This window comes from candidate division Zixibacteria bacterium HGW-Zixibacteria-1, from assembly GCA_002838945.1.
GTDB lineage: Bacteria > Zixibacteria > MSB-5A5 > GN15 > PGXB01 > PGXB01.
In genome coordinates this window covers 1-57,671 of record PGXB01000005.1, presented here as the reverse complement: position 1 = coordinate 57,671, position 57,671 = coordinate 1, and the positions used below count along the sequence as shown (strand labels likewise).

Sequence of the window (57,671 nt, the reverse complement as noted above, 5' to 3'; positions counted from 1 at the left end):
GGCATCCTGATGCAGGGCCATTCGGTTTCCGAGGCACTGCGGATGTACACGCTGCTTTCGGTCGGTGACGGACTGGTGACACAGATCCCGGCTCTGATAGTCTCGACTTCAGCCGGTATAATTGTCACCCGCACCGCCTCGACCTCGAATATGGGCACCGATCTTGCCAAACAACTGACCGGCCAGCCGCGTGCGATCATGATTGCCTCGGTGATGCTGATACTGTTCGGTATCGTTCCCGGAATGCCGACCATTCCCTTCATCGTGCTGGGTGCCGGGGTGGGCGCGGTCGGCTATATGACCAGTGAAAGCATGAAGAAGAAAAAACTTGAAGAGCAACGGACCATATTGCAGGCGTCCCAGGTGGAGCAGCCGGAGCGGACCGAGGATCTTCTCAAAGTCGATGCCCTCGAAGTGGAAATAGGCTACGGTTTGATTCCGCTGGTCGATACCAACCAGGGCGGTGATCTCTTGGAGCGGGTGTCGTCGATCAGGCGGCAACTGGCCATAGAAATGGGAATTATTGTCCCGCCGATTCGGATCAGGGACAATGTCCAGCTCAACCCCAATCAATATCGTGTCAAAGTTAAAGGCATTGAAGCGGCCAAATATGAGCTGATGCTGGATCATATCATGGCCATCAATCCCGGTTTCGTCAGGGATGAGCTGGACGGTTTCAGGACCACCGAGCCGGCGTTCGGCATGTCGGCGGTCTGGGTCATTCCCAATTTCAGGGAGACGGCCGAATCACGCGGGTACACCATTGTCGAGCCATCGGCGGTTCTGGCCACGCATCTTACCGAAATCATCAAGATCAGCGCCCCCGATCTGCTCTCGCGCCAGGATGTCAGCCATTTGATGGAAACGCTGAAGGAAGACAATCCCTCGCTGGTGAGTGAGATCATACCCAATGTGGTCCCGCTGTCGGTGGTGCAGAAAGTACTTCAGACGCTCCTGTCCGAACGGATACCGATTCGCGATATGGCGACCATCATGGAAACCATAACCGACATATATCCCGGGACGAAAGAAACCGATGTTCTCGCGGAATATGTGCGGATGAGCATGAAGCGCCAGATCACCGAAATGTACAAAGACAAAGACAATAAAATATATGTATTCACTATTGACCCATCGGTCGAACAGATGCTGACCGATTCGGTGCAACATACCAAGCAGGGATTGATGCTGGTGACACCGCCGGCCGAGACGGAGAAGTTGATAAAGGCCATCGGCAAGCAGATGGGCAATACCGAGGCCCAGGGGCGGACCCCGATTTGTCTCAGCTCGCCGAATATCCGGCTGGCCCTCAAGAGGCTGGCCGAGGCGACCTACCCGTCGCTGGTGATCCTCTCATACAATGAGATCAGCAATAATGTCGAGGTTATCTCGAACGGAATAGTAGGGTTTGGAAATGATAATTAAGTCATTCAGCGCGCCGACCGTTGCCTCGGCGCTCAAGAAGATAAGAGAAGAACTTGGCGGTGAGGCCGTGGTTCTCAAGACCCGGGCCTGCCCGGAAACAGAGACCCCTCTTACCGGGCAGAAGTTCGAGGTTACGGCATGTATCGATGAAGGCGCTTTCTCGCAGTACAAATCATCGAGAAAAAGTAAATCCGTGACCGCTGATGTATCCGGCAAAGCGAACCGGAAAAGAGTCGAGGTTATGCCGGTGACCGAAACCGCGCCAATGAATCTGGCCGGTCTCGAAAAAACATTCAACGGTATTCTCTCGGCTCATCGCTCGCCGGACCTGTTTACGGCTCTTCCGAAAGAAGTCAAACCGATTTTCTTCAATCTGCTCGATTCCGATGTCCCGATCGAGATCGCCCATCGCATCGCGCAGAGAGTTTTCGAAAGTAACGGCGTTTCCGGAAACATCGAACAAACCGCAATGGCGCTGCTGCATGATGAAATCAAGCGGCTTTCCGGGGCGGCGGTATCGGTGGAGCGCGGGATGAAGATCGCTTTTGTCGGGCCGAGCGGAGTCGGCAAGACATCCGTTATGGGCAAGACGGCGGCACAGCTTTGCACCAAGTTCGGTCAGAAAGTCAAGCTGCTGTCGCTGGATCAGATGAAGATTGCGGCGTACGAAGAGATCGGCGCCTATGCCGATCTACTCGATCTTCAGGCCGGTCTTTGCCGCCAGTTGAAAGCGGGAGTCGACGAGGATTCGATCTGCCTGATCGATACCCCCGCAGTCGGCTGTTCGGAACGGCGGCAGGAAAAACTCCGGGATGAGCTTGTCTCGATAGCTCCCGATATTGTCTTCTTCATCTTTTCGGTCTGCAGCCGCTCGAATGATCTGATCGATGCCGTCACCATGTTTGAAAAATTTAAACCCAATTACCTGGTCGCGACTCATCTGGATGAGACCGATCGGTGGGGGGGAATTCCAGCCATGGCCGAATATCTCGATGTTCCGATGGCCTTTACTACCGACAGCCCCGGCGGAATCGGGGAACTGCATGTTCCCGACGCCGCAGCGATTGCCCGTCGTCTTCTGAAACTGGAGGTCCATGCATATGCCGACTAATCGTCTTCATACATACGGTGTGACCGGCGACGGCCGGGTCGAGGGTCCGAAGATTATCTCCCTGATTTCCGGCAAGGGCGGCGTGGGGAAATCGGTTCTGGCTTTCAACATCGGCGCGGTTCTGGCGCACCAGGGCGGAAGGACATTGATTCTGGACTGTGATTATCATTTCGGAAACATTCATATCCTGGGCAATGTCGTTCCGGAAATGACGCTGGCCGATGTGATCGAGAACAGTGCCCTGTTCTCTGAATCCCTGATGCCGATTTATAACAATCTCGATTTGATTGCCTCACCATCGGGAACCGGCCGTTACCACGATTTCAACAGCCTCAGGTTCCGTCGTTTCCTCGAACAGCTCAAGGGACTTGCCGCCGGTTACGATTACATCATACTGGATACGATCTCGGGCCATCTTGAGTTAATCAGGCAGGCGGCCGAATATTCGAACATTAATCTTGTCGTTCTCAACCCGGAACTGACCTCGATTGCCGATGCTTACGGTCTGTTCAAGTTCCTGGTTAAGTCGAAAAATGATTTTTCGGCACACATTTTTCTTAACAATATAGAGAGCGAATCGGATTATGAATATGTATATCAAAAATTCACGGTTTTGGCCGGGAAGTTTCTCGGCCGGGTACCTCTTAATGCCGGCTATCTCTTTAACGACCGGCATGTTATCGAATCGGTGTCAAAACAGCGTCCGCTCGTTGAATTATTTCCCGATTCGCCGGCTGTCAGTCAGCTGAGCAGCCTGTGCAAAATTCTTACAGCAAAAAGCGAATTCAGGGGCAACGATAATACTGTCAGAGGTGAAGATAACATTAATTCATTAAAGGCACTAGCCGATATAAAGGAATAGCATGCAAATGACCAGCACGCAAAAAGTTCGTTCTAAACGAGAATCAAAAAAGGAGACTAAAACGACACGCGTTTCAGTCTTCGCAGTCGAAGATAGTTCTCGTAACGCGAGAAAGCAGATGGATGACAACCTGGAATGGCTGCGCTACTTCAGACATGGAAGTCAGGAAGTACGCGCGCGGCTACTTAAGAGATATCTGCCGTTGGTCCGCAATGTTGCCGGACGCATGGCGATTGGTTTTCCGAGATCAGTGGAACTGACCGATCTCGTCAACACCGGTGTCATCGGTCTGGTTGAGGCTTTCAAAAATTTCGATCCGGCGCGCGGTGTCAAATTCGAGACGTACGCCGTGCCGCGAATACGCGGCGCCATCCTTGATGAATTGAGAGCGCTCGACTGGGTTCCGCGTTCGACCCGGGCCAAATCGCGCGAGATCGAAAGAGCCATAATTAAACTCGAAAACGACAACGGCTGTCCTCCGACCGAGGCTGAACTGGCCAAAATGCTGGGTTACAGCACTCATGAACTGCAAATGGCGATCAGCGATGTCAGTTGTGCCACACTGCTGTCACTGGATGAGGCCATTTACAAGGAAGAGGACAACCATCAGGTGCCGCGCATTGAAACGATTTCCCAGCCGGAAGACAAAAATGCGCTTGGCGATCTTGAAAAAGGCGAACTCCGGGCGTTTCTGGCGATTGCCATCGACCGCCTGACCGACCAGGAGAAGCTTGTGATAGCTCTTTATTATTTCGAAGAACTGACGCTTAAGGAGATCGGCGAAGTGATGTCGATATCCGAGTCGCGGGTATCGCAGATACATACCAAAGCGGTCCTTAAGCTCAGGGGAATGATCAAGGAGCGTTTTGCAATGAGTGGTTAGGAGGGTGCTCGCATGGATCGGTCGATGGAAATTGCAGATGTTTTGTCGAAAACCGAAATAGTCGCAAAACTTAAACAAATGCAGAAAGCCAGCCCCGAGATGGAACAGCGCCAGGCGGCTTCAATCCTCAAGGAAAAGACCACCGCCGATCCGAAGAGAACCAAGGAATCGGAGAAAAGCGACCTCGTGATTATAACCAAAGAGAAGGAAGCGGGCGAGGAAAAGAAGAAATTTAAGAAGGATGAAGATAAAAATAACGGCGATGATCAGGAGACGCGGGAAGATGCCCCGCCGGAACATCTTGATCTTAAGGCCTGATGGAGAATAAACAATGGAAATAGGATTTTCAAACGAGCAATTAATAGATGTCGGTCTTAATGCGGCCGGGTTTCTCATCGCCGGGATGCTGTTAATGCTGATCCGGTCGTTCTTCTCCGGGAAAACGCCCAGGCCAAAACCGGCGGTTGCGGCCGATATCCAAACGGCCGCCGCACGGGCACCGGAACCGGAAACAAAGAAAGCCGAGCCGGTCGGTCCGGAGTTTGTCAGTTTTTCAAACATGGCCGGGTCGTCATCACATAAAAATAATGCCACCGACGGCAAGCATGATTTAAAAATAAGAAACAGACAGGAAATCATCCGAATGGCGAAGAAGGTGCTGTCCGGCGATGGAGGCTCCGGCTCGACCGAGTCTCTTCCTATTACGGACGGAGAGCTGGCGATGATAAAACAGCGTCTAAATTTGCAGGGAGCAGGGAGGAATAAATAATGACAACGGAATCACCTTTTTTTCTGACAAAGGTCGAATGCCCGATTTGCAAGACTATAAACGAGTATGAGACAATAAAGGTCGGTGCGTACAGTGAAACCGATCGGGACACCGATTTCTGTCCGACGAACCGAACCTGGCGCAATCCGCGCTACCAAGCATATAATCCGCTTCTTTTCTTTGTGGCCACCTGCTCCAACTGTTTCTATACGCGCGAATTCAATAACCGCTTCAAAGACTGGAAAAATGACGCCTATTTCAAAACGTATCGTTTAAAAACGGTTAAAGAGCGTCATCTTGAGATGCTGGCCGGGGCCGACTCGGTTATCAAGGCCGTCGGGTCCGAGCTTGATATCGACCGGTTTCCCAATGAAACCGCCGTATTGAAACTGTTGCTGGCCGTCATCGATGAAAAAATTTCGGATACCGATAATAACCTCGACCTGGCCCGGTACTATCTTCGCATCGGCTGGATTTTCCGCGAAATGGAGCACGGCGAAAATCCCAATGTCGCCACCATGAAGGGGTACCTCAGCGATGTCGACGGCAAACTCGAGGGGCTCAAAAAGGGTCTCTTTGAACTGGAAGGACGGCTGAATGACATTTCGGCATCGGTAGCTTCGCAGTTCGATGACAGCAGCATACCGGCGGCGATTCAATCCTCGCTTTATCCCATACGGGATCGCTACAATATCGAGCTGGCATCATTCAAAGAGGTTCTCTCGATTCTCGAAGGAAAAAGTGAAAGCCTGGGCCAGATTGTCGCCGAGCATCGCAAACTGGCTCTGGGAACGACCGAAGACGGTGCGACACCGGGTTTCCACAGTCACAGATCGTTCTATGATTTTCTGAGCCGGATGGCGGCGGGTTATGAAGGAATACCCCTCAATGAACGCGACGCGCTCAAATTATCGGTTCAACATTACAAGAAAGCATTTCAGGACGGACGCAATATTGCCAAGGGCAATCAGCAGATACAGGCGTCATATCTGATTGCCGAACTTTCCCGCCGAATCGGGGAAAACCAGAATGCCAAGGAATATTTCAACACCACCATCCGAACCGGACAGGAATTTATCTACAAACATAAGGGTGATCCGGGAAGGACGGCACTGGCCAGAAAAATACTCGAACTGGCTCTAGAGCAGGGAAGAGCCAACCTGGCGGAAGTAAAAGCAGGGTAAGATCGTCAATGTTAAACAGCACTGCCACCGGCAAAAGAAAGCCGCTCGATCTCTGGGACAAAATCGAGATTGTTATCGAGCGCGACGGGCAAAGGGGCCTTTACATCACTCGCGTCGAGGACATCGGCCCGAATGTGATCGTGGCCTCGAAGCCGGAATATGTCGATGGCAGCCGTTTACTGACCGATAATGCGATGGTGCATGTGCAGTTCCGCAAACCGGATGCCATGTACCGCTACCCGGCCCGGATCAAATCAAGAGACGGCAAGCCTGGTGAATCGGTGGAACTGCATATCCTGGGGCGGATGGAGCGCGTGCAGAGGCGCAACTTCGTTCGAATCGATATGAAAATCGGCCTGAAATTCAGTCTCATAAAAAGCTCCGACAGGAAAAATAATGTACTGGAACTCTGCTGGCGGGATTCTTTTTCCAAAAATGTTTCGGCGGGCGGGATGCTGATGAATGTCGGCGAGGGGGTCGAAAAGGGCGATATCCTGATGGTCAGGATCGGCAATAATAATATCACGGGGCTGCCGCGTCTGTTGACGGTTCTATGCTGCCGCATCGTTTCTATCAATGAAAATCGTTTTGCGGGTGTGGAATTTATCAAGGATGAAAACCTGGCCCTCTATTTCACTCCCGGCGAAATATCATCGCTGCCGAAACAAATAAGACAATTTGACAGCCGCGTTCAGAACAGAGTGGTCCGGTTCATTTTTGAACAGCAGGTCAAAGAACGCCAGAAAGGATTGATCTGATGAGTCCCGAAAGAGCCGTCATAGCCGGCACAGAAATAGATTCCTCGGAATTGGTCGGATGTCAGGTGAAAATGAAGACCGATCAGTTTCCCGGAAAGGTCCTTACCACCCGTATCGTCGGAGTCAGCGGCGGGAAATTGTTGATGGATCGTTCGGGTTCATCCGGCCTGGTCGCCGACCTGATTCATAATCAAAATGTCGAGGTGCACCTGTCATATAAGGGCGAGCCGGTTGTTTTCTGTTCCAAGATCGCGGTGCCTCACAAAGGCAAACTTCAAATACCGCTGGCCGATACCATCTTTCCCATAATCAATCGTGCCTATCAGCGAATCGATATTGAAATGGAAGTCAGGCTGGCCTGTTTTGACTCGGCGAATATCGCCATGGTCAGGCTCAATCGTCTGCGGTGGATGAGGACCAGAACGCTTAATCTCAGTGCCGGCGGCTTGCTGGTGGAACTTCCACTCAATCTGTCGGATGATTACTATATGATAGTCAATCTCGGTTTGCCCGAGGTTACCATCCCCGATCTGATAGTCGGCCGCATCCGGCACTGTCGGCCCGGGCGGGATAACTATTTCAATGCCGGGGCTGAATTCGTGATCCGGGAATATTGCCACGATACCGTGCCGAGAAGTCTGATACGAAATCTCCCCGAAAAACTTTTCGACTTCGATAAAAAATCAAGAGATGATCTGGATAAATTTTTGACAGAAAAATATGGAAATATCTTATTGCAGGAGTAAAGGATGATGAGTAAAGAGAAGACCAGAAATAGTACCGGGACGGGACACAATCGGAATACGATTTCGATTAAGGCTCCTTTCAAAATCGAAAAGGACGAGAAAAGGCGCTTTATCCGACTCGAAATAACCGACCCGCTAAGTTATTCGGTGATGAAGGATCGTACCAACAGCTTTTGGCCGCAGGGAGACGGCCCGGCTTACACCGGCTCCATTCTGAATGTATCGGCCGGCGGCGTTCTCATTCTCAGCGAAGCCCCCCTTGAGGAGGGGACGCTGGTTGTCGTAAAAATGATGCTGCAGGGAATCGAAGTCATCAGCAACGTCATCGGCCTTGTCAAGCGGGCCGAATCGGATGAAAACGAATGGCTGATAGGCATCGAATTTATCACTCGTGAGAAGCTGACCGATTATCTCAGTACGGCGGAGTACGAGCTGATTCCGCAAGACTACACTTCATTCGATGAACACCTTCGCAATATCCTCAATAAATACATATATACCCGGAAGGTTACGAAAGAGGAAAAATAAAATGTCCTACAGGAGTGTTCTTGTCATAGTCATATTGGCGGTGATGTTTTTGTTCCCCGGCCTCGCGTCGGCTCAGAACGACATCATAGTCAGCCTGAAGTCGCCAGCATGCCCCTGGTCGGATAATGAGCTGGAAGAAAAGGTTGATATGTTGCTGACGTCGATGAATCGCGCGACGATCATACGTCGGACCCTCCCGACTTCGACTTCAGCCATGAGTTTCGAAGATATGGTGCTGTGGGGTCAGCAGCAGGGGGGGCGGTATCTGGTGGATGTGACCATCGACCGCATCGATCTCGAACAGCGCAAGGTCACCCTGATACCATGGGTTATTTTCCGCTATCGTGTCTATGCAGTAATGGAGGGAACGCTGCGAATCATCGATCTGAAAAAGGGCCGTTTGATCGACCTGAAACATATCGAATGCGATGTTAAGGCCTCCGACAAATGGCAGATCGTCGATGACGATAAAACGGATGCCGACCTGATGGTTCCGGCCGATGAAAAGCCGCTTTTATTCGACGAATTGGAGGAGAGGGCCGCGGCCTGGCTCTACCAAGAGATAAAAAAATTAACTCGAGGAAATCACCTTGACGGCTAATGGGAATAAAGCAGAAGAGCCGGTCAGTCGTTTCTGGACGAAAATCAACCTTATGGCGGAAATTACCGCCGTGTTCAGAAATTCCATGCCGGACAACCAGACATATAAAAGGGCCCTGGAATCGATTCAAAGGGTGGTTCCTTTTGAATCATCGGTCCTGTACCTGTACAATCCCGACAACGCGCAACTGATTGAGGTCACTGCTTTCGGGGGTGAGATAGATTTGTCCAATGCGGTCAGCCAGACCGGGGAATCCGATTATCTGAAATGGCTGATTTCGCTGCAAAAGCCGACCCTGATTTCCTGCAGTCTGGAGAAGGATCAGCATGCCAAGACGAACGACAATGCTCTTCTGATAATACCTCTCATAGTGGAGAACCGGTTGATCGGTATTGCCCTGTTTTATGACGGCGTCGAAAATTCATTCAGGGATAAAGATGTAAAACTACTCACCATCATCGGGGACCAGATAGCTTCCTTCATCGAACGTTCCCGGGCTCACCGTGAGCTTGAGGAAAAAAATCGGGAATTGGAAGAGGCGCAGCAGCGTCTCAAACATGCCCAGGAAGAAATTGTCGGAGCCGAAAAGCTCAAGTCGGTCAGGGAACTGGCGGCATCGATCAATCATGAAATAAATAATCCGTTGTCGGTTATTACCGGAAATGCCGAATACCTTCTCTACATAAATAAAAATCTCGAAAAGGGCGTTTATGACCGGCTGAAAATTATCTACAACGAGGCTATCAGAATCGCCGATATAAATCGCCGCCTGCTGGAAATACAGGATCTCGTTACGCAGTCATATCTTGATGACGACGACCTGAGCATGCTTAATCTGGAAAAATCATCTATGGGAGAAAGACATGGTTGAAGTGGCAGATGCCCTTTCGGCGCAAATCGGGGAGACATCCCTGAGGAGTTCCTTCGACAATCATCCCCTGGGGATTTTTGTCGTCGATAACGGGGGGCGGATAAAATATCTTAATGATGAGGCGGCCCGGATTATCGGGGTCGATTCTATCAAGGATACGACCGGCCAATCGTTATATGATGTCGATGCAATCATGAATTGTGGTATGGACAGGGCCTTTCAATCGGTCATATCAGGCCGGACATTTCATCTATATGATCATCGCTGCAGCAACTGCCACGGCCACTATGCGGTTCTTAATGTTTTCTGCAGTCCTTATCGAAAGGAAAACGGCGAGATATCGGGGATTCTCGGAATACTGCAGGATGTTACCGACACCTTCAAGCGCAAATCCGAACTGGAAGAAGCCATCTATGAACTGTCGATCATGGGCCAGGTATCCGAAGCCTTATCATCGGCGGTGGCCCATGCTGAGATTCTGCAAATGATATTGACCGCCGTAACCGCCAACCAGGGACTTGGTTTTAACCGGGCCTTTCTCTTTTTGCTGGATCAGAAGGAAGGCAAACTCAAGGCGGAAATGGCCATCGGTCCGGGGAGTCCGCAGGAGGCCGGAGAGATATGGAGCCGGCTGGCCAGCCAGCAGAAAACGCTGATTGAGTTGCTTAACGATTATCGCGAACGTGAAAATAGTTCGATTAATTCACTGGGGGCAATGATTAACGGCTGGGAAATAACTTTGAACGATACCTGCGCCTTCAGCCGGGCGGTCAATGAGGGAATAGGCATCAATGTATTTTTCGGTGCCAATATCGATGCCGGCACCATGAAAATTCTGGAGAAACTCAATACCCAAAATCTGGCGGTGGCTCCGATAATCAGTAACGGGCGAAGGCTGGGTCTGATAGCCGCCGACAACCAGATCACCGGGAAAGTCATTCGCGATGCCGATGTCCAGCTTCTGCAGACCTTTGCCAATCATACCGCCGTGGCCATGGAGCGCTCGCAATTGCATGAAGATCTGGTCGAGCATGCCGCTTGTCTCGAAGAAAAAAATCGGCAGATAGCGGAATCGCAGGATCAAATTATACGCATTGAAAAAATGTCGGTCATCGGCGAGCTGACTTCATCGATCGCCCATGAACTGCGCAACCCCCTGACGGTAATCGGCGGTTTTGCCAACCTGATGCTGTCATCGGACGGGCGCGACGGCAACAGCGAATATCTGAATATTATTCTTTCGGAAGCCCGGCGGGCGGAATCGGTTCTGAATCAGGTTCTCGATTTTTCGCGGGCCAGCCGCACAAAAACGAGGGCAATAGACTTCAATCACCTTACCAGGCAGACTTATGAACTGTTTCTGTCAAGGCTGAAGCATAATGTCAAACCCCCGAAAATCCAGGTTTCGGATGCAACTATGGAAGTCTGGGGTAATCCGGATCAGCTGCAGCATGCCCTGTTCCAGTTCATGAATCTCACTATCGAGGAACTGACCGGTGAATGCAAAGTCTGTTTTTCGACCGCAAAAGATGATGGATTGGTGCGTTTTGTCATCGGTTTTCAGGGGAGCGAGGCGGCCCTCGCCAAAGTCAAAAAAACCCTTCAGCAAATATTCGGTTCCTCCACGGGAACGCAAAGACTGTCAATTATTGTGGCCGGGGAGACGATAAAATATCATGGGGGCGGTTTCGGCCTGGCCGGCGGCGAAAAGACACCGCCGGAAATATATATTGAACTGCCCGAGTATAGGGGAGAAAATAATGCCTGATATCCTTATTGTTGATGATGAAAATCATGTGAGAAAGCTGTATGCAGCGTTCCTGTCTCGTGAAGGTTACAATATCGATACGGCGGCCGGAGGCGAGGAGGCACTGACATTGCTGAGACAGAAAAAAGTCGATCTGGTAGTTCTCGATATAGAATTGGAAGATGTCAGCGGCCTGGAATTACTCAAACAAATCAGGACGGAGCATCCCGAAATCTTTATAGTCCTTAACAGCGCCTATGCCGTGTATAAGTCCGATTTCCATACCTGGCTGGCGGACGGATATATCGTCAAATCGACCGACATAAAGCCATTGAAAGATAAAATCGAATCATTGCTGGTGACGCATGAAAAAAAATAACAACATACCCGATCAGGGTCTCGAGGACTGGGTCTCGCAGATCGATCATCTGGCCGATGAAGTCAAAATGCTGGCTCTCAATCTGGCCATTAATCTGGCCAAGTCAAAGCAGCAGATCAAGGAACTGTCCTTCATGGAACCGGAATTTACCAAATTGGTTAATGGTTCCGTGGAGGTGGTCAAAGAAATAACCGGTATCATGAAGGCGTTTAAGAATGAGGACAGGCTGGTTTTTTCGCCTCAAAAAGACAGCCGGAGCCTGGATCGTATCGAGACCACACTCAACGAGATTCATTCCCTGAGTCGAAAGGTCTTATATACGATTTCGGAAATAAAAAAGAGTAAAAGTCAGTTGAACAATTACAAGAAGATTTAGGCAGTCAACAGACAACATTTTGATATATGACGGGAAATATTATGGATATCGCAAAGATTGAAAATCTGGCGCGTCGCCAGGGAAGAGCCTTCAGGGTTCTGATTGTCGACGATGAACCGCGGGTCAGGGACATTTTTAAGCAGTTCTGCGAAATAACCGGTTCGGTGGAAGTATCGATGGCCGAGAACGGCGCCGAGGCGCTGAAGATGGTCCAGGAATCGGATTATGATCTGGTTACCATGGATCTTATCATGCCGGAAATGTCCGGAGTTGAGGCGGTCTCGAAAATCAAGGAACTGAAACCTTATCTGCCCGTAATCGTCATTACCGGCAATGCCACCGAGAGTCTGGTTCGTCAGGCCGGGGTGCAGGGCGCCAACAAGCTCATGTATAAGCCGGTCTTGATGGAAAACTTCGTCGATGAAGTCATGATGACATTCGAGAAAGCGGTTTCATCCAGATGCTGATGAAGGAAGCGGTCGAAATCCTTGTCATCGACGACGAACCGGAGGCTGTGCGGACCATCGTGGAGATGCTCCATATGGCCGGATTTGCGGCCTCATCGGTCTCCGGCGGCGTTGCGGCCCTGGAATATCTTCGGGAGCATCAGGTCGATCTGCTGATATGTGATGTGATTATGCCGGGGATGGATGGATTTGCCGTATTGAAGGCGGTCAAGAAGGAATACCCTGAAATTCGGGTGGTGCTTATCACCGGCAGCGGCGATGCCGATTCCGTCAGAAAAGCCTTTCTGCTGGGAGCCGATGAATTTATCACCAAGCCGTTTGATGCCCAGGATTTGAGCCTTGTGATCGAGCGGGTCTGCTGGCATCTGGCCGCCGAAGGCTGATATCGCCTGCCGGAATCACAAAAATCTCTGCCGGTTCCTGACCTGGGCCGGTATTTCTTTTACAGAAATAGCTTGAAATTCTTCCAATTTCTGATATATTGGAACTTCTGCGAATTGCAACGGAGAGGTGCCGGAGTGGTCGAACGGGGCTGCCTGCTAAGCAGTTATACCGCAAGGTATCCAGGGTTCGAATCCCTGCCTCTCCGCATACAATAGTATGTTTTGGCCTGTCGGTCTGCCTTAGCGGTCAGTTTCCCGTGATTAATCAAAGTTCTATAGATGTCCCATGGCGCAACAGCGCCTTTTGGCCTGTCGGTCTGCCATAGCGGTCAGTTTCCCAAAGTAATCAGAGTTCTATAGATGTCCCCTTGTGCCCGCCAGAATTCATCTGGTCTTGGCCTTCGGTCTGCCATAGCAGTCATTTTGCCAAGGTAATCGAAGTTCTATAGATGTCCCATGGCGCAACAGCGCCATTTTGGCCTTCGGTCTGCCATAGCGATCATTTTCCCAGAGTAATCGAAATTCCATAGATGTTCCCTGCAACCCGATTTTCTTATGCCCAAAATCCCCATCCATTTAATTTAATAAATTTATTGTCGTATTAGCGACCTTAGTTTATATTCTGGCTGTCGGAAAATATATTTAGTGAATCGTAGATTTTGAATCGGCAGGAGTCCGGAGACTCCTTCCCTGCGATAACTCTCTGGCTGGCATAGCAATCATTTTCCCTTAGTAATCGAAGTTTTATAGATGTCTTATTTGTCCAATATATAGCTAAATGCCGATTGGCATGTTAATCCGGGCGCAGTTGCGTCATACTCGAAGATATCTTCGTTGACAATTTTGAATAAGCATGATACTTTTGGGAAATCAAACATTATCGATTCGCAGCCATGAAAGGTATCAAGAAACACACGCATGAAGATCGCGAAAAGGCGATCCTCGAGATGGTGCCGCTGATCAGGAAAAAATTCGGGGATAATCTGGTGCCGCTGGCCGTCTGCTGTTCATTTGCGCGCAATGAGGATGCCGATTACTCGGACCTGGAATTAACCGCTTTTGTCAAGACGATGCCCGAGGGCGAGCCGCAGGATGGCTTTGCCAAGATATTCGATGGCATGCTGGTCGAGCTTACCTGGATGACCAGGGAAACCTATCTGAAAACGACGCTCGATGTCAACGAGGACTGGTATCTCTCCGGCTCGGACAGAATGTTGCCGCTCATCAATGATGAATTTATCGCCGAACTGAATGCCTACCGGCCGCCGGATTTGAAACAAAAATGTCTGGACCGGGCCGTGGGCTGTTTTGCGGAGTATCAGGAAACGGTATCGAAAGTTCTCAATGCGGTCAACCAGGAAAACTGTGAGGGAATACCGGTGCTGTTTTTCGAAATGATCATGCAAACGCTCAAATTGCTCTCATTTCTGAATCAAAAGCCGTATGTCACGGCATCGCGAATGATTTCCCAGGCAAGGGAGTTTCAAACTAAGCCGAAAAGTATTGAGAGGTTGTTTGATCTAGCCGTTAATGGTCGGTATCAGGATCTCACCGCCCTGCAGAATATCACCATCGCCGTTTTTGAGGAGTTTGAGATAATTTTCGAAAGCCTGGGCCTGGTCCTGTATGATGACAATATTGACCCGAACAAGCCGGTCCATAAAATGCGCCGGATGCAGAAATCTGATGAATAGAGAGTTAATTGTAAAAACGCTTAAACAAGTAATTATAATAACAGGGCAGGATCGAACCCGACCCGCTAAAACCAGAATAGAATTGCGGCCGACTTCTATTTTATCAGCCTTAATTCATTATTTAGTACTTTGCCGAGTATCTTTACGAAATTGACCGGACTAAGCTTCTGAAGGCTGAAAATGTGCCAGTGTGTTTTTCCATAGTCCTGCTCGGCATACTCTTTGTTGTCCGCCATGCGATATTAATCCTGAAGTATTTAAAAGCAGTAAATTTTGTGGCGAGACCACGGTAGCCCGCTTTCACTTATATATAAATATTACGCTTAATTTAATCAACCTTTAGCAAAAGTCAATTCTCTTTTAACTGAAAATTATAGACTTAATCAGGATAATTTTGACTGCAGAATAAATCGGGATTGCAACGATGGTCAGGGCAGGCGGTGGGGGGTAGTCGGGTGCTTCTCGTAATTTTCCGGGAAATAAGTATTCAGTTCAATTTGTGCCTGTGGACATAATAGCATGTGGGGCAACGGATTGTGTGAGCGAGCGATACTATGGTTACAGGCCGAACTTATCTGAAACTTTCAGGAGAATAACTTCGCCCACGGTTCTGAAATCATCTTCAGCATCCCAAAAATCCGATATTTTATGTCGAACCTGTAAGCGTCATTGAATTATACTTAAAGATTTATTTTACCTGCTGCTTGATACTGACCCGGATTATGACTTCCTGACAGCCAAGTAATTTGTTCTGAAAATCATAAATTACTTGCCGGGCTTGCCGCCGTTTTTACAATAATGTGATCGTCGATAAAGAGATGCCACCCTTTAACGACATTATTAAAATATGCCAAACATTCATTGATGTCAAGAATCAAGTATTCGAATTCATTGAATAATTTATATGGACATGAGTTTCGATATTAGCCCGCGTCAGGTTTAAGCAGTCCCCAGGCTCGGATGAAATACATGCCGTGCACGCATATCTCATTATCCTGCTATGCATTAAATTAATATCATAATTGTATGATTTCCCCGCTTCGAATTAATCTCTTGACAGTATTCCGTAAAATTGTATTTTACATATAGTTGATAGATTATAGGATAGTAAGGTCCATCGCGAGATTAAATAATAAATAGATTATTATAAGGTCTACGCTATTTACATGGCGAAATAACTACCAATCATTCGTTATTCAATCATGGGGAGGGTTGTATGAAATTCATAGTAATTCTTCTGTGTTGTCTGACGTTATGTATCGGTGCCTTGTCGGCAAGTTCCATGACAATTACCGTGCAGGTCGATCCGGCCGACCTTTGGTATGATGGCGGGACGCCGAGTGTCAATCCCGGTTGCACCGCTTTCAGGGTTATGATGGATAACAGTGACGGGTTTAACAGAACGGCGATGAGCCTGCCATTGACTTTCTACATGAGCGGTGATATCAACTCATGGAAGGTGATTGAATATTATGGGTTGAACGGCTTTGAGAATGGCGGCTCATGGTGGAATTTCCGCAATGCCTTCTGGACCCGGGCTGATGTCGGTTATGCACCGGCCTGGGATGGAATGGGTGCCGATACCATAAACTGGACCGGCAGCGGTACCACCGGCATGCCTACGGGCTCACCATTATTGCCGCGATTTGTTTATAGAATCAATTTTGAGTATCCCTACCTTAATGCCAGCGGTGTTTTCTGCATTGATTCCTGCAGCATCCCCAACATATCTCCATATGGAATGTATGATTGGTTATTTGAACAACCTTCACTGTCATTCGGCGGGCCGTACTGCTGGCCGGTGAAGAATGCACCGTGCATATGCGGAGATTATAATGGCGACAATAACGAAAACCTGCTCGATGTCGTGGCGATGATTAACTATATATATAATGGCGGCTCGATAACTGCCCCCTGCGGTTCTGATCCGAACGGTGACTGTGGCACAAATATTCTGGATATTATTTATTATATTAATTATCTCTATAAGAGCGGCCCGGCCTTGAAGTGTTAGGTGGCAGGCAAGGTATAAGTTTATTCGTTAGAAAATTAAAATGCCGGAACCAACGAGATTCCGGCATTATTATATACGTCAAAATAAATTTGTCACGATCCTAAAATTGAATTCTTTATCTTCCGGCCTAATTCGATACATGTAGCCAGATCATCTTCACTCGGGACATACTGAACACTGAAACCCTCATCAACCAGTTCGACTTTCATCTCTTCCAATTGTTCGTTCAGCATTTTGGTAATGGTGTTTTTCCAACCATAGGAGCCGAATGACGCCCCGATTTTGTTGAGAGGGCGCAGACCCTTCATATAGGTAATCATGTCGGCCATTTTCGGCAGGATACCGCTGTTAAGGATTGATGAACCGAGCACCACGGCCCTGGCATCGAGCAGGTCCGTCATGATATCGCTTCGGTGACTGGTGCGAAGATCGAATAGTTTGACCGAAACACCTTCTCCTGAAAGTCCGCGCGTTATGGCCCGGGCCATTTGGGCGGTGCTTTCCCACATCGTATCATAAATTACAACTGCCTTAGGTTTTGCTTCCCAATTGGCCCAGGCTTTGTATGCGGCCAGGCTGCCGGCCAGGTTTTTTCTCAAAATCAAGCCATGGTCGGGCGCAATCATATCAAATTCCAGCCCCTTGGTTTCGAGTTTCTCCAGGAATTTCTTAACCGCGGGCGATGTGGGCAGAAAGATATTGGCATAGTACTTGGCCGACTGCCGGGACAGCTCGCCCTGATCGACCTCGTCGTCGTACCGTTCGCTGGTGGCCCAGTGCTGGCCGAAAATGTCATTGGAAATCAACAGCTTGTCTTCTTTGAGCAACGACACCATGCTTTCCGGCCAGTGGATCATGGCCGACCCGAAAAACTGTACCGTTCGATTGCCGAGATTCAGTTCATCACCTTCCTTGATAAGTTCGAACGGCCAGTCATTGCCGTGAAAATGCCGGTTGAGGGCGTCCTGGCAAGCCTTGGTGCAGATAACTTTTTCGGGCCGAAAGGCCTGCATAACTGCGGGCAGTGCCCCGGAGTGATCCATTTCGGCATGATTGCTGACGATATAATCGAGCTTTCGGTCGCCCAGTACCGACTTCAAGTCGGCTATGAATTCATCGGCAAAGGCGGCTTTGACCGTATCGAAAAGTACGGTTTTATCGCTCATGACAAGATAAGAGTTGTACGTCGTTCCTTTTTCGGTCGAGTAGCCGTGGAAGTCACGCAAATTCCAGTCGATCGCTCCAACCCCAAATATGTCTTTCTTTATTTCAAGCGGTTTCATAAATGCTCCCCAATAGAAATCGGCTTCTTTTCAATTATTGCCAAATAGTTTAGTTTTATTAACATCTTTAAACATGTTTACCGGGAATCTGTTCCGGTTTTCCGGACGCTTAATAATTATGCGTGCCGACCACCAGGTCTTTGTCGAAATTTTCTTTTACCATAGTTGCAAGCTGCTCGAAATCAAGGGGGCATTTCCCGGTTTTTTTTGCTTTGACAATACATGTCCCCAGGTGAATGGTGTCAAAATCCCGCTCCAGCAACCCGGCCATTTCCTTTATCAGTGTCAGTTTGGGCATTATCAAGCCGGGGCAGTCGCCGCAGTTGCCCAGGGCGACCAGTTCGATATTGTCCTGATAGCGAGAAAATTCGCCGTCTTTCAGGCTCATTGCCTTCAGGCATTTTTCGCAGGCGACACAGAGCTGATCCTGAATTCTCTTGCAACCGATAATTGCGATTTTTGCCATTTTAGAAGCCTCTCATAAAAAGTCCTCGAAATATTATCACAGCCTTTGTGCAATATTAAAGGATTATCTTCAGGGAATCAAGCCATTTTGACTGAAGATTAGCGGTTTATGACAGAGGCATTTTTAGGACAGCGATTGAAAATATAAATCTTGACAAGAACCGTTCATTCGGTTAATTTGAAATGGCAGCACTGAGACATAACGGCCTGCACCGGATGCCTCGTCATTCCGCTTTATGACGCCCTCCGAATGCAGCCGGGTTAAAAGATTAAAAGAGACCTGGCATGAAACCGTCACGATATAATCTTTTCGTTGATTCTTCAAATGGCTCCAAACTTCTATTCAACAGCGCTACGGCTGCTCTGGCCGAAATAGAATCGGAAAAAATAGATCTCGTTACAAAGCTCCTCAACGGGCATGGCTCTCCTCAATCGGAAGAGGAAAAACAAATCTATGGATATCTGATTGAGGGCGGCTACCTTGTTAAGGATGATCTCGATGAACTGGCGGCTCTAAAAGCTGAATGTGCCCGGATGCGTTATGACCGGACGATATTTTTGCTGACCATCGCACCGACCCTGGCCTGTAATTTCCGCTGTGATTATTGTTTCGAGAGTCACCGCGGCGGCCGCATGAGTGAAGAGACCGAGAAGGCCCTGCTTCGATTTTCCGATGAGCGGGTCAAGGATGCCGACAAGCTGTACATTACCTGGTTCGGCGGAGAGCCGACCCTTTGTCTGGATTCGATCGAACGGCTCCAGGCAGGTTTTGGGGAACTGACCCGAAAGTATGAAACCGAGTTTCAACCCTCAACGATTATCACCAACGGCTACTTGCTTGACGGCCGAAATGCTCTTCGTTTGAAAAACGCCGGAATCCGGGCGGCGCAGGTTACCCTTGATGGTCCGCCGCGGATTCATGATGCCCGGCGAAAACTTCCGGGGGGAAGTGGCACTTTCGACAGGATTGTGGAGAACCTTGCCGAGGCCTCGGACATTTTGAGCATAACGATTCGCATCAATGTTGACAGGAATAATCAGGGACTGGCCAATGAAGTTCTGGAAATTCTCGAAAAGCGCGGCACTCTCGATAAAGTAAGAGTCTATTTCGCCCAGGTTAATTCGGCCGCAGGTGTCTGTGCCGACATGAATGATAAGTGCCTCAGCACCGAGGAGTTTTCACTCAGCCAGGTCGAAATGTACCGGCGGCTGATCGATAACGGCATATATCAAATCGAGTATCCGTCGCTGTCGGCCGGCGGTCATTGCGGGGCCGATACCGAGAATTCATTTGTCGTGGCACCCGACGGCACTCTTTATAAATGCTGGGAAGAAATCGCCGAGGCGAAAGAACACTCGGTCGGGTCTATTTTAATGGGCGTCCCGAAAGATCATCAAAAAGTCAATCTTGACAGGTATCTTTCCTTTAATCCGTTTGACAAAGAAGAATGTCCCGAATGTAATATGCTGCCTATCTGCATGGGCGGATGTCCGCATCATGATATTCGGGATGGCAATAAGGCACGGGGGGCCTGTGTCTCCTGGAAATATAACTTAAGGGAGATGCTGGCTCTCAGACATCTTTGTGAACTGCGTAAGGAGGTGAAAGCATGAAGTTCTTGGAGAAACCTCAAGACAGTGTGAAGAAGCCTTGTCCCTGCTTAAATAGGCTCTTTTTAATCCTGCCCCCCTGGTGAGATTATTATTCGGAGAGGTGCACCGACATGATCGGTGCCCTCTTCGGGTTTGACAACACTAAAACCCTTAATGGGCTGTTATGATTGCGGCACCATGGATTTACTCCCCGCCAAAATGTATGCGCGGCACAGCCGAAAACCGATGGAGGTTTACGATGAAAATGATTGAAAAACCAAAGGACAAAACTAAGGACCCAAAGATTTGTATAAAATTACTATTCCTTATTTTGCCCCCGTGGTAAGACTTTTTTTGGGAGAGACGCGCCGACATAATCGGCGCCCTCTCCGGGCCGAACAATACTAAAACCATTAACGGGCTGTCGAGAAAATGGCACCATGGTTTACTCTTCGCCGAAATGATTGTGTGGCACGGCCGGCAACCGATGGAGGTTTAAGATGAGAATAATCGAGAAACCGCAGGACAAAGCAAAATAACCATGTCCCTGTTTGGACAAGCTCTTTTTAATCAGTCCGGTCCATTGGCCGTAAGAACCATTTTAACACGAATGGAGTTACAGCCATGAAATTTATTGAGAAGTCGAGACATATCGAGCGGATCCCTTGCCCCTGCTACCGCCGATTGTTTGAAATCCTGCCGCCAATCGATCCGCCGGAAATTTAATTGATGGAAAGCAATTTGTATGGTGCGCCGATTTATTCCGGCCCACGTATAGAAATAAGAAGTCATATTTTTGCAGAATTAAAATGAAGATCAGAAAACACCGACCGGACCTTGCCGGATGGGGAATAACCGTCAGATGTAATCTTTCCTGCCCCCATTGTTACAGTTCGGCCAAAAGAAACGCACGCGATGAGCTGTCCACCCTCGAATGCTTCGGTATTATCGATGAGATGGTTGAGATGGGGGTCAAGGTGATTGGCTGGACCGGCGGAGAGCCGTTACTCAGGGACGATCTGGAAGATCTGATTGCCTATGCACGGGAAACGGGAAACATCCGGTCGGGGATTACGACCAACGGCATTCTTCTGGATGAAAAACGGGCGAAGTCCCTTAAAAAAGCCGGAGTTGCTTCCATACAAATCAGTCTGGATGGGTCCACGCCGGCCAGGAATCGCAAAATCCGACTTGCCAAAGAAAGCGATTTTGAGAAAATTATCGAGGGTATAAAAATCTGCAATAAACTTGATATGAAAGTTCACATGGCGATGCTTCTGGGTGAGGAAAACATCAATGACGCCGAAGATTTCATCCGGCTCGCCGGATCACTGGGCGTGAAAATGATCAGATTTTGCTGTTTTGTGCCATCGGGTCACGGCAGCAAGGATTTCGTCCAGGAACGCCTGCTTTTCAATAAGAAACTTCCCGCCCTGAAAGCGCTGGTGCAGAAATATATCGAGTCGGAGGATCCCCTGGTATTATTCGATCCCGGATTCGGGCCCACTCCACCCGATTACTATTACCATCCCTGCATAGCCGGGGTCAGTTTTTTTTATCTATCCCACGACGGGAGTGTTTACCCATGCACTTCGTTGCTTGACGATAAGTTCGTTGTCGGCAACATTAAGGAACGATCCCTTATGGATTTGTGGCATGATCCCCGGATGATTGCCATTTCTTCCTTCCCCCGCCGGGAAATAACCGGGCACTGCCGGCAATGCGAGTATTTCCAGGTATGTCGCGGCGCTTGCCGCGGGATCACCTACGCCCACACGGGTGACCTGAGGGCCTCACTGCCCACCTGTCTGAACTGTGTTTCAGACCAGGCCGCGGAAGTAGAAAATATTTTATCTTCAGCTTCCGCCCCGAATAAAATCTGCAAATCATAACTGCTCTTTCCCTCGAGTTTACCGATTGCCCCCGACCACGCTGTTCAGAAGTTGAACAGACTTATTCACGTGCGGTTTTGACCGCCGGTTCGGTCTTTGGCGGCATCTTCTTTGCGCAAATGAACCTTGAAGATCATTATAAAATCTTCATAAAGCTGGATAATAATGACATTTGGCTTAGATAAGTGTCAGATCGGAAGGGAGTTACTTATGAGAAAAAAGTTAACGATTGTCACTTTTGTGATACTTTTTTGCATATTTGCCGCCGGGTCGGCCATGCCCGCCGTCTATAACGGCTCAATATATTTCGAGAATAAGACGGTCAAACCGGGACAGTCATTTATTATTAAAATAATGCTCCAAAATAACAATGCCGGCCTGACCTCACTCAGGGTGCCGTTGAAATTCGACAACAGTCACCTGACCTGCACCAACGTCGATTTCGCCGGTTCGCTCAAGGATCCATCGATGCAGGGATATTTTAATATCAACGGCGACCAGATCGATATTTCATATATACCGTCGGTTGAAGATCCGTCACCGGAAATCACGGCCGCCTCGGGCGTAATTGCCTCTCTTTATTTTACTGCAGCGGCCGATGCCCCGTCAACGCTGGCCTTTATTGACTCTTTGAATGAAGATGTGCAGTTCCAGCAGTATTCGGTAACCTTTCACAAGTGGCGACGGCTGGAGGGAACCGTGCAGGACGGCGGCACGGCGATCAGGCCGCTGTTTACACCGGGGATAATCTGGATCGATAAATTACTGTCGGCCGATGATGAAGAGGATAATATGCTCCCGGGGACCTTCGCCCTCGAGCAAAACCATCCCAACCCCTTTAATCCGTCCACGGTTATTGCCTTCAACCTGCCTGCCAATCAGCATGTAAAACTGGAGATATTTAATCTTCTCGGGCAGTCCGTCGACGTTCTGGCCGACAGCGACTTTCCGGCCGGGAGCCACGAACTGGCCTGGGATGGCAGTTCATCGCCCAGCGGGGTCTATTTCTATCGCCTCACGGCTGAGGCACATACAATTACCAGAAAAATGATGCTTCTTAAATAAATTCTTACTGCCTCCCTGCCGATTAATAATGAGGAGAGCCCTTTATGGGCTCCCTCATTATTTTTGTTAAATTTATGCGGCAGGAAGCAAAAAACTATACAGCACCGGAGATTAGGGATTATGAAATAATCTCTAAGATAGGTCAGGGCGGCATTGCGGAAATCTTTAAGGCCCGCCAGATTTCCCTCGATCGCCATGTTGCCGTAAAAATCCTGTTTTCGAATCTGATGAGTGATCCCGATATCGTCAATCGCTTTAATCTCGAATCAACGACCATCGCCCGCCTGAATCATCCCAATATCGTCCATGTCATCGATAAGGGGGAGGCCGACGGCCGCTTTTATTTTATCATGGAACATGTCGATGGTACCTCATTTAAGGACATTATAACTTCGGACCGCTATGATATCAGGCAAAAACTGGCCATCATCGTCATGGTTCTTAAGGGTTTGGATTATGCGCATAAAAATGGTGTTATTCACCGCGATATTAAACCGGCCAATATCCTGCTCGACCGGCACGGCAATGCGCTCGTGGCTGATTTCGGAATCGCACATATTGCCGGAAAGCCGACTTCGGAAAATACCAGTTCCGATATCGTGATGGGGACGATTGCATATATGTCGCCCGAGCAAAAAACTTCCGCGGCCAATGTATCGCCTGCCTCGGACATCTATTCGGTCGGCGTCATGATCTATGAAATCCTGGTCGGGTTCAGGCCATTGGGCCGATTCAAGCTGCCGACTGAGGTCGATCCCACTATTTCATCGGTATATGATGACATCATAAAGAAATGCCTGGCCCAGGATCCCAACGATCGGTTCCAGAAAGCAGTTGATCTGAAAGACGCCATTCTCAACGCCCTCTCAAAAGAATCACAGGCAGTCGCTGCAGTCGCGAATGTTGAGATGGGCGTGGAATCATTTATCGGCAAAGGGCAGTTTCTTGACACCCTCAAAGAGACCAAGTACAGTTCAACCATGCTGGTGGAAAACAAAGAATCGCACGAACTGTTTATTATAAAAAGAAGCGGTAAGAGTTCGGCTGGATTGAAAGAGGCCAAACTGCTGTCCAGTTTGAAACATAAAAGTATCGTTAATATTTTCGGCGCCGGAGGCGACAGCCGGAGCCTTGTGATCGTCATGGAATATGCCCGCGGCGGGTCGCTGTCGGATCGCATGGTGAAGCCATATCCGTTCGAACAAGCGATGGAGATCATCATCGCCGTGGCGGACGCTCTCGACTTCGCCCATAAAAACGGCATTGTTCACGGCGACATTCGTCCGTCGAATATATTATTCTCTACCGAAGAAGATATCAAAGTTTCGGACTTCGGCTTTCCACCGCATTATAACCTGATGGAAAAAAACTGGTATGCTCCGCCCGAAAAGCGGGTCAGCAAGCAGGGCGATATATATAGTCTGGGAGTGCTGCTGCATCAGATCGTCTTTGGGAAGAACCCGATTTATGACCGGAGCAGCCACTTGTTCCTTGGCCGGACCGATAATATCATACCTCACGGGATGCGCAAAATAATGGAAAAACTTCTGGCCATCCGGGCTACGCAGCGTTATCGGTCGATTGAAGAATTTCTCTTTGACTGGGATGAATTGCAGAAATTCCTGACCGATTCCCAGAGGCCGCACCGGGCGGCTCAGCCCACGAAAGAAGGCGGACAATCGCGCAAAAAAACCGCGCTGATTTCAGCCGTTATTGCTGCCGTGACACTGGCGGCGCTCCTCATCTATTTCCTGAAATTCTCGAGCTGATCTTCTATCTCGATTTGCTGTTTCAAGGACCTGAATGCGTATAATTGAAAAGGCAAATCGGACGATTATTTCTTCCGAACTGCCGGTGGTTTTTCAGGCGGTTAAGTGCGGGGCTGACATTTCCGATACCTACCTAAAGGATCGTCCCATTCTGCAACAGCTTATGGGGATAGTCCCCGGATTCCCCGAGCAGTTTTGGCCGGCGATGACTGAGATTTATTGAAGAACCGGTATATGAAAAGTAATGTCGAATAAAGAACAGAATAATCATCTCAAAATAGGCGAGTTGCCGACTCTCAAGGTCATCCCGGTCAACAAAGCCATTTTTCACGAAGAGCCCGATGCGGGCCGGTTGCTCAATCTTGTCAATCGTCTGGGGACCGAAGGTATTCTTAAGAATCCACCGATTGTCGCAAAAATGAAAGGCATGCAGAAGTATGTCATTCTTGACGGCGCCAACCGGGTGACAGCCCTGTTGAAGCACAATTTCAAGCATGTGCTTGTCCAGATAGTTGATTTTGATGACCCGCTTCTCAGCTTGCAGTGCTGGCATCATGCCATCGAAAAGCTTGACAAAGAGTATTTTCTCAAGAATATCAGCCGGATGCCCGGAATTGAAATAACCATCAGTGAAAAAGACATCTCCGGCAATGAATTAAATGAAGAAGGGTTAAGGGAAGACGGTTTTATCTGCCGGATGGTTTTCTCCGACGGGTGGTCGGCAGTAGCTCACAATGGCGGTGACATTCTGGAGCAGGTGAAACAACTGCGCAAGATAGCAGATTTGTACATTCAGACCTCATATTACGACAGGGTCAGCTATATAAATCTCGATCATCTCAGAAAGCATTATCCTGAGTTCAGGACATTGATTTCGTTTCCCAATTATGCCAAGACCGACTTTGCCCGGGTGGTCGATTCCGGGATGAAATTGCCGGCCGGTGTGACCCGTGTCTTTCTTCCCAAGAGGGCGCTGGGTTTGAATGTTCCGCTCGAGTTCCTGAAATCGGGGCTGACGCTGGATGAAAAAAACCGGTGGCTTGATGATATGATCCTGAAGAAGGTCCGCGATAAATCAATTCGATTTTACCGCGAACCGACTTTTGCGTTCGATGAATGATAATTGAAATTATAGATATGCAAGGAGGATTAAATGAGCCGGAGCAGAATAATTTTATCGGATAAGGAAATGCCGACGGCCTGGTACAATATCCAGCCCGATCTGCCCGAACAATTACCGCCGCCGCTTCACCCGCAAACCCACCAGCCGATCGGTCCGGGCGATCTGGCGCCGTTATTCCCGATGGAACTGATCAAGCAGGAGGTCAGCCAGGAATCCTGGATCGATATCCCCGAGGAAGTTCTGGATGCCTACCGTATGTGGCGGCCGACCCCATTGCATCGCGCCTATCGGCTCGAAAAGGCGCTCGATACGCCGGCGAAAATATACTTCAAGAATGAATCGGTCAGCCCGGCCGGAAGCCACAAACCCAATACCGCCATCCCGCAGGCCTACTATAACAAGATGGAAGGTGTCAAGAGACTCGCCACCGAGACCGGCGCCGGTCAGTGGGGAAGCGCCCTGTCGCTGGCTTGCAGCATTTTCGGTATGGAGTGTATGGTTTATATGGTCAAGGTCAGCTTCAACCAGAAACCGTATCGGCGGCTCCTGATGGAAAGCTGGGGGGCAAAGGTCCACGCCAGCCCGACCAACCTGACCAACTCCGGCAGGAAAATTCTGGCCGAGCATCCTGATTCCAGCGGAAGTCTGGGCATCGCCATAAGCGAGGCGGTCGAAGACGCCGCGACGCATGACGATACCAAGTATTCTTTGGGATCGGTGCTGAATCATGTCCTTCTGCATCAGACTATAACCGGACTCGAAGCCAAAAAGCAGCTTGAAATGGCCGGTGATTACCCTGATGTATTGATCGGGTGTGTCGGCGGGGGGAGCAATTTCTCCGGCTTTACCTTCCCGTTTTTTCCGGATAAGAAAGCGGGGAAAAATATTCGTTTCGTGGCGGTGGAACCGACCGCCTGCCCGACCCTGACCAGGGGCATTTATGATTATGATTTCGGCGATACCGTCGGTCTGACGCCGCTGATAAAGATGTACACCCTCGGGCATAATTATGTCCCGGCGCCGATTCATGCCGGCGGTCTGCGTTACCATGGTGATGCCCCGCTGCTGTGCCTGTTGCACAAACACAAATTGATAGAGGCGGTTGCCTATCGGCAGAAAGAAGTTTTCGATGCGGCGTTATTGTTCGCCCGCACCGAGGGCATTCTGCCGGCTCCGGAGACAGCGCATGCGATCAAAGCGGCCATCGACGAGGCCATCCGTTGCCGCGAAAGCGGGGAGAAGAAGACCATCGCCTTTCTTCTGAGCGGGCATGGTTTCTTCGATATGGCGGCTTATGAGAATTATCTGGCCGGAGGGATGATCGATTCCGATTTCCCCGAGGAAAAAATAAAGGATATCAAGGCGGGTCTGCCGAAGATATAAAAAGCGAAGGCGGTTCGTATTGGCGAACCGCCTTTTTTTATTGCCAGTTGCCGTAATTATTCTTTCAACCACCTTGCCAGCCATTCGAATTGCTTTTCATAGACATACCGATGATTTTTTAATTTCCTTATGGCATGGCCCTCATCGGGGAAATATAACAGCTGCGAAGGCACCCCCCGGCGCTGCAGGGCGGTGAACATCTGAAATGCTTCGGAGACATCGATACGGTAATCTTTCTGTCCGTGTATGATCAGGGCCGGCGTCCTGAAATTTCCGGCATAGGTCGATGGCGAGGAGCGGATGTACTCTTCACGGTTGGTGTACGGCGTCCCTTTGTATTCCCATTCCGGGAACCATAGTTCTTCGGTCGAGTAATAGCCGCTGATCTGGTCGAAGGAGCCGTCGATAGTAATCAGGCACTTGAAACGGTCGGTGTGGCCATTGATCCAGTTGGTCATAAAGCCGCCATAGGAGCGGCCCAGCGCCGCCATACGGGTGGAGTCGATAATGGGAAATCTTCTCAGGACATAATCGACTCCCAGCATCAGGTCATCATAATCTCCCTTGCCCCAGTTGCCGGATACATATTCCTTGAATGCCAGGCCGTATCCCACAGAACCGTGAGGGTTAATCTGCACCACGACATAATCCTGCGCCGCCGTCAGTTGCGTGTTCCAGCCGTAATAGTTGAAATCATTCAGCCAGCACCATTGGGGGCCGCCGTGTATCAGAAAGGCCAGCGGATACTGCCGGGTCGAATCGAAATCGGGGGGCAGTATTATAAATCCCTGCACCGAATCACCGTTGAAACCGTTGAACCAGAATTGCTCGGCGCGATTCATATCAAGCCGCTTGCGCCATTCTTTGGTGAAGGAAGTAAGCCGTGACCTTTTTTTTGACTTTAGATTATATGAGAACAGCTCATAGGGCTGATCCGAAAGCGTCCCGGCCACGATTAAGGTTTTCCCGTCAGGGGGGATGCGCAAATCTTTATAGACCATATCATCCAGCAGGCATTCGACCTTTGTGGTTTTAATATTTATCCGCCAGACTTTGTTATAGCCGTGATCTATGGCCAGGAAGTATATAAAATCGGACTTCGGGCCCCAGATAAAACTGCCGATCGAGCGGTCGAAGTTTGCGGTCAGATTCATGCGTTCACCCGATTTTCGGTCATATAAAATCAATTCTTCCTGGTCCGATTCATATCCGGCACGCGCCTGCGACAGATAGGCGATGTACTTACCATCGGGCGAATAAACCGGGTTGTTGTCCTGACCCTTGTTGTCGGTGATTGGAGCCGGTTCGCCGCCGACCGAGGGAACAATGAAAAGATCATTATTGGTACTCAGCGCCGGGATCGAATCGCAATTCATCACAAAGCAAACGTCGCGGCCGTCGGGAGAGAAAGCATAGTCGGTATTACCGCCCAGGATATTGGTGGGGGCATCGTAATCGCCGTTGGTTAGTTGATAGGCAGAGTCGCCTGCGATATCATAAATAAACAACTGGTTTTGCGTGCCATCGTCCCAACTGTCATAATGCCGGAACAGCAGTCGATCGTACAGTCTGGCCCTGATCGGATTGTTTTCATCCTCGTTACTTCGTGCTCGATTGCAACTGTCGCTGTTGCAGTCGCGGTAAACGGACGAATAAAAGATGATTTTGTCGGATGATCCCGACCACTCCGCTCCGGACACTTCGCCCCAGAGCGAGGTCACGCGCCGGGTAGTATATTCCCCATACGTCATTAAGTATAATTGGCTTCCCTCATCATCGTCTGCTATAAAGGCCAGACATTTGCCGTCGGGCGACCAGCGGGGATGGCTCGACCCGTCCGGCAGATCAATAAGCTGTTTCAGGTCCGAGCCGTCGCTGTTCATTATCCATATCTGATTGGTTGATGTGCCGGAATCGAGGTCGTTCGTCTTGATAACGAAGGCGATCGACTTTCCATCGGGTGAATACTGTGGATCACTGATTTGTGGATATGAATACAGGTCATCGAAAGTGATTCTTTCGCTATTCGCGGACATAAATGGGATAATTGCCAATAGTAGAAATAGCAATAACGGCCTTCTCATAGAATCCTCCTGAATATTTGTACAAAAAATATTTTATAAGGCTCCGAGATACAATAAAATAAAAAAGGCGGCCTGTCGAGGGCCGCCTTCAAATTTGTGATAAATCAGCGATTCTTATTGTCCTCTGCTCTTGCGATAGTATTCCATGGCTTCGGGAAGATATTTTTTCAGATTTTCGATTCTGGTGGCATCGGATGGATGCGTACTCAGAATTTCCGGCGGAGCGCCCTTGCTGTCGGCCGCCATTCTTTCCCAGAAAGTCGGGGCGGTATTGGGATCATAACCGGCCATAGCCATAAAGATAAGGCCCATATGGTCGGCCTCGGATTCATGAAGCCGGCTGTAGGGGAGAAGGACGCCGACGGCGGTCCCGACACCAAAGGCGGCCATGGCCAGACTTCGGGTTTCGCTCGGTTTTGACTCCAGCGCCTTTTCGAGAGCCATTCCGCCCATTTGAACCATCAGCCCCTGGCTCATGCGTTCATTTCCGTGATTGGCTACGGCATGAGCGATTTCATGACCCATCACCACCGCCAGGCCGTTTTCATCCTTAGTGATGGGAAGAATCCCCGTATAAACAACCACCTTGCCGCCCGGCATACACCAGGCGTTGACAGCGGAATCCTCAACGAGGTTGAATTCCCATTCATAACCCTGAAGTTGATGTGACATATTGTTTTGCGCAAAATACTGCTCGACCGCATGCTGGATTCTCAGCCCGGCGCGCTTGACCATTGCCGTCTGCTCGGCATTTGTGCTCAACTTATTGGTCGAAATAAAATCAGAATACTGCTGAAAGCTGAGCGAATTGATGGTCGCAACCGGAATCAGATTGATGGTTTTGCGACCGGTAATCGGCACCGTGGCGCAGGCAATGAGCATTAAAACTGCGATCAGGGAAATTGAAATAAATTTTGATAATTTTCTGTTCACCTTACCCTCCTATTAGGGGAATATATCTACTCTTATACGATAACAATAACCATAAAATCAGACGATGTAATCATTAAATCAATGATTTAATATCTTTCCCTCAAAAAAAATAGATTTAAGGGGTTTTGCTCCCCTGATATATTTCCAGCTCCCACATTTGGTTCATATATAGCAGATCATCAATATTGGTCTGGAAAAATTCTATTTTTATAAAACCGATATTTGTCCCGAGATAATAAATGTCCTGTCGAGGGCCGCTGGTAGAGAGATATTCGCGTTTATAGACATTGCAAATAAATTCGCCGTAGGGGACCGAGACGACGGTGTCGATCGCGGTTACGGTGACCGTTTCGCTGTTGTCCGATCCGGAAAGAAACTGGTACCCGGCGGCGACCGGATATTTGGCCCACATGGTTTTGAGCGCAGTCATGCTGTCGGTTTCATACAGGGCGTATAACCCGGCCGTTTCATTACGAAAGGTAAAAATGCTTTTGGCAGTGTCGTTGTCAATGATCCTATCCAGAACAAACCAGGTTTGATTGTCATAACTATTTTCGCCGGAGACCCGATAAATGCCCTGCCGCTCGTAGTATGTATTGGTGCCCTCGTCGAGCGTCCATAATTTGCCGGTCCAGATATTGCCTATCTTGAGCGGCATAATAACGGTTTTGGCAGGATTGGTTCCATTATCACCGCTGCAACCGGCGATAATGACAGCTGAAAATAGTAATAAAACAAGGCAAGTTCTTAACATCCATTCCCCATTTAAAGACAGGTTATCGCAATTATTATACTCAATTATGCTGTCTGGGTCCTGTCACCTGGAAGTCGGTAAGCCAGATATCGCCATAACCCCAGCATGAGCCAAACTCATATACGACGCGGTAAACATCGCCGATCACCTTCCGACCCGATTGGTCAGTGCCGTCCCATACCACTTCAACAATCCCGGCATCAGAAGTTCCTTCAAAAGTCTTAATTGAACGATAATCATCGTCAATGATAATAATTTGCCATTTACCTGCCAAAGGGATCGATAGCTGAAGAACGATTTCGCTATTGGTCGGGTTGGGAAAGGCCGGCTGTGCCGCAAAGCTGTCCGGAATAACTTTTTCGGAATTAGTGGCTTGCCCATTAATATTTTCCTTGAAAATGACAAATGTTGGCGAACCGCTAAACATTCTCCAATCGTCAGAATCCACCGGGCCGAGGATGGCTCCGTCAGGCGCAGTGTAGGTTATTCCTTTAAAGCCGTCGTTGACATAGGTCGGGTCAAAGATAACACCCTCTTTATCCGAGCATCCTGCAATAATCAGTATCGAGAATATGCCAAATAACAGCAGCATTTTCATGGCTGCCTCCTGTCTGGTTTAGAAATAAAAGTTGACGCCCAGAACCGCGGCCGTTTCGATGGCGGTCGAACCGGCGGGGAGATTCCGTGAATACTGTTTATCCGCAATTATGAAATGAAACCGGTATTCGCCCGTTACCGAGAAATTATCGGAAAAGAAATATTCGGCTCCAAAGGTCGGGGCGATCAGATAATCAGTATATGTTTCACCATCAAATGTTGACATGTCCATGATAAACCGGGCGCCGATATACGGCCGGATCGATGAACCCGGCTTCATGCTGTAAAAAAAGCCTAAACCCGGCATAAATCTTGTATAACTGTCGCCTTCATCCGGCGATAAATTGGCGAAGGAAAATGACGGCTCCAACTTCATTACGTCGCTGCTCCAGAAACTTAATGTGAAGGTCGGCGTGACATCGGTTGCCGACAGGCCGATGCCTATCTGCCCGGTTTCTCCGCCGGCAAAGGAATCGGCTGACAACAATAATATCGCAAAAAGCATTACATATAAGATATGACGCTTATGAGTCATTTTACCCTCCGGTATAAAAAGTATTGATTGATATTTGGCCTAATGACCCAATCTAATAATTACCTCTGGAAAAATCAACGATATATGGTCTTTCAGGGTCATGAATACTATCTGGCCTTAATTTCACCCCGCAACAGCATCTTTAATCCGTCAAGCGTTCCTTTCCAGACAGCATCATCCCCGGCGGAAATCGCGACAATGACTTTATCCTCGACACTGATTTCCATAACGATTTCCTCATCGCCGATATTGAATACCGCCTCGCCCCAGCGATCGGCCGGAAGGCCCTTGGTTTCGCAGTCGTAATCGGTTCGCAGTTCACCGGTCATTCTGATCTCAGCCATAATTACTCCATGCATCTGTTTATTAAATCTCGTGATTATGTATAATAATAAAATATTAACAAATTTAACAGGTCTTGTGCGTTTTTTCGCATGGCTTGACATTTTTTATTTATATGATATAATCCCGTTTACGTACCTGGAAAGTGGGAGTGTGTGATGATTTATAATGGTATAAAATACGAGCCTTTTGGTTCTGCTTTCAATAATAATAACTACGCCGGCCGCTTTACCGGCCAGATGCATGCGCGAAAAATCCCGCATCGCCGGAATAAAGTTTCGACTCTTGACGAGGTGATGGAAGTCATCGCCGCCGGCGATACTATTTCATATCCGCATTATTATCGCACCGGCGATATGGGTCTGAAACTGGTCGTGGATAAATTACGTGAGACCGGCAAAAAGAATATCAAGCTTTACGGTAATGCTTTTTTTGACAATGTCGATCCGTGGCTGATCGAGGCCATTCATGACGGCATTATCACCGGTTTGTACGGCAATCCTTATCGCAAGCTCGGTGAATGTGTCGTAGCCGGTAATTTGCTGCCGTGGGTTTCGGTCGGTTTTTCGCATGGCAACAGAGTCAGAAAGCTGCAAACCGGTGAAGTGATCATCAAGGTTGCTTTTGTCCCGGTTCCCATTGCCGATGTCTATGGCAACGCCAACGGGCTCATGGGCAAGCCGGAGCAGCTTTGTGGCCCGCTCGGCTTGGCCGCCGCCGATGTCGAATATGCCGAATATGTCTGTGTCTTGACCGGAACGGTCAGCGAGACGGTCGTCATGCCGGCGCCGATTACGATGGGCCGGGTCGATTTTGTCGTTCCGGTGGCATGTCCCGGGTTGAATTCCGGTATAGGCTCCGGAACTATCGATATGGATAAAGCCAGAAGCCATCCCTTTAATGCCATGGTCGCCGATAATGTTACCAGAGTTATCAAGGCTTCCGGTGTCGTCAGAAATGACTTCAGTTTTCAGGTCGGCAGTGGGGCCGGTTTGCTCATTCTGGAAAATATTCGGAAGATGCTGCTGGAAGATAAAATCCGGGCTAATTTCGCCATCGGCGGCTGCACCATGATGCATGTCGATATGCTTGATGACGGCACCCTTTATCAGCTTATGCACGGTCAGTTGTTCCAGCCCAGCCCGCATATGTTCGAATCGCTTCTCAACCATCCGCGTCACCATGAAATCGACGTCAACTATTATGCTTCGGTGGCGAGCAAGGAATGTGCCGTCAATTTGCTGGATCTGGCGGTTCTCTCCACCCTTGAAGTTGATCTGGATTTCAATCTGAACACTGTTTGTGCCGGCGGGCGCATAATCGGCGGAATCGGAGGCGGACAGGATGTCGCGGCCGGAGCCGAGTTGACCATCATCTTTATGCCGCTGGCCGCCGGTAAGAACGGCAAGGGCTTCCCGAAAGTGGTGGATAAGGTATATACCAAAACGACCCCGGGTGAGGTTGTCGATGTAATTGTCACCGAGGAAGATGCCGTTGTCAATCCCAGAAGCCGCAGCCGCTGCCGGGAAACTATAATTGACCGGGCCGAAAGATTCGGAGTCAACCTGATAAGTATCGAGGAACTGCATCAGAAATCAATGGAAAAAGCCCGTGAGTTCGGCGAAATACCGCCCCCGATTGCGACCACCGATGAAGTCGTTCATCTGGTTGAGTGGCGCGACGGGACACTTCTTGATGTTATCCGGAAGCCGATTGAGTAACCTCTGAAGTTTTTATTTTTTATATTGATAAATTGGCTTTTTATTTCGTAAATGTGTCGATAAATACAGCAAAGAATTCACAAGGAGGGTTTCATGAAAAAAATTCTGACGATGCTTCTGATTAGTGTCCTGATCATCGGTTTGGTCGGCTGTGCCTCGATGAAAAAACGTGATAAGGGCGCTATAATCGGGGCTACCGCCGGAGCGGTTATCGGCGGTGTGATCGGCGATAAGGCGGGCAATACCGCGGTCGGCGCCATTCTGGGAGCAGCTATCGGCGGCGCTGCCGGTGCCTATATCGGCAACTATATGGATAAACAGGCCGAAGAGATCGAGCGCGACCTGGAAGGGGCCACTATCACGCGCGTCGGCGAAGGTATCAAGATTACCTTTGAATCCGGTATTCTGTTCGATGTCAACAAATCCGATCTTCGCGATGTTTCCAAACAGAATCTCACCAAACTTGCCGCAATTCTTAATAAATATGAAGATACCGAAATCCTGGTCGAGGGACATACCGATTCCACTGGTACGGCCGACCACAATATGGATTTATCGATCAGACGCTCCCAGTCTGTGGCCAATCAATTGACGGGCAATCAGGTTATGGCGACGCGGTTACATGTGATGGGCTATGGCGAAGATCAGCCGGTATCTTCGAATGATACCGCCCAGGGAAGACAGCTTAACCGGCGCGTGGAAATTGCCATTTACGCCAATGATAAACTTAAGAAAGTTGCTCAGAACAAAGTCGGATAATTAAATTATTGCAAAAAAAGCCCGCCGGTTTTGGCGGGCTTTTTTTTAGCTTCTATTTTATATCTGCGAGGAGTTTTTTCGCTTTCAGGCGGACAAAAGCATAGCCCATGTTGCTGGTGGAATTATACTCAACCGTCTTTACGAGCCATTCTTTTGCTTTATCCCGGTCATTTTTCCCGAGATAGGCAAGAGCCATAAAATAAAGATTCATCGGGTTTTGCTGGCTGGTTTGCCTGAATTCGGCAATAGCCATATCATAATTCTCTTCCTCAAGAGCGATCAAACCGGCCAGCTGGTGGGCAAGTCTTATCTGGGCCGGGTTGTTTATCTCATCGGCCTGCTTTCTGAACTCGATCATATTTTCCCTGGCCGCTTCAAGATCATTTTTTGAAAGAGCAACGCGCGTCCTGGAGTAGAACGCGGTCCGTCTGGCATTATCCTTTATTTCCTCGGATAGATCTGAATTCTCGACTATCTTCAGAGAACTGTCGAATTCTGCCTGAGCCTCTTTATATTTGCCCATCTCAATATAAATATATCCCTTTTGTGCCAGATCTCCCGCCATCGCGGCATAGTCACCATTTCTTTCCGCAAAAACATATCGTTTGTCGATCGTCTCCAACGCCTTTTCAGGCAGACCTTCATCCATATAGGATACGGCGATGGCCAGCAGTGCATCCTGGCGCTGGCCGTCATTGGCCGCCATGTCGTAGAGCTCCTGGAGCTGATCCCTGGCGTCCTGGTGCTTGTTCAGATAATTGAGATTCGAGGCAATGCCGATATGGGATGCGGCGAATGTTTCGTCTATCTGCAGCGCCTTATAATATGATTCAATGGACTCGCCGTACTTGCCCATTTTCATCAATAAATCGGCATACGAATCATAGGGATTGGGATCATCCGGGATGAGTTTTATGTATTTCTTAAATGCTTCCTCGGCGCTTTTATAATCGCCCAAATAACGATAGGCATAGCCGGCCAGGTTGTACGACGGGGAGAAATTAGGATTAATATCGCTGCATATTTTCGATTCCTCGACAACCAGGGTATTTTCCTGCTGCTCGAAATAATTGCTGGCCAGGAAGAAGTGCGCCCGTTCATCACGGGGGTAAAGTTCGACCAGTTTTTTATAAAGCTCCCGACCTTCCAACGGTCTCGCATGGGTACCCGCTTCGACACCAAGTATAATAAGGCGTTCCCCTTCTGAAACATTATCCGCCAGGGTGCGGGCCTTGTCGAGATTTTCGAAGAAATCTTTCGGGGACGATGCGATTAATGCCTTATAGAGATAGGCCATGGCAAATCCCGGGTCCAGGCTGGTGGCAGAATCCAGGAGAGCCCGGGCGTCGTTGATTCGCAATCTCTCCGATAAATCCCGCCCCTGGATAAACAGGTCCAGGGCCTCTTTTGAAGAGGCCGTTATCGGCATCTTCCCCTTATCACCCGAACAGCCGATAAGAAACGCGAGCGTTACGGCGGACAAGATCACTGAACATATGGATAGGGAGCGTCTATTAATATTCATTTTATTCCTCCTGTGCTCAGTCTATTATACGGACTTTTGACTTATATTCCACATTGTATTTTATACGAGATGTCGAGTAAGTCAATTAAAATATTTCGGATAATGTCGATTAGTACGGCAAGATAGCGCCGACGGGAGGTACTTTCGAGGCTTTCGAACCGGACGCAGACCATGACAGCCAGTAGCGATCACGGCCTATTACTAAAAAGGCCCCGCCGGAGAGTGGGGCCTTTGTTGGCCTACATTGAAGCCAGTCTTTCTTCAGCTTTTCTTTTTATAAAGGCATAATTCAGATCGTTAAGGGAATTGAAGTGGCAGGCTTTATTGCACATCTCCCTGGCCTTTTCCGTCTCGCCCTTACCTTCAAGAGCAGTCATCATGCGGTAGCAGTTGTATGGATTTTGTGGACTGGCCTGTTTGAGTTCCTCGACTGCGACATCATAAGCTTTTTCCTGAAGCGCGATAATTCCGGCCAGTTCATGCGCCAGGCGGATCTGCCCGACATTTTTGACTTTCTCCGCTTGAGCAAGAAATTCGGCCGCCTTTTTCTTTGCCGCCGCCAGATCGCCGCTCATGGCATCGACATGGCCCGTGCTGTAAAGATAAATCCGGGCGGTATTTTCCTTTACGGCATCGGACAAATTCGATTCTTTAATCAGCAACATGGCCTTATCGAAGTGCTCCCGGGCCTTGTCATAAAGACCCTGCTCGAGAAGAATGTTGCCGATAGTGATGTGATCTCCGGCCATCGCCGGGAAATCGTTGTCTTTTTCCGCGAGAGCATATTGCCGCTGCATTACCTCGAGCGCCTTGTCTATCAGGCCCTCATCGACATAAGATACAACCATGCCGAAAAGAGCGGCTCGGCGCTCGCCATTGTCTCGGGCACTTTCAAGCATCTTATTCAATTGCGCCCGGGCTTCGTTGTGCTTGCCCATGCAGTTATAATCGGTTGCAATGCCTATATATGAATTCACGAATTGAGGATTAATCGCCAGCGCTTTATTATAATAATCGATTGATTCCTCATGCCGCCCCATTTTTAAGAGAAGTTCGGCATATGAATCATAAGGATTGGGATCATCCGGGATCAGCTCGAGATATTTCTTGAAAGCCTTTTCGGCCAGTTCATAGTTTTCAAGAAAGCGATGAGCATATCCGAGTTGATTGTACGGCGGGGAAAATTCCGGATTTATTTTGGTCGCCTGAGTATAGGCCTCGATGGCCTTGGCATACTCCTGACGGCCGAAATAAGTGGTCCCGAGAAGGTTGTAAGCACGTTCATCATTGGGATAAGCCTTGACCAGCTGCTGGACATATTCCATCTGCTTTTCGGATTGCCCCCCGTTACCGGCCTCGGTTGCCAGAATTTGAAGCCGCTCACCTTCGGAGACTTTATCCGCCAGGGCACGGGCCTTATCGAACATCTTGAAATAGCCGACCGCCGTGGGCTGCACAAAAGCAAGATTCAAATAGGCCATGGCAAAATTGGGATCCTCGGCTACCGCCTTCTCGAAATATTCCCTCGATTCATTGCCTCGCAGTTTGTCCGCCAGGTCCTGACCTTTGAGGAAATATTCCCGGGCCGTTTCGGATGATGTGGTTATCGGTATCTTACCTTCCTGAGCGGATATTCCGATTCCCGCTGTAAGAAGAATAAGTATTGCCAGTGACAGCGATTGGACCGCCAAGTGCATTTTGTTCATGGGATAACTCCTCTCATGTGATAATCATATTAAAATGGACTCACCGTATTTTCCAAATAAAGGAATGGTTTCTTTCCATAGAATCCTCCATGATTTACAAAAACTTCCGTTGCGGATTTTGGTGACTGCTCCCTTGTTACATACCAAAAGTGGAGCAACGCGGCAAGATTGCCGCTTTCATCTTATACGCACGCCGGGTAAGATTTTCTTAGAAAAATACCGCAAATATTGACTTGCCTGTTGTGATAAATTTCGTCTGGTTATATATAATGAAAACTCAGGCATTGTTAGTAAGGTGCTTATGAAGCATAAAATTCTTATCACGGGAAAGCCGGGCGCCGGCAAGACAACACTCATGCGGAAATTGGCGGAATGTGTAAAGGACCGAAATCCGGCCGGGTTCTATACCGTCGAAATAAGAGAAGCCGGTATCAGGAAAGGATTTGAACTGGTCGGCCTGGATGGACGAAGGCAGCAGCTTGCTCATATCGATATTAAAAGTCGCTTTCGGGTCGGCAAATATGGGGTCGATATTGAGCGATTCGATGAGTTTCTGGCCGGACTTGAGTTTGACAAACCCAATTGTGATCTGATAATCATTGATGAAATAGGGAAGATGGAATGCTTCTCGCAGGTTTTTATAAACAGGATAAACAGTGTCATGAATTCCGGTAAGGCGATCCTGGCCGTCGTGGCTTTGAAAGGGGGCGGGCTTATTGAGTCGGTCAAAAGGCGGGCAGATGTTGAGGTATATGATTTAACGATTGAAAACCGGGATAATCTCTTAGATCAAATTCTTGGGTTACTGCAAAAATAAAGCGCAATTTTTTCTTTCAAATTCGTATCAAAATTAGAGAAGAGATTTTTTCAATAAGTCTCAGTTGCGATATCTCTACAGCGCCATGACAGAAATCTAGAAGGCTGAGTATAAATAAACATATTTATATCATGAGAGGTATGTCATGCCGTTGACAAAACTTAAAGAATACCTTGATAGTCATAACATAAAATATGTGACTATCAGCCACTCTCCCGCTTATACCGCCCAGGGCGTGGCGGCCTCGGCCCATGTTTCAGGGAGAGAGCTGGCCAAGACGGTGATGGTCTGGATTGAGGGAAAGCTGGCCATGGTGGTGCTGCCGGCCTCGGCCCGGGTCAATTTTGCCTTGCTGAAGGAAGTCATTGGTTCGGACAATATCGAACTGGCGCATGAGCAGGAGTTTCGTGATATGTTTCCGGATTGCGATCTGGGAGCCATGCCGCCATTTGGAAATCTATATGGTCTCGATGTCTATGTCTCGGAGAAACTTGCCGATCAGGATGAAATCGCTTTCAATGCCTGCACGCATACTGAAATAGTCAAAATGGCATTCGACGACTATGAAAGGTTGGTACGGCCCAAAATTTTACGTTTTTCTTATTACTAGTCCGAAAAATTTGCAGCTTTGGCGTCCTTCTGGCTTCGGTAAGGTTTTTCCCCATCTATAAAGGGTCGGGATTCCTTTTCAAGGATCCCGACCTTTTATTTGTTTTTGGGATATTTCCTATTCATATGCGAGCGATAATAATCGACCCCGCCTAAATGCAGGGCGGGTATTCATAGAATATTCAATTTTTATCAATCCGCCGGCCGGCGTCTGTTTCGGGGCAGTTTAATGTCGTACCCGGGACCGGCTACTGGCGCCCTCGCAACAATGGGCCGCTCTGGGAATCATGAAGCGATTCATTTTTTCCTCCGCTCTTGAAATTAAGGTACTGTTTTATTCCGGCCGTAGCGGCCACACACCGCCCCGGTCGGTTTATCTTTTTATAATTACTATATACATATATGCAGATATGCATATATATGTTTCAATAAAAATATTATTATTTTACTTTTTTCCCTTTTGGGGCTTCTTTTCCGGCTTTTTCTCGTCCAGTTTTACCACCTTGACTTCTAGGCAGTCGCAGAAACCGACACAGCAGTTCTTGATAAAAACTTTCTCGAGCCGGTGGTAAATTCGCTGCCCGTCGCGGCGGTCGACCACAATCCCGGCGTCACGCATAATGGCCAGATGGCGGCTGGTGGTCGGCTGCGATACGCCGACCGCCTTGGCGATTTCGTTGACCGTTTTCTCGCCGGTGGAGAGAAAAACCATGATTTTCTGGCGGGTCGGATCGCCGAATGCCTTAAAAAGCCGGCTGTATTTTTTCTCATCCAGCCCGCAGGCCACCAGTATTTGTTTCAAGTCGGTCATAATTTCACCAGTATTCTAATATCCTCATATAACTATATATATTTATACGCAAAGGCAATAAAAAAGTGAGAAAATAGCCTGTCTGGACGAACGATTTTATTGAATTTGTCTATTTGTGGTCGGTATATTTAATGAAGGAGGGTTAGCCATATGTCGTTCATAAGAAGTTTCATCGGGTATTTCAATGAGCGGTCCGGGCGATGCACCATCTATGATGTCAAGCTGTTGCAGGGCGTCGGGATACTGATCGGGCTTATCCTGGCCCAATTAATACCGGCTCTGCTAAATATAAGCGTCTGGTGGTTTGTGGGCCTGCTTATTATCCTGATTATCCGCCCATTCTACCTGTTTTTTATCCGGAAATGAGTTGGCGCTGTATCGGCCAAATTCAGCGGCAGGTGATAATAGGATATTAAACGTCCACTATTGCCCGCATAATTATATTTTTAAATAATCGGCCGATATAATATAAATTATTGACAGGAAACGCTTTCGCGCTTCCTTCAATCGGATGATATAAGCGGAATCACAAGATTCATTTTGGATTTTGGACAATACTAATATTTGAGGTGAACCTGATGGACAACCGCAGAAAACAGCAGCGTAGATGTCCCAGCGCCTATTACGGAGTTTACGACCGAACCAGCGAAAAACTTCTCGGCGGCCTGGCCGATCTGACAACCGAAGGATTAATGATTGTCGGCGAGACTCCTATCGATGTCACTCAGACCATACAAGCCAAATTGGCCATGACAAAGACAATCCTGGGGAGCAAAGAGATCTTTTTTACGATGACCTGTGTCTGGTGCCGCCAAAGTGAGGAGACCAAGCTGTACAATGCCGGCTTCAAAATTGTCAATATCGCCGAAACAGAGATTGCAAAGATCGAGCAATTGCTTCAGCGCCGCTCGTTCGCCGAGACGGTTGCCCTGCATTCGGATTAATAATTCAGAGATGGTGGTGTCGGGTTAATCTTCGTCTGCCAAAAAGGAATTTTGCCACTGAATATGCTGGCACAACCCATCCAGCCCGGGAAACATCGTCATTGGATTATATCCGCATCGATCAAGTTCTCTTCGAATTGATGAAAATTCTTCCGCGGGTATGATAATCTTGGATAGTCTTTTCTTATATACTCTTGTCTTTTCGAATGCCGTAAAAATCTTCAGTCTGTGATCGAATGAATGCGCCGTGAACCAGCCTCCCTGGGCCGAAATCCGTGCATCAATATTCCGAGGTTTGAACAGCCTTGTTCTTTTGATCTTGAAGGGGTCTTTATTAATCAGGTCCGCGAAATCCGAGCTTAATGTCTCGAAAGCCCAGATCACTCCATATTGATCTTTCAGGGGAGGGTTCCCGACCGCAAACCAAAGCGCCGCCAGGGGATTAATCGTCCAATCCAGAAGGCGAGTCGCCATTCCATGATGTTGGGCGAGAGCCAGCCAGTCCCATGCGTTCAGGGTGACCGAACCCAAAAAAGGCGTGGATTGTCTGATAAATTCCGTAAACATTTTTTGTTCACGAGCCAATACCGGCTGATACATTTTTATCCGGGCGATTTTGGGCAATAACGGCTTATCGATATTTTGCCCGCGAAATAGAATATCGTTGTCGCTGTCATATTCATTTTCAAGAAGGTGCATATATTCCGACATGGTCTTAATTATATGATGTTTTTTCATATTATAGGCTCCTTCCTTGAATAATAATCAGTGACAATAGTGTCAGCACATACATGGCGATCCACAGAAGGACTTGGCAAAACCATGACAAAAACCATCCCAAAAGCAGATACTAAAAATCCTATTATTGAAGTTTATCATATGATTGATATAGTATCTTAATGTGTTTTCGTTTCATTTTATAAGTTTTCCCAGTGGAGTCACAAATATATATACTCCATGGTTTGTCCTTGATTGCCTCAAAATTATCAAAAATAATATTAAGGTCTTCTCCTTCAGCCAATTTCTTGGGTAAATCATCGCACATTATATAACCATGCATTTTCCCAATCCATTTTGTCTTCCTGGCTAGACATTTTACTAAAATTGCTCTCCTGCCAACATTAGTTATTGTAAAGCTTAAGCAAAGCTCACTTCTCTGTAAAATTCTATGCCCCTCATTGTTTATCCCTGCGTTCCTATACTTGTGAGCAATCATCCCATATAAACGAAGTTTTCCTCTGTCTCTTGCCATAATTATATAGCTCAACGTCACTGCAATCGTAGAGACAATTACTCCATAACAAGCTAATATTTGTGTAATATCTAAATTAATAATCATATTATGTAATTAGTACATTAGTAATTTCTTCTCTAAAAACTATCATGTTTGATACCGCCTGAAGTGCCTCAGTTGTGAGAATATAAAAATTTATGGTATCCAAAGTCAATAATTTTCTAAAATCCCGCCGTCGCGGGAATGACATTACTATGTAAATAGGAGCTATTATTACCTACTCAAACGACTCGTCGTCGTTTGGGTAGGAGCCGGTTTTGACATCGTTGATAAAAGCACTGGCCGCTTTTTCGATGATGCCGGATAGGTCAGCGTAGCGGCGAACAAACTTCGGCTTGAACTCATCATACAAACCCAATATATCATTAATTACCAGCACCTGCCCGTCGCAATCTTTGCCGGAGCCGATGCCGATCGTCGGAATATGCACCAGCTTCGTGATCTCGGAGGCGGTGGCGGTTTGGATCAGCTCGAGCACCATCGAGAAAGCGCCCGCTTCCTCGAGCGCCTGCGCCGATTCGAGAAGGTACTGTTTCGAGGCTTCCTTGCGCCCTTTCACTTTGGCGCCGCCGAACCGATGAATCGACTGCGGGGTGTGGCCGATATGGCCCATCACCGGAATCCCGCATTCGAACAGCCGCTTGACGGTCGCGGCCATCTCGATCCCGCCCTCGATTTTGACCGCCTCGGCATAAGCTTCCTTGAGAAAGCGCCCGGCGTTGGTGATGGCGGTTTCCAGCGACGGCTGGTATGACAGGAACGGCATATCGGCAATGACGAGGGCATTGGTGCTGCCGCGCGCCACGGCGCGCGTGTGGGCGATCATGATATCCATGGTGACCGGGAGCGTGCTCCGCTCGCCATGCACGACCATCCCGGCCGAGTCGCCGACCAGAAGCGAGTCGATACCGGCCCGGTCGAGAAATTTGGCGGTGTAATAATCATAAGCGGTCAGGACGGCGATTTTCTCGCCCTGTTTCTTTTTCTTTATGAATGTACTTACGGTGATTTTCTTCGAGCCGTTATGTTCGTTGTGCACCGACATGACCGCCTCGTTTACTTGATGGCATGTCCGGCCGGAACATAGTACTTCTTGCCGGAGATGGGTTTGTTGATTTCTTCCACCAGATTCTCGAAATCATCCTGATTGGCGACAAAGTCGATATCATCGGTCTTGACGACCAGCAGGGGAGAGTCGTCATAGTGGAAAAAGAAATAGTTGAAGGCTTCATTCAGGTCGTTGATATAATCGACATCGATATTTCTCTCGAAACCGAAATTTCGTTTCTTGATTCGGTCCAATAGCACCGGGGTGGATGTCTGCAAATATATGGTCAGGTCCGGTTTGGGGATATCGGATTTGAGAAGCGGCAGAATTTTTTCATACAGTATCAGTTCGCGTTTGGAAAGATTGACGGTGGCGAAAATGTGGTCGCGGATGAATGAATAGTCGGCGACGATTTTTTCGGCAAAGAGATCGCGCACGAGAAGCGACTGCTGTTGCTGCTGGTAGCGGGTCAGCAGAAAAAACATCTGCACCGAGAAGGAATATCTTTTCCGGTCCTTGTAGAAATCGACCAGGAAGGGATTGTTCATTGCATCGTCCCGCAAAATCTCGGCGCCGATCTTTTGTGCCAGCATCCTTGCCAGCGTCGTCTTGCCCGCGCCGATAACGCCTTCAATGGCGATATAATTAGGTATTGGCATGTTTGATGCTGATTTCCTTGAATAATATTATGCTCTGCCTGTCTTTTTTCCTAAGATATGAATCAAACCGCCTCTTTGTCAATGGGTGGACCAGGTCGGGCTCGATTTGAAGCAGCGGCACCAGCATAAAGGGCCGTTTGGTCAATTTGGGGTGCGGCACCGTCAGGCGCTCCATCCTGCAGACATGATCCTCGAATAGAAGAATATCGATATCCAGTGAACGCGGTTTGTAATCGCCCTTGCTTTTGCGTCCCACCTGCTTTTCTATTTTTTCGATGTTGGCGAGAAGCTCCAGCGGGGAATAATTGAACTGACCCTTAATCACCATATTGAGAAATGACGGAGAATTTTCATCCATTTCGACCGCCTCGCTGACATAAAGAGGGGAGAAGTCGATGGTTTCGAAACCTTCCATAGCCGATATCAACCGGCAGGCGGTCAGCAGATTATTCTCACGGTCACCAAGGTTCGAACCCAATCCCAGATATACGGTTTGCGGCATTATTTTCTCCTTTTTGGCCATTTTTCATTCTTTACTTTTTGTATCGGCCAAAATCTTGGAAGTATCAGGCTGGCGCCGCGTTACTTCGATTTCAATATGATCGATTGTCCCGGCGATCGGCGGGATCATCTTCCTGATACGCAGCGTAACCCTGAAAACCGGGAATTCCTCAAGGATGGCGTCGGCAATGGCCCGGGCCAGGCTTTCAATCAGCGAAAAGGCCTTACCCTCGACAATCTGCTGAATTTTTTGATAAACCGCCACGTAGTCGATCGTGTCCTTGATCGAGTCGGTCTGACCGGGCGGGGCGAGATCGGCCTCGAGCTCGCAATCGACCTCATAGCGCCGGCCGGTTTCCTTCTCGGCGGCAGAGACGCCGTGATAGCCGTAAAAAACCATTTTGTTGAGACGGATAACGTCCATATTTATTCTCCGCTTAGTGACCTGATAGTCATTTTCCGTGATAAACGCTGATATGCTTCTTTATAGCTTTCCGGGCCGGCGGTCAGCGACAACCGAATAAAGCCCTCGCCGATTTCACCAAAAGCGGTGCCGGGAAGGGTGAGGATTCTTTTGCGCCGTAGCAGCGCCGCCGCATAGGTCGAGGATTGTTTTCTCTCCGGTATTTTGATCCAGAGAAAAGGCACCGACCGATCGCCGACCTGTGTCCAGTTCATTTTTTCAACCAGCCGGAGAGCTTCAAGGCGGGATTGCGTTATTAGCTTTCGGACCATTTTGATTTCAGCCGAGGGGTAATTCTCGATTGCCCGGACGGCCGCTTCGACCCACCCTTTTGGCAAAGCCAGGGCCAGCGTCTGCCTGATAGTCGTCAGACCGGCAATTGTTTCCGGCGTTCCGACCGCAAAGCCGAAAGGCAGGTAAGGCATCCCGAAGGTAAAAGGAAATGAAAAGATTTCCATGCTGACCTTGTCGCCGCCCGGGATAGCGCGCAAAGGCCGGAATCTTTCTTCGGCCAGTGAGCAATAGGCGGCGTCATTGATGATAAATAGATTTTGCTTGGAAGCAATCTGAATCAGCTCGGCCAACTCGGTTTCATCGAGCATTGTCCCAAACGGATTATTGGGATTGTTCAGCGTGATGATTCTGGCCGCCTTGCCCAAATTTGAGGTAAGTTTGACAAATGCCGGCTTATAATCGGTGTGGGATGAAATCGGATAAGTGACCGGCACCCCGCCAACCGCAATCGCCAGTCTTCGGTAAAACGGCATCCCCGGTTCGGGGCAGAGAACAATATCGCCGTATTCGACATACGCCAGAAAAATATCAAAAATAATCCGGTGAATACCCTGGCCGATATATATTTCTTTTCGGGCCTCTACTTTAATTCCATATTCACGCTTCAGCCAACCGGCGATCGCCTCTTTTAGCCTCAGCATATCATCGGCATCGGCCAATTCCAGCGATTTTTCGGAGGCGGCTGTATTCGTTTCAGTGACCGGCCATACAAAATGCCCCAGATCGACCGTCGGTATCCGCTTTTCCGTGGACTTCAGTGCCCGCCGCGGATAAAATTCCTCCAGGTCGAAAGGGAAATGATACAGCCTGTCGGCTTTGTCCAGCACCACCTTTTTTATCATAATTTGCGTTCCTGTCTTATGGCTTCAGCAATTTTTCTCAGCCTTTCGATCTCGGGGTTGTCAAGAGGGTCAATTTCTCCGGCGCCGCCGGCAATATAAAATATTTTGGCAAAATGTTCAACCGTTTCCATGCGATAAAAGGCTTCTTCCGGGTCCCGGCCGATTGTCAGAACGCCGTGATTTCGAAGCATGAAAGCCACATGGTCTTTTATGAACGGTTCAAGCGCCTGTGGGACGGCTTCGGTCCCGGGCGAGGCATAATCGGTCAGGGGGATATCTCCGACCGAAAGAATGACTTCAGGCAGAATATCGGGCGGCAGTCCACGGCCGATAATCGACATAGCGGTGGCATAGGGGGGGTGCGCATGGCAACAGGCCTTTATATCGGGGCGCCGTTGGTAGACAAAGAGATGCATCAGCATTTCCGATGATGGCTTTCCGACCCCTGAAATCAGCCCACCCCTCGGATCGACCAGAACCAGGTCTTCCGGCTTAAGAAAACCTTTGGCTGATCCGGACGGGGTTATGAGTATTTTATCGCTGGCAACAAGGCAGGAGATATTGCCGTCCGTTCCGGGGACAAAACCGTTCCGATACAAACGGCGGCCGATTTCGACCATTAATGTTCTTTCTGCGGAATAATTCATATAAATTACCATATTAAACTTAAAAATTATAAAAGTCAATCACTTGCCGGCAGTTATTCTTGAATTTTCCTCAATCCTCTCCGTATATTTTAATGTCTTGGTGTTCAAAAATTTAGGCTGTGTGAGTGATAAAAAAAAATACGAAACCACGGGGGCGCGAGGCCGGTATAATCTCTAAGAAGCTTGTGAAAAAATGTCAATAATTGTATTGACAGAAATGAATTAGAGTCGTATAATAAAAAGCTATGTTGTTTGGAGGTTGAACTTGAGATACGGGTCGTTTTCTATCTTGGGGGCAGGGTATCGTTTTTTCTCCCTAGGATTAATAGTAGTCATCTGCATCATTGCAGGTATTCTTATCGCGTCCAATCTCGATTTTACCAAAAAATCGGCTGCCAATATTTCGAATCAGAAATATCCGGTGGTTCAGAATGAGGACGACGAATACGAATCGCCTTTTGTGGCGGTTGTCAACAACGTCCAAGATGCCGTGGTAAATATTGTGGCCGAGGTTTCCACGGAATACAGTTATCATGACGAATTATTCTGGCGTTTTTTCCAGATTCCCCAGGAGCCATCCATATCGAGTGGATCCGGGTTTTTCTTCCGTGAAGACGGCTATATCCTGACCAACTATCACGTTGTCAAAAATGCCAAGAAAATTGTCGTGCGGACCTCATCCGGGTATCGTTATGACGGCTCATTTGTCGGGGGCGACCCTCAGACCGATCTGGCCGTACTGAAAGTAGATCCGCAAGAAAAAATAGAATATATTCCATTCGGCAACTCCTCCAAAATTATGGTGGGTGACTGGGCCATTGCCATCGGTAATCCCTTTCCCCAGCAGGGCCTTGACAGGACAGTGACGGTGGGTGTGATCTCGGCCAAGGGCCGCAGTAACCTTCGGTTTGGCGAAGGTACCCCGCGTTACCAGGATTATATTCAGACCGATGCCTCGATTAATCCCGGCAATTCCGGCGGCCCGCTATTGAATCTCAGGGGCGAAGCAATCGGTGTCAACGCCGCCATATCCAGTCCGACCGGCGCTTCGGTCGGCATCGGTTTCGCCATACCGATTAACCTGGCCCGATCGATTGTTCCTGACTTAATTGCCACGGGCAAAGTTTCGCGCGGCTGGCTGGGCGTGTATCTCGCCGACGTCAACGAGGCCCGGGCACGCCAGCAGGGGCTCGACAAGGTCAAAGGGGTTTATATTGAAGATGTTTTCAAGGAATCGCCGGCGGCCGATGCCGGTATCAAGACCGGCGATATTTTGTTAAAATTCAACGGTGAATCTATTCTTGATGCCGACCAGTTTTCGGTTTTGATTTCGACCGCTCCCAAGGACCGGGATTCGCAAATGGAAGGTATCCGTGACGGCAAGCCTGTGACATTCAGCGCCAGATTGGTTGACAGTGAGACATACCAATTGACACATGCGTCGCAATTCGAACAGCCGAATCAACTCGTGACCTGGCTGGGAATGGAATTGAAAACATATAGTGAGAATGTTGCCAGGCAAATTAATTCCGATTATTTCCCGGGTGTTTATATAAACCGGGTGGTTAAGGGCTCACAGGCATACCTGGCCGGTGTTATGCCCGGATCGATTATAACTCAGGTAGATAACAAAGAAGTAAAAAACCTGGCCGATCTGCAGATAATCGCCGAAAGCCTTCAGAGTAAGAGCACGGCAATACCGTTCCTGCTGGTCGATCCGGGGGGTTCGATTGAGTACAAGGCCGTCAGGCCTTAGTGTAGGGGTGCTTCTGATGCTATGGGTACTCTTATTTAAGGAGGATTGTTGATATATTGTGGCTAAGCAATCATTAAAGTACCGTGATGAAGACAGATCTCTGGATCTGTATCTCCGAGAGATCGGAGAAACGCCACTTATCGACGCTGCCGAGGAAGTGAGACTGGCGAAACAGATCAAGCTGGGCAATATGAAAGCCCTGGAAGCATTGACCAAGGCCAATCTCAGATTCGTCGTCTCTGTCGCCAAGCAGTATCAAAACCAGGGCCTGTCGCTGGCCGATTTGATCAATGAAGGCAACATCGGTTTGATCAAGGCGGCCAAGCGTTTCGATGAAACGCGCGGTTTCAAGTTTATCAGTTATGCCGTGTGGTGGATTCGTCAGGCAATCCTGCAGGCACTGGCCGAGCAGAGCCGCATTGTGCGGCTGCCGCTCAACCGGGTCGGAACTTTGCACAAGATAGGTAAAATTTCGAGCTCGTTAGAACAGGATCTGGGACGCGAGCCGTCGCCGGATGAAATCGCCAAAGAGCTCGACCTTTCCGAGGGCGAAGTTTCGGACACGCTTAAAATCTCCAATTCGCATCTCTCGCTCGATGCACCCTTTTCGGTTTCCGAGGATAATTCGCTGATCGATATCCTCGAGGATGAATTCCAGCCCGCTCCCGATGAGGAATTACTGGAATCATCCCTGAAAATGGAAATCGAAAAGGCCCTGGATACATTAACGCCGCGTGAGGCCGAAGTGATCAGCCTGTATTTCGGACTGAATCATGAAAAGGCTCTGACACTCGAAGAGATCGGCGCCCGCTTCTCCCTGACACGGGAAAGGGTGCGTCAGATCAAGGAAAAAGCGATCCGCCGTCTGCGCCATGCATCGCGGAGCCGGTCGCTGCGAGCTTATTTGAATTAAAATGATGTTTTCATTATGATTAAGCCGCCTTCGGGCGGCTTTTTTATTTTGCATCCTTCCGGCCACCTGGCTTTAAATTGAATGTTGACAAATTGCATACAAGTAATAATTTTAGTTGCTTATTCAACAGGGAGCGAAAATGTGAAGAATGTAACAGGCGTACCGATCAACAAAAACAGTATTTTATATATTTATGTAATTTTATTCCTTCTGGCTGGAGCCTTTTTCGCCTTCTCCGGTGGCGGATACTATACCGCAGACTCCGTAAAAAAACTGAATGATATGGTCGAAATAAAGATTTGGCTGTTTCTATCAATTATTATGGCTGCCCTTATCTATAATTCGTCCCTGGATAAAACTCAAAAACTATGGGCATGGATTTTTGCACTGGCCTTTTATTTTGTAATCTTTTATGCCCTGTTGTTTAAGGGCACTGATTATGGTATGAATGGTCACTGGGGCGATAACGGTAATCGCCTGGCGCTCGTTACCAAATTTCGTGAATTTGCCTCGCCTTTTCAGGATTGGTATTACAAGAATCTGCCTTCATTCTATCCGCCTCTGTGGTTATATCTTCAGGGGAAATTGGCCTGGCTATTCGGTATCGAAGGCTACAAGACCATTAAGTATGGATACTTCGTCATCTATGCTCTATACCCGGTGATGCTTTTTTATGTTTGGAGTAAGGTTGGCTTGAAAAGCGCCGCTTTTGTTATTGCTTTTCTGACGCTGTTTTTAAGGGATATTCATCTCGACTATGTTTATTACGAACACATTACGGCCGCTTTCTTTGTGCCCTGGTGGCTCTATTTCGTGGAGGATGTCAGGAACCGGAAGAATAAGGGCATAGGCTGGTACGTGCTTGGCGGTTTCCTGGGTGCCCTGATCTTTATGACTTATTACTTCTGGTTTTTTATCGGTATCATCTCGATCTTTTTGAGGCCGGCCTTGCAGTTGCTTCTGGGCCGCAGAGGATTTCTCGAAACGTCGCCATTTAAAACCAAGCTTCTCATGCTGAGCGCCGTCGCTGTTTTTTCCTCAATCTACTGGCTGCCACTGGTGATCAGTATAATTCAGTACGGCGCCGATTCCATGCAGAATAAATGGTTTCATCTGGATTACCTTGATTTTCGTCTGCCTATCTTTAATTACAGTCTCGACAGTCTGATTTATATTACCGGATTAATCTATCTGGCGCTTCGAATAAGAAAACCCCTAAATGGCCGTTACATCTTGTTTCTTGCAAGTATGCTGGTTCTGTATCTGATAGATCGCATGCTGAATATATTCGAGACATCGATTCAGGCCCGGAAAATACTCGAACTTTTCCCTGTATTCCTGACGGTATCTGCAGGTTATGGCGTGGCATTTTTGTTCCGATATGTGCGAATTAAACGGCCGAAAATGAAACTGGTCATTCTGGTTGTCTCGGCCCTTTTTATTATTGTCTATGGCAATTCGCACACGGAGATTACTACTGAAAAGCATTACAAGAATGCCATAAATCAACGGCCGCCGGTGAATGATATCAATATCCTTAAGACTGTTGATTATCGCGGCAAAGTTTTCCTTACTAATCATTATCTGGAAGCTGTTTATCTGCCTTATTATTTTTTCCTTGGTCACTGGGGCCCGGCGGCGCATACGGCCTCGAGATTCGATAAGAGAATTGCATTTCTTCGATATGTCGGGGACTATTGCAACGATGCCCGGACGGCTTTCCTGTTAAGGAATAATTGCCTTGATCCGGTGGACTATTTTTATCTTCCGACTGACGATACGACGAAAACGGTCTATTTTGATGTTTACCCTCTATATTATCCTGCGATCACGACAAAGCTGCGCCTGGAATTCCCCGAAACGACGACGACGAAATCAAAGTATTTCAAACTTAGGCACAAATTCGGAATATATTCCATTGACTCGCCCGCGCAATCAATCCTTGAACTTTTTGGAAAGACCGATTCTCCCGTCGGGCTTTCCGAATGTGTCTCAAGATTTAATCGTCTTAATATGGCCGTAAACTTTCTGCCGAAAATATATGCTGACTCTCTGCGCCCATATTTAAGCCGGGCCGGGGAAGAATTAGAGGATTCGGTTTCATTCGAGCCGGAAATCTGCTTTGACAAAGGCATCAAATTATTGGCGATTAAAGCCGTCTCTGACGCCGCCGGCCATTCAAAACTCCGAATGATATTCGCTACCGATCGACGCATCGGCGAAGACTATACTATTTTCTGCCATGCATATCCGGTTAATAAAGATATGCTTGAAAGCGGTCGGGAATCATATGGTTTTGTCAATTGTGATATTTATCCGGTTAAAATGACCAGTAAATGGATTGAAGGGGAATACCAGCTGCTTGAGAAATCACTCGATCTTAAGCCGGGCCGATATAAATTCCATATTGGGTTGTTTTCCAGAAAAGAAGGCCGGCTTCCCCGGACTTATTACAGTTCCTATTTTAATATAGGTGAGATCAGGTAAAAAATAGTTGCCCTTGGCGAAAAATCTATTATATTGGCTGACGCTTTAATGCCGAAGTGGTGAAACTGGTAGACACGCTGTGTTCAGGGCGCAGTGCTCGAACGAGTGTGTGGGTTCGAATCCCACCTTCGGCATTTTTTATTGGGAGAAATCCGTAATTTTATACTTGACAAACAGTTATAATTGTCGATATTACTATTAAATCAACGCTGTGACCATATTGTGACCAACAATTTCAGGTTTTTTCGATATGGGAAATATCTACAAAAGAGGCAAAATCTGGTATGTCGACGTCCGGGTAAAGGGCCGGAGAGTCCGCAAACGGATTGGTTCATCCAAGCGCATTGCCGAATTGGCACTCAGGGACGCCGAGGTGCAAGCGGCGCGTGAGGAATTTGGATTCTCCAAGACTGATATAACCCTGGATAAATTCTTTGAGCTGTTTCGGCAATATTCCGGGGCCAGCCATCGTCCCAATACCACCGATCGATACCGTGCGGTCATAAACCATTTCCGGGAATTCTTGAAGGAATATCCGGATATAACCTTCATATCTGAAGTAAATTCCGAGCAGATTGACCGCTATAAGATCTTTCGGAAAAGTAGTCTGGTGAATGGCAACGGCCAACCTGTGGAATCTCCTGAGAAGGCAACTGACAAAACACGAAAAGGAGCGAAAGCACATACGATCAACTTTGAATTGGATGCGCTTCGGTTGATATTCAATCAGGCCATCAAATGGGGCTACCTGAAGGAAAATCCGACCAAATGGGCCAAGCGTCTAAAAGTCGATGATGCCAAACCGCCGCGGTTTCTGACAATAGGAGAGTGCCGAAAGTTCCTCGATGCCAGCCCTCCCGAATTATATCCGGTCTATTTCACATTTCTAAACACTGGGATGCGAAGATCGGAGCTTGAGAACCTGCAATGGAAAGATGTGGATTTAGAAAGACGTAGAATCCTGATCAGATTCAAAGAGAACTGGCAGCCTAAATCGGGGGAGAGGGACATTCCGATAAATGAAAATCTCCATGAGCTGTTGAAAAGCCTGTTTGATAAACGGTCAAAGAAGTCGCCAGATGATTATGTCTTCGCTATCAAGAGTTCCAGCCACTCCCGAAACTGGACGCGCGATCAATTAATAAAGATTGCCAAGGAAGCCGATATTGAAGGCCTAACCAAACTCCACACTCTACGTCACACCTTCGCCAGCCATCTTGTCATGAACGGTGTCGACCTGCCCACCGTCAAAAAGCTACTGGGCCACTCCGACATCCAAACCACCATGATCTACGCCCACCTGGCCCCAGATCACCTGGAAAAGGCGGTGGGGAAATTGAAATTTAAATCTTAAAATTGGTAATTAATCCAATAATGAAAATATCAGCTTAAAAAATATGTAGATGCCAACCATGTATTTTTCGGAATGGTTTCTTCAAAATAAAGTTTTATAAAATTTCCAAACCAACTACAACCAAATACTAATTGGACAAGCAAGGCATTGATAAACAGCGAGTTAGTGACGACATTAAAAAATAAAATGGGCAATTTATAAAATAAGCGCTAGCAAAAAGTGCCTAAAATAATTTTGCTAGTTAGAAAGGTTCAATAACTACCTGTTCGCTGCCTTTTAGACCTTGACAATAATAGATACTATTTTATATTTTAACAACGGCAATCTGCGGCATTTTAGTTTAATAAAGCGAATGCGACAACCACTGAATTTATTCAAAAAATTGGGCGACATGGCAGGTAAAATACAATGCATATGTTAGGCATCGGTAGTATTATCGATGGAATAGTATTTAAAGCCTATGAATATAGAGTATTTTTTAAGATTGTTGTGACTAGTGGACAATCCTATATGGGAACTGTACCAGAGGAAGAATTCTTTTGGTCAACCGAAGATAATAAAAACTATAATGATGTGTTTAAAATTGGTAGTTCACATAAGTTGCAGGTTTTGGCATTTAATAAGGATAAATATTCTTGTAACATTTTATTGAGTCGGCGATTTGTAAATCAAAAAACTGGTCAATCGAGAGACCCGTGGCTCTCTATCAACAAATATTATTCTGTAGGTGATGAAGTCATTGGTGAAATATTCCATATATTTGGCAACCATGCATATTGTGTTATAAATGAAGGCATAAAAGGAATTATAAATGTTAAGAATTTGACGGATTATCTGCTAAAACAGTATGAAGACAGTAATAAAGAGACGCCATTAAGTGGGGATGCTTTGCGACAATCTGAAGTGCTGTATAAGGGAGACTATATTGCGGGCAAGATATCAAATATTGACACAAATAAAAGACTTGTTGTGTTGGATGTTATTGCACCAATAGAAAGTCGAAGAAATAATACCGATATTAATGATGCATTAAGTATGCCAGCGCAGTACGATGGCGGTGCTTCAGTTTATCATAGCAATATAAAACATGATCTTGGCTTTAGAAATGTATGTTTTATAGATGATGATATGGCACTTGTCAATATGGTAAATAAGGTATTTCATGATTGGGGAATAAAATTTGTCACTTTTACTGATTATGAATCTATAAGTGATTATGCCCAGAAAGAGTCCATTTCAAATATTGATTTGTTTTTTGTAGATCTTAAGATTGGCCAAAATGCCAAAGCCGGAATAGAGATATCTAATCTGATAAAAGATAATTATCCGGATGCAAAAATAATTATCATGACTGCAATCAAATTGAATATGGTAATAGATGATCTAAATGCTCTAGGTATTCAGGATGTTTTATTAAAACCATTTTGCATTGAAGAACTTTTTGAGTGTATTCGAATAAAGGGCAGTTATCTAAGCCCGACTGGCCTTCGTAAGACTACTGAGAATGAAGGTGCTGCTGATGGACAGACTACTCTTTCGATTAAAATAAGGGATTATCTAAAAATATTAGTGGAATTGGCTGGGGCCGATGGTGCGGCCATATTTTCTTATGATCCACATAGTGAGTTTGTTGGACTTATTTCATGGAATAATGATAGAATCAAAGAGGGATATAACAAATGGTATAAATACTTGCATAAAAGTCCAATAAGAGATATTCTTATGCGAGGGGAAAGATTCGAATCGAACAACAAGAATCCATTTACTTTGCCGGGGAAATTTAGATATTTGTGTAAGCTGCTAGATTTTCAGCGAATCATTGGAAAGGAAATAAACGTGCCGTCCGAGATTGGATATTGTTATTTTCTGTTTTACTCCAGGAGAAAAACTCTAAGTGAAATAGACTATGCAAATGCGAATATTGGCCAAGCGGAAATAAGAAATTTATTAATGGAAGAAAACTATATCCAATGGGCGAAAGATAAACAAAAATTCAGTCTTGAAGGGGAGTTATTGACCCAATATGGGCATAGTTTATTTCAAGAATCATCTGCGCTTGAAGGAAACATTAATATTCTGCGAGAATATATTTTTAATAAATCAAAATACTGGGATATAAGTGATAAGGAGATCAGTAATGTTATAGATTGCATTCAGATGTCTGCAAAAAGAATAGTTAATTATGGAAAAAAATTAACATTAATATCATCCGAAAAGGTAGGCATAATTATTAATATTGAGGAATTTCTTAACACAATTATAGATTTTGCCAGGCATGAAGCTACCAGCAAAGACATAATTATAAGAACCAGGTATTGTGGCAATATGCCGAACATAAAAATAACAAAAATGGATTTGTTTGTGGTGATACTGAATGTAATGGTCAATGCGATTCAACAAATTAGTTGGTTTATTAATAAAATTGGAGAGATAGTTGTTAGTACAATATACCATTCAGACTGCGAGTATCCGATAGTTATTGAAATTAGTGATAATGCTGTTGGAGTACATCGAAAAAACTTTGACTGTATTTTTGAGCCCTTATATACTACGCGCAGAGGTGGGCATGGAATGGGACTTGCGATTGCGAAACAAGAACTTGAATCGGAAGAAGCCTATATTAAGGTAAAGGAAAGCATTATGTATCGTGGTACAGCATTTGAAATTGATATTCCCAATAATCTAATATTATAGACTTGGGAGGTTAGGTAAATGAAAAAACAGCAGCGGAAACCAGCTTTATTAATTATAGATGATAGCGTAGGCACGAGGTACCAGTTAAAGAATAGTTTTATAAATGAGTTTGATGTTAGTGAGGCAGCTAACTGGACTGAGGCGAAACCGCATTTGGAAAAAAGAAAATATAAATTCGTACTAATAGATCAAATATTGCAGGATTCTTTTACAAAGGATGGATTAAATGGTATTGCCATAGCAAAAAAGATCAATAAAGATTATGATACTACAATAATTATTTACACCTTGAAACCTAGTAAGGCGTCACATGATAAAGCATTTGAGGCAGGAGCTAAAAGATACATCGTCCAGGATCATAAAGATATTCCCAAATTAGTGTTGGAACTCAATAAGAGCTTACCGCATTTTTTTGAGTTAAAGGAGATATTAGTTAGTAAGCGACCTGAAACCGTTCTTAATGTGCTCCCACGATATTTCAATAATTTGGGTTGTGGTGTTAGTATAATTGATAAGGCTTATGGAATATGGTACCGCAACGATGAACATAGAAAAATGTTGGAGGGCATTGACTACGTAAATAAGACTGGCGGTAAACTCCGAGAGGGAGTAAGTTGTTGGGTAGAATATTTGTGTAAATATGATCAATCAGGTCCATGTGATAATTGTCCTGCTGTTACGGTTTTTGCAAACGGGGTTTCCTATCGATGTCCTGTGCCTATGAAGGTAGAATCATCCGGAAGGGTTAGATATTTTGATATAACGTCAAGCCCTATAAAGAAGGGTCGCCAAGTCATCGGGGCCATTAATACAGTCATTGATGTGACTGAAAGAGAAAAACTAATAGAAATGGGTTCAAGGCTGGTAACTGAAAAGATAATTGACAACAGAATAAACGTTTTGCTAGATGCAATAAGGACTCTGGGCTATGACAGAATAAGGTATTATCTTATTTCTGCTGATAGATCTGAAGCTGGAATGGAGATGGTGTTACAAAAGACAAAAGGACACAGGCAATTTGATAAGCCAAAGGATGGATTAAGGTTTCGTGTTAAGGGCGACCCATATTGGGAACATACCTTGAAGTATTTTCGAAACTATAATGCGTTTATATATGGTCTTCCCCTAAAAAAATGGACACATAGTTAAGATAGGGTAGCCGCCCGTTCGAAGTCAACTGGATTTTTAAAACCCAGGCTCGAATGACGGCG

Annotated in this window: 56 protein-coding genes, 2 tRNA genes and 1 pseudogene (1 of these 59 running past the window's edge); 40 read left to right on the top strand and 19 right to left on the bottom strand. The window is 47.4% G+C overall.

Annotated elements, in window-relative coordinates; translation table 11 throughout:
• The 20 genes from flhA to CVT49_03475 all read left to right on the top strand — a co-directional run.
• Positions 1-1,425: the 3' portion of a flagellar biosynthesis protein FlhA gene (gene flhA / locus CVT49_03570; protein PKK84413.1), read on the top strand. Its footprint begins 651 nt before the window's first position; only the last 1,425 of its 2,076 coding nucleotides appear in the window; the start codon falls outside the window, past its left edge; its stop codon occupies positions 1,423-1,425.
• The gene (locus CVT49_03565) at positions 1,415-2,536 is read left to right on the top strand and encodes a hypothetical protein (protein PKK84412.1); all 1,122 of its coding nucleotides are present in this window, start codon (positions 1,415-1,417) and stop codon (positions 2,534-2,536) included. Before flhA ends, CVT49_03565 begins: the two co-directional genes overlap by 11 nt.
• Positions 2,520-3,398 (top strand): hypothetical protein, encoded by an 879-nt coding sequence (locus CVT49_03560; protein ID PKK84411.1) that lies wholly within the window; start codon positions 2,520-2,522, stop codon positions 3,396-3,398. Before CVT49_03565 ends, CVT49_03560 begins: the two co-directional genes overlap by 17 nt.
• A 1-nt stretch (position 3,399) precedes the next feature.
• Positions 3,400-4,281: an RNA polymerase sigma factor WhiG gene (locus tag CVT49_03555; protein ID PKK84410.1), complete on the top strand. Its 882-nt coding sequence runs from the start codon at positions 3,400-3,402 to the stop codon at positions 4,279-4,281.
• A gap of 12 nt (positions 4,282-4,293) precedes the next feature.
• Positions 4,294-4,599 carry a hypothetical protein gene (locus tag CVT49_03550; protein ID PKK84409.1) on the top strand — a complete coding sequence of 102 codons (306 nt, stop codon included), beginning with the start codon at positions 4,294-4,296 and terminating at the stop codon, positions 4,597-4,599.
• 13 nt (positions 4,600-4,612) lie between these two features.
• Positions 4,613-5,050, top strand: coding sequence for a hypothetical protein (locus CVT49_03545; GenBank protein ID PKK84408.1), 438 nt, complete (start codon positions 4,613-4,615; stop codon positions 5,048-5,050).
• On the top strand, positions 5,050-6,234 hold the full coding sequence (locus CVT49_03540; protein PKK84407.1) for a hypothetical protein: 1,185 nt from the start codon (positions 5,050-5,052) through the stop codon (positions 6,232-6,234). The genes CVT49_03545 and CVT49_03540 overlap by 1 nt, the downstream gene beginning before the upstream one ends.
• An 8-nt stretch (positions 6,235-6,242) precedes the next feature.
• The gene (locus tag CVT49_03535; protein ID PKK84406.1) at positions 6,243-6,992 is read left to right on the top strand and encodes a hypothetical protein; all 750 of its coding nucleotides are present in this window, start codon (positions 6,243-6,245) and stop codon (positions 6,990-6,992) included.
• Complete coding sequence (locus CVT49_03530) at positions 6,992-7,738, top strand: hypothetical protein (protein ID PKK84405.1); 747 nt, start codon at positions 6,992-6,994, stop codon at positions 7,736-7,738. Before CVT49_03535 ends, CVT49_03530 begins: the two co-directional genes overlap by 1 nt.
• A 3-nt stretch (positions 7,739-7,741) precedes the next feature.
• Positions 7,742-8,266: a hypothetical protein gene (locus CVT49_03525; protein PKK84404.1), complete on the top strand. Its 525-nt coding sequence runs from the start codon at positions 7,742-7,744 to the stop codon at positions 8,264-8,266.
• Position 8,267: 1 nt separating this feature from the next.
• On the top strand, positions 8,268-8,867 hold the full coding sequence (locus CVT49_03520; GenBank protein PKK84403.1) for a hypothetical protein: 600 nt from the start codon (positions 8,268-8,270) through the stop codon (positions 8,865-8,867).
• Positions 8,857-9,738, top strand: coding sequence for a hypothetical protein (locus tag CVT49_03515; protein PKK84402.1), 882 nt, complete (start codon positions 8,857-8,859; stop codon positions 9,736-9,738). The genes CVT49_03520 and CVT49_03515 overlap by 11 nt, the downstream gene beginning before the upstream one ends.
• The gene (locus CVT49_03510) at positions 9,731-11,506 is read left to right on the top strand and encodes a hypothetical protein (protein PKK84401.1); all 1,776 of its coding nucleotides are present in this window, start codon (positions 9,731-9,733) and stop codon (positions 11,504-11,506) included. Before CVT49_03515 ends, CVT49_03510 begins: the two co-directional genes overlap by 8 nt.
• Positions 11,499-11,864 carry a two-component system response regulator gene (locus CVT49_03505; GenBank protein PKK84400.1) on the top strand — a complete coding sequence of 122 codons (366 nt, stop codon included), beginning with the start codon at positions 11,499-11,501 and terminating at the stop codon, positions 11,862-11,864. The genes CVT49_03510 and CVT49_03505 overlap by 8 nt, the downstream gene beginning before the upstream one ends.
• Positions 11,851-12,240 carry a hypothetical protein gene (locus CVT49_03500; GenBank protein ID PKK84399.1) on the top strand — a complete coding sequence of 130 codons (390 nt, stop codon included), beginning with the start codon at positions 11,851-11,853 and terminating at the stop codon, positions 12,238-12,240. The genes CVT49_03505 and CVT49_03500 overlap by 14 nt, the downstream gene beginning before the upstream one ends.
• A gap of 26 nt (positions 12,241-12,266) precedes the next feature.
• Complete coding sequence (locus CVT49_03495) at positions 12,267-12,707, top strand: hypothetical protein (GenBank protein PKK84398.1); 441 nt, start codon at positions 12,267-12,269, stop codon at positions 12,705-12,707.
• Positions 12,701-13,090 (top strand): response regulator, encoded by a 390-nt coding sequence (locus CVT49_03490; GenBank protein ID PKK84397.1) that lies wholly within the window; start codon positions 12,701-12,703, stop codon positions 13,088-13,090. The genes CVT49_03495 and CVT49_03490 overlap by 7 nt, the downstream gene beginning before the upstream one ends.
• Positions 13,091-13,211: 121 nt before the next feature.
• A tRNA-Ser gene (locus tag CVT49_03485) sits at positions 13,212-13,296 on the top strand.
• 687 nt (positions 13,297-13,983) lie between these two features.
• Positions 13,984-14,784, top strand: a complete 801-nt coding sequence (locus CVT49_03480; GenBank protein ID PKK84396.1) for a hypothetical protein — start codon at positions 13,984-13,986, stop codon at positions 14,782-14,784.
• Between the two features lie 1,216 nt (positions 14,785-16,000).
• Positions 16,001-16,798 carry a hypothetical protein gene (locus CVT49_03475; protein PKK84395.1) on the top strand — a complete coding sequence of 266 codons (798 nt, stop codon included), beginning with the start codon at positions 16,001-16,003 and terminating at the stop codon, positions 16,796-16,798.
• A gap of 92 nt (positions 16,799-16,890) precedes the next feature.
• Here CVT49_03475 and CVT49_03470 read toward each other — a convergent pair whose 3' ends face one another.
• The gene (locus CVT49_03470; protein PKK84394.1) at positions 16,891-18,081 is read right to left on the bottom strand and encodes an MBL fold metallo-hydrolase; all 1,191 of its coding nucleotides are present in this window, start codon (positions 18,079-18,081) and stop codon (positions 16,891-16,893) included.
• 109 nt (positions 18,082-18,190) lie between these two features.
• The gene (locus tag CVT49_03465; protein PKK84393.1) at positions 18,191-18,547 is read right to left on the bottom strand and encodes a metal-binding protein; all 357 of its coding nucleotides are present in this window, start codon (positions 18,545-18,547) and stop codon (positions 18,191-18,193) included.
• A gap of 284 nt (positions 18,548-18,831) precedes the next feature.
• On the opposite strand from CVT49_03465, the gene CVT49_03460 reads away from it, so the two are divergent.
• The 7 genes and pseudogenes from CVT49_03460 to CVT49_03430 all read left to right on the top strand — a co-directional run bounded on the left by CVT49_03460 (position 18,832) and on the right by CVT49_03430 (position 27,371).
• Positions 18,832-20,160 carry a hypothetical protein gene (locus tag CVT49_03460; protein ID PKK84392.1) on the top strand — a complete coding sequence of 443 codons (1,329 nt, stop codon included), beginning with the start codon at positions 18,832-18,834 and terminating at the stop codon, positions 20,158-20,160.
• Between the two features lie 724 nt (positions 20,161-20,884).
• Positions 20,885-22,031, top strand: a pseudogene (locus CVT49_03455) (radical SAM protein).
• Between the two features lie 165 nt (positions 22,032-22,196).
• Positions 22,197-23,096, top strand: a complete 900-nt coding sequence (locus tag CVT49_03450; protein PKK84391.1) for a hypothetical protein — start codon at positions 22,197-22,199, stop codon at positions 23,094-23,096.
• A gap of 44 nt (positions 23,097-23,140) precedes the next feature.
• Positions 23,141-24,865, top strand: a complete 1,725-nt coding sequence (locus tag CVT49_03445; protein ID PKK84390.1) for a hypothetical protein — start codon at positions 23,141-23,143, stop codon at positions 24,863-24,865.
• 34 nt (positions 24,866-24,899) lie between these two features.
• Complete coding sequence (locus tag CVT49_03440) at positions 24,900-25,088, top strand: hypothetical protein (GenBank protein ID PKK84389.1); 189 nt, start codon at positions 24,900-24,902, stop codon at positions 25,086-25,088.
• A 21-nt stretch (positions 25,089-25,109) separates the two neighbouring features.
• Entirely contained in the window at positions 25,110-25,985 is an 876-nt protein-coding gene (locus tag CVT49_03435; protein PKK84388.1) for a hypothetical protein, read from the top strand.
• A 33-nt stretch (positions 25,986-26,018) separates the two neighbouring features.
• Entirely contained in the window at positions 26,019-27,371 is a 1,353-nt protein-coding gene (locus CVT49_03430) for a TrpB-like pyridoxal phosphate-dependent enzyme (GenBank protein ID PKK84387.1), read from the top strand.
• 56 nt (positions 27,372-27,427) lie between these two features.
• Here CVT49_03430 and CVT49_03425 read toward each other — a convergent pair whose 3' ends face one another.
• From CVT49_03425 to CVT49_03400, 6 genes are all read right to left on the bottom strand, one after another.
• Entirely contained in the window at positions 27,428-29,455 is a 2,028-nt protein-coding gene (locus CVT49_03425; GenBank protein ID PKK84386.1) for a S9 family peptidase, read from the bottom strand.
• 114 nt (positions 29,456-29,569) lie between these two features.
• A complete protein-coding gene (locus CVT49_03420; GenBank protein PKK84472.1) occupies positions 29,570-30,337 on the bottom strand; it encodes a peptidase M48 in 768 nt (255 codons plus the stop codon).
• Positions 30,338-30,503: 166 nt separating this feature from the next.
• Positions 30,504-31,142: a hypothetical protein gene (locus CVT49_03415; protein PKK84385.1), complete on the bottom strand. Its 639-nt coding sequence runs from the start codon at positions 31,140-31,142 to the stop codon at positions 30,504-30,506.
• A 40-nt stretch (positions 31,143-31,182) separates the two neighbouring features.
• Entirely contained in the window at positions 31,183-31,740 is a 558-nt protein-coding gene (locus CVT49_03410; protein PKK84384.1) for a hypothetical protein, read from the bottom strand.
• Positions 31,741-31,758: 18 nt separating this feature from the next.
• Positions 31,759-32,244 carry a hypothetical protein gene (locus CVT49_03405; GenBank protein PKK84383.1) on the bottom strand — a complete coding sequence of 162 codons (486 nt, stop codon included), beginning with the start codon at positions 32,242-32,244 and terminating at the stop codon, positions 31,759-31,761.
• 137 nt (positions 32,245-32,381) lie between these two features.
• Positions 32,382-32,618 (bottom strand): hypothetical protein, encoded by a 237-nt coding sequence (locus CVT49_03400; GenBank protein PKK84382.1) that lies wholly within the window; start codon positions 32,616-32,618, stop codon positions 32,382-32,384.
• Between the two features lie 156 nt (positions 32,619-32,774).
• Between CVT49_03400 and CVT49_03395 the strand changes: the two genes are divergently transcribed.
• Entirely contained in the window at positions 32,775-34,337 is a 1,563-nt protein-coding gene (locus tag CVT49_03395; protein ID PKK84381.1) for a hypothetical protein, read from the top strand.
• Positions 34,338-34,430: 93 nt separating this feature from the next.
• Positions 34,431-35,096, top strand: a complete 666-nt coding sequence (locus CVT49_03390; GenBank protein ID PKK84380.1) for a hypothetical protein — start codon at positions 34,431-34,433, stop codon at positions 35,094-35,096.
• 52 nt (positions 35,097-35,148) lie between these two features.
• Here CVT49_03390 and CVT49_03385 read toward each other — a convergent pair whose 3' ends face one another.
• Both CVT49_03385 and CVT49_03380 read right to left on the bottom strand, forming a co-directional pair.
• Positions 35,149-36,621 (bottom strand): hypothetical protein, encoded by a 1,473-nt coding sequence (locus CVT49_03385; GenBank protein ID PKK84379.1) that lies wholly within the window; start codon positions 36,619-36,621, stop codon positions 35,149-35,151.
• Positions 36,622-36,860: 239 nt separating this feature from the next.
• Positions 36,861-38,327 (bottom strand): hypothetical protein, encoded by a 1,467-nt coding sequence (locus CVT49_03380; GenBank protein ID PKK84378.1) that lies wholly within the window; start codon positions 38,325-38,327, stop codon positions 36,861-36,863.
• Between the two features lie 301 nt (positions 38,328-38,628).
• Here CVT49_03380 and CVT49_03375 point away from each other — a divergent pair, with 301 nt between their 5' ends.
• Together CVT49_03375 and CVT49_03370 are read left to right on the top strand one after the other, a co-directional pair.
• Positions 38,629-39,144, top strand: a complete 516-nt coding sequence (locus tag CVT49_03375; protein PKK84377.1) for an AAA family ATPase — start codon at positions 38,629-38,631, stop codon at positions 39,142-39,144.
• A gap of 145 nt (positions 39,145-39,289) precedes the next feature.
• A complete protein-coding gene (locus CVT49_03370; protein PKK84376.1) occupies positions 39,290-39,754 on the top strand; it encodes a deacylase in 465 nt (154 codons plus the stop codon).
• A gap of 444 nt (positions 39,755-40,198) precedes the next feature.
• On the opposite strand, the gene CVT49_03365 is transcribed toward CVT49_03370, so the two are convergent.
• Positions 40,199-40,564: a hypothetical protein gene (locus tag CVT49_03365; GenBank protein ID PKK84375.1), complete on the bottom strand. Its 366-nt coding sequence runs from the start codon at positions 40,562-40,564 to the stop codon at positions 40,199-40,201.
• Between the two features lie 150 nt (positions 40,565-40,714).
• On the opposite strand from CVT49_03365, the gene CVT49_03360 reads away from it, so the two are divergent.
• Both CVT49_03360 and CVT49_03355 read left to right on the top strand, forming a co-directional pair.
• The gene (locus CVT49_03360) at positions 40,715-40,930 is read left to right on the top strand and encodes a hypothetical protein (protein ID PKK84374.1); all 216 of its coding nucleotides are present in this window, start codon (positions 40,715-40,717) and stop codon (positions 40,928-40,930) included.
• A 212-nt stretch (positions 40,931-41,142) separates the two neighbouring features.
• The gene (locus tag CVT49_03355) at positions 41,143-41,508 is read left to right on the top strand and encodes a hypothetical protein (GenBank protein ID PKK84373.1); all 366 of its coding nucleotides are present in this window, start codon (positions 41,143-41,145) and stop codon (positions 41,506-41,508) included.
• Between the two features lie 24 nt (positions 41,509-41,532).
• On the opposite strand, the gene CVT49_03350 is transcribed toward CVT49_03355, so the two are convergent.
• The 8 genes from CVT49_03350 to CVT49_03315 form a co-directional block, all read right to left on the bottom strand.
• Positions 41,533-42,246, bottom strand: coding sequence for a hypothetical protein (locus CVT49_03350; GenBank protein PKK84372.1), 714 nt, complete (start codon positions 42,244-42,246; stop codon positions 41,533-41,535).
• 124 nt (positions 42,247-42,370) lie between these two features.
• Entirely contained in the window at positions 42,371-42,847 is a 477-nt protein-coding gene (locus CVT49_03345; protein PKK84371.1) for a hypothetical protein, read from the bottom strand.
• A 172-nt stretch (positions 42,848-43,019) separates the two neighbouring features.
• Positions 43,020-43,847 (bottom strand): 3-methyl-2-oxobutanoate hydroxymethyltransferase, encoded by an 828-nt coding sequence (gene panB / locus CVT49_03340; protein ID PKK84370.1) that lies wholly within the window; start codon positions 43,845-43,847, stop codon positions 43,020-43,022.
• Positions 43,848-43,858: 11 nt separating this feature from the next.
• A complete protein-coding gene (locus tag CVT49_03335) occupies positions 43,859-44,509 on the bottom strand; it encodes a deoxynucleoside kinase (GenBank protein ID PKK84369.1) in 651 nt (216 codons plus the stop codon).
• Positions 44,496-45,032 (bottom strand): 2-amino-4-hydroxy-6-hydroxymethyldihydropteridine diphosphokinase, encoded by a 537-nt coding sequence (gene folK / locus CVT49_03330; GenBank protein ID PKK84368.1) that lies wholly within the window; start codon positions 45,030-45,032, stop codon positions 44,496-44,498. The genes CVT49_03335 and folK overlap by 14 nt, the downstream gene beginning before the upstream one ends.
• 3 nt (positions 45,033-45,035) lie before the next feature.
• A complete protein-coding gene (gene folB / locus CVT49_03325) occupies positions 45,036-45,434 on the bottom strand; it encodes a dihydroneopterin aldolase (GenBank protein ID PKK84367.1) in 399 nt (132 codons plus the stop codon).
• A 2-nt stretch (positions 45,435-45,436) separates the two neighbouring features.
• Positions 45,437-46,609 carry a hypothetical protein gene (locus CVT49_03320; GenBank protein PKK84366.1) on the bottom strand — a complete coding sequence of 391 codons (1,173 nt, stop codon included), beginning with the start codon at positions 46,607-46,609 and terminating at the stop codon, positions 45,437-45,439.
• Positions 46,606-47,295, bottom strand: coding sequence for a class II aldolase family protein (locus tag CVT49_03315; protein ID PKK84365.1), 690 nt, complete (start codon positions 47,293-47,295; stop codon positions 46,606-46,608). The genes CVT49_03320 and CVT49_03315 overlap by 4 nt, the downstream gene beginning before the upstream one ends.
• A 220-nt stretch (positions 47,296-47,515) precedes the next feature.
• On the opposite strand from CVT49_03315, the gene CVT49_03310 reads away from it, so the two are divergent.
• From CVT49_03310 to CVT49_03280, 7 genes are all read left to right on the top strand, one after another.
• Positions 47,516-49,012 carry a hypothetical protein gene (locus tag CVT49_03310; GenBank protein ID PKK84364.1) on the top strand — a complete coding sequence of 499 codons (1,497 nt, stop codon included), beginning with the start codon at positions 47,516-47,518 and terminating at the stop codon, positions 49,010-49,012.
• A gap of 55 nt (positions 49,013-49,067) precedes the next feature.
• Positions 49,068-49,925 carry an RNA polymerase subunit sigma gene (locus CVT49_03305; GenBank protein PKK84363.1) on the top strand — a complete coding sequence of 286 codons (858 nt, stop codon included), beginning with the start codon at positions 49,068-49,070 and terminating at the stop codon, positions 49,923-49,925.
• An 81-nt stretch (positions 49,926-50,006) separates the two neighbouring features.
• A complete protein-coding gene (locus CVT49_03300; GenBank protein ID PKK84362.1) occupies positions 50,007-52,412 on the top strand; it encodes a hypothetical protein in 2,406 nt (801 codons plus the stop codon).
• A gap of 50 nt (positions 52,413-52,462) precedes the next feature.
• Positions 52,463-52,546, top strand: a tRNA-Leu gene (locus tag CVT49_03295).
• Positions 52,547-52,662: 116 nt separating this feature from the next.
• Positions 52,663-53,766, top strand: a complete 1,104-nt coding sequence (locus tag CVT49_03290; protein ID PKK84361.1) for a hypothetical protein — start codon at positions 52,663-52,665, stop codon at positions 53,764-53,766.
• A 408-nt stretch (positions 53,767-54,174) separates the two neighbouring features.
• Complete coding sequence (locus CVT49_03285; GenBank protein PKK84360.1) at positions 54,175-56,460, top strand: hypothetical protein; 2,286 nt, start codon at positions 54,175-54,177, stop codon at positions 56,458-56,460.
• An 18-nt stretch (positions 56,461-56,478) separates the two neighbouring features.
• Positions 56,479-57,609: a hypothetical protein gene (locus CVT49_03280; protein PKK84359.1), complete on the top strand. Its 1,131-nt coding sequence runs from the start codon at positions 56,479-56,481 to the stop codon at positions 57,607-57,609.
• Positions 57,610-57,671 lie beyond the last annotated feature (62 nt).

Bases quoted from the DNA above. Each gene is read 5' to 3' on its own strand.
- folK (PKK84368.1), bottom strand. From the start codon at position 45,032: ATGGCCAAAAAGGAGAAAATAATGCCGCAAACCGTATATCTGGGATTG.
- folB (PKK84367.1), bottom strand. From the start codon at position 45,434: ATGGACGTTATCCGTCTCAACAAAATGGTTTTTTACGGCTATCACGGC.
- CVT49_03300 (PKK84362.1), top strand. From the start codon at position 50,007: ATGTTGACAAATTGCATACAAGTAATAATTTTAGTTGCTTATTCAACA.
- CVT49_03495 (PKK84398.1), top strand. From the start codon at position 12,267: ATGACGGGAAATATTATGGATATCGCAAAGATTGAAAATCTGGCGCGT.
- panB (PKK84370.1), bottom strand. From the start codon at position 43,847: ATGTCGGTGCACAACGAACATAACGGCTCGAAGAAAATCACCGTAAGT.
- CVT49_03465 (PKK84393.1), bottom strand. From the start codon at position 18,547: ATGGCAAAAATCGCAATTATCGGTTGCAAGAGAATTCAGGATCAGCTC.
- CVT49_03290 (PKK84361.1), top strand. From the start codon at position 52,663: ATGGGAAATATCTACAAAAGAGGCAAAATCTGGTATGTCGACGTCCGG.
- CVT49_03365 (PKK84375.1), bottom strand. From the start codon at position 40,564: ATGACCGACTTGAAACAAATACTGGTGGCCTGCGGGCTGGATGAGAAA.
- CVT49_03395 (PKK84381.1), top strand. From the start codon at position 32,775: ATGATTTATAATGGTATAAAATACGAGCCTTTTGGTTCTGCTTTCAAT.
- CVT49_03525 (PKK84404.1), top strand. From the start codon at position 7,742: ATGATGAGTAAAGAGAAGACCAGAAATAGTACCGGGACGGGACACAAT.
- CVT49_03505 (PKK84400.1), top strand. From the start codon at position 11,499: ATGCCTGATATCCTTATTGTTGATGATGAAAATCATGTGAGAAAGCTG.
- CVT49_03510 (PKK84401.1), top strand. From the start codon at position 9,731: ATGGTTGAAGTGGCAGATGCCCTTTCGGCGCAAATCGGGGAGACATCC.
- CVT49_03530 (PKK84405.1), top strand. From the start codon at position 6,992: ATGAGTCCCGAAAGAGCCGTCATAGCCGGCACAGAAATAGATTCCTCG.
- CVT49_03440 (PKK84389.1), top strand. From the start codon at position 24,900: ATGCGTATAATTGAAAAGGCAAATCGGACGATTATTTCTTCCGAACTG.
- CVT49_03430 (PKK84387.1), top strand. From the start codon at position 26,019: ATGAGCCGGAGCAGAATAATTTTATCGGATAAGGAAATGCCGACGGCC.
- CVT49_03285 (PKK84360.1), top strand. From the start codon at position 54,175: ATGCATATGTTAGGCATCGGTAGTATTATCGATGGAATAGTATTTAAA.
- CVT49_03280 (PKK84359.1), top strand. From the start codon at position 56,479: ATGAAAAAACAGCAGCGGAAACCAGCTTTATTAATTATAGATGATAGC.
- CVT49_03415 (PKK84385.1), bottom strand. From the start codon at position 31,142: ATGTTAAGAACTTGCCTTGTTTTATTACTATTTTCAGCTGTCATTATC.
- CVT49_03460 (PKK84392.1), top strand. From the start codon at position 18,832: ATGAAACCGTCACGATATAATCTTTTCGTTGATTCTTCAAATGGCTCC.
- CVT49_03555 (PKK84410.1), top strand. From the start codon at position 3,400: ATGCAAATGACCAGCACGCAAAAAGTTCGTTCTAAACGAGAATCAAAA.
- CVT49_03350 (PKK84372.1), bottom strand. From the start codon at position 42,246: ATGAAAAAACATCATATAATTAAGACCATGTCGGAATATATGCACCTT.
- CVT49_03335 (PKK84369.1), bottom strand. From the start codon at position 44,509: ATGCCAATACCTAATTATATCGCCATTGAAGGCGTTATCGGCGCGGGC.
- CVT49_03400 (PKK84382.1), bottom strand. From the start codon at position 32,618: ATGGCTGAGATCAGAATGACCGGTGAACTGCGAACCGATTACGACTGC.
- CVT49_03445 (PKK84390.1), top strand. From the start codon at position 23,141: ATGGGCTCCCTCATTATTTTTGTTAAATTTATGCGGCAGGAAGCAAAA.
- CVT49_03375 (PKK84377.1), top strand. From the start codon at position 38,629: ATGAAGCATAAAATTCTTATCACGGGAAAGCCGGGCGCCGGCAAGACA.
- CVT49_03435 (PKK84388.1), top strand. From the start codon at position 25,110: ATGTCGAATAAAGAACAGAATAATCATCTCAAAATAGGCGAGTTGCCG.
- CVT49_03420 (PKK84472.1), bottom strand. From the start codon at position 30,337: ATGCTCATTGCCTGCGCCACGGTGCCGATTACCGGTCGCAAAACCATC.
- CVT49_03565 (PKK84412.1), top strand. From the start codon at position 1,415: ATGATAATTAAGTCATTCAGCGCGCCGACCGTTGCCTCGGCGCTCAAG.
- CVT49_03545 (PKK84408.1), top strand. From the start codon at position 4,613: ATGGAAATAGGATTTTCAAACGAGCAATTAATAGATGTCGGTCTTAAT.
- CVT49_03320 (PKK84366.1), bottom strand. From the start codon at position 46,609: ATGATAAAAAAGGTGGTGCTGGACAAAGCCGACAGGCTGTATCATTTC.
- CVT49_03550 (PKK84409.1), top strand. From the start codon at position 4,294: ATGGATCGGTCGATGGAAATTGCAGATGTTTTGTCGAAAACCGAAATA.
- CVT49_03390 (PKK84380.1), top strand. From the start codon at position 34,431: ATGAAAAAAATTCTGACGATGCTTCTGATTAGTGTCCTGATCATCGGT.
- CVT49_03560 (PKK84411.1), top strand. From the start codon at position 2,520: ATGCATATGCCGACTAATCGTCTTCATACATACGGTGTGACCGGCGAC.
- CVT49_03385 (PKK84379.1), bottom strand. From the start codon at position 36,621: ATGAATATTAATAGACGCTCCCTATCCATATGTTCAGTGATCTTGTCC.
- CVT49_03475 (PKK84395.1), top strand. From the start codon at position 16,001: ATGAAATTCATAGTAATTCTTCTGTGTTGTCTGACGTTATGTATCGGT.
- CVT49_03355 (PKK84373.1), top strand. From the start codon at position 41,143: ATGGACAACCGCAGAAAACAGCAGCGTAGATGTCCCAGCGCCTATTAC.
- CVT49_03410 (PKK84384.1), bottom strand. From the start codon at position 31,740: ATGAAAATGCTGCTGTTATTTGGCATATTCTCGATACTGATTATTGCA.
- CVT49_03535 (PKK84406.1), top strand. From the start codon at position 6,243: ATGTTAAACAGCACTGCCACCGGCAAAAGAAAGCCGCTCGATCTCTGG.
- CVT49_03470 (PKK84394.1), bottom strand. From the start codon at position 18,081: ATGAAACCGCTTGAAATAAAGAAAGACATATTTGGGGTTGGAGCGATC.
- CVT49_03480 (PKK84396.1), top strand. From the start codon at position 13,984: ATGAAAGGTATCAAGAAACACACGCATGAAGATCGCGAAAAGGCGATC.
- CVT49_03370 (PKK84376.1), top strand. From the start codon at position 39,290: ATGCCGTTGACAAAACTTAAAGAATACCTTGATAGTCATAACATAAAA.
- CVT49_03360 (PKK84374.1), top strand. From the start codon at position 40,715: ATGTCGTTCATAAGAAGTTTCATCGGGTATTTCAATGAGCGGTCCGGG.
- CVT49_03380 (PKK84378.1), bottom strand. From the start codon at position 38,327: ATGAACAAAATGCACTTGGCGGTCCAATCGCTGTCACTGGCAATACTT.
- CVT49_03490 (PKK84397.1), top strand. From the start codon at position 12,701: ATGCTGATGAAGGAAGCGGTCGAAATCCTTGTCATCGACGACGAACCG.
- CVT49_03520 (PKK84403.1), top strand. From the start codon at position 8,268: ATGTCCTACAGGAGTGTTCTTGTCATAGTCATATTGGCGGTGATGTTT.
- CVT49_03500 (PKK84399.1), top strand. From the start codon at position 11,851: ATGAAAAAAAATAACAACATACCCGATCAGGGTCTCGAGGACTGGGTC.
- CVT49_03345 (PKK84371.1), bottom strand. From the start codon at position 42,847: ATGATTATTAATTTAGATATTACACAAATATTAGCTTGTTATGGAGTA.
- CVT49_03425 (PKK84386.1), bottom strand. From the start codon at position 29,455: ATGAGAAGGCCGTTATTGCTATTTCTACTATTGGCAATTATCCCATTT.
- CVT49_03405 (PKK84383.1), bottom strand. From the start codon at position 32,244: ATGCTTTTTGCGATATTATTGTTGTCAGCCGATTCCTTTGCCGGCGGA.
- CVT49_03450 (PKK84391.1), top strand. From the start codon at position 22,197: ATGACATTTGGCTTAGATAAGTGTCAGATCGGAAGGGAGTTACTTATG.
- CVT49_03540 (PKK84407.1), top strand. From the start codon at position 5,050: ATGACAACGGAATCACCTTTTTTTCTGACAAAGGTCGAATGCCCGATT.